General features: G+C 70.7%; 56 protein-coding genes. 25 read left to right on the forward strand and 31 right to left on the reverse strand.

Features of this window, described 5'->3' with window-relative positions; genetic code table 11:
* Window positions 1-175: 175 nt before the first annotated feature.
* A complete protein-coding gene (locus ACWDMM_RS30325) occupies window positions 176-835 on the reverse strand; it encodes a response regulator (protein ID WP_067807586.1) in 660 nt (219 codons plus the stop codon).
* Window positions 836-969: 134 nt separating this feature from the next.
* Window positions 970-2,142, reverse strand: coding sequence for a sensor histidine kinase (locus ACWDMM_RS30330; protein ID WP_195079987.1), 1,173 nt, complete (start codon window positions 2,140-2,142; stop codon window positions 970-972).
* A 90-nt stretch (window positions 2,143-2,232) separates the two neighbouring features.
* On the opposite strand from ACWDMM_RS30330, the gene ACWDMM_RS30335 reads away from it, so the two are divergent.
* Window positions 2,233-3,000, forward strand: coding sequence for a TSUP family transporter (locus ACWDMM_RS30335; protein ID WP_449940729.1), 768 nt, complete (start codon window positions 2,233-2,235; stop codon window positions 2,998-3,000).
* Here ACWDMM_RS30335 and ACWDMM_RS30340 read toward each other — a convergent pair whose 3' ends face one another.
* Window positions 3,001-3,648 carry a TetR/AcrR family transcriptional regulator gene (locus ACWDMM_RS30340; RefSeq protein WP_323124007.1) on the reverse strand — a complete coding sequence of 216 codons (648 nt, stop codon included), beginning with the start codon at window positions 3,646-3,648 and terminating at the stop codon, window positions 3,001-3,003.
* Between the two features lie 165 nt (window positions 3,649-3,813).
* Between ACWDMM_RS30340 and ACWDMM_RS30345 the strand changes: the two genes are divergently transcribed.
* Both ACWDMM_RS30345 and ACWDMM_RS30350 read left to right on the forward strand, forming a co-directional pair.
* Complete coding sequence (locus tag ACWDMM_RS30345; protein ID WP_397068524.1) at window positions 3,814-5,343, forward strand: metallopeptidase TldD-related protein; 1,530 nt, start codon at window positions 3,814-3,816, stop codon at window positions 5,341-5,343.
* Window positions 5,344-5,411: 68 nt separating this feature from the next.
* A complete protein-coding gene (locus ACWDMM_RS30350) occupies window positions 5,412-6,728 on the forward strand; it encodes a metallopeptidase TldD-related protein (protein ID WP_357208883.1) in 1,317 nt (438 codons plus the stop codon).
* A gap of 12 nt (window positions 6,729-6,740) precedes the next feature.
* Here the strand turns inward: ACWDMM_RS30350 and ACWDMM_RS30355 are convergent, their stop codons facing one another.
* Both ACWDMM_RS30355 and ACWDMM_RS30360 read right to left on the reverse strand, forming a co-directional pair.
* On the reverse strand, window positions 6,741-7,124 hold the full coding sequence (locus ACWDMM_RS30355) for a PPOX class F420-dependent oxidoreductase (RefSeq protein ID WP_195079990.1): 384 nt from the start codon (window positions 7,122-7,124) through the stop codon (window positions 6,741-6,743).
* Window positions 7,125-7,202: 78 nt separating this feature from the next.
* Window positions 7,203-7,751 carry a PadR family transcriptional regulator gene (locus ACWDMM_RS30360; RefSeq protein WP_195079991.1) on the reverse strand — a complete coding sequence of 183 codons (549 nt, stop codon included), beginning with the start codon at window positions 7,749-7,751 and terminating at the stop codon, window positions 7,203-7,205.
* Between the two features lie 114 nt (window positions 7,752-7,865).
* Between ACWDMM_RS30360 and ACWDMM_RS30365 the strand changes: the two genes are divergently transcribed.
* Window positions 7,866-8,582 carry a VOC family protein gene (locus ACWDMM_RS30365; protein WP_357105882.1) on the forward strand — a complete coding sequence of 239 codons (717 nt, stop codon included), beginning with the start codon at window positions 7,866-7,868 and terminating at the stop codon, window positions 8,580-8,582.
* 4 nt (window positions 8,583-8,586) lie between these two features.
* On the opposite strand, the gene map is transcribed toward ACWDMM_RS30365, so the two are convergent.
* Window positions 8,587-9,351 (reverse strand): type I methionyl aminopeptidase, encoded by a 765-nt coding sequence (map, locus tag ACWDMM_RS30370; protein ID WP_357105879.1) that lies wholly within the window; start codon window positions 9,349-9,351, stop codon window positions 8,587-8,589.
* Window positions 9,352-9,453: 102 nt separating this feature from the next.
* On the opposite strand from map, the gene ACWDMM_RS30375 reads away from it, so the two are divergent.
* Window positions 9,454-9,717 carry a helix-turn-helix transcriptional regulator gene (locus tag ACWDMM_RS30375; RefSeq protein ID WP_195079994.1) on the forward strand — a complete coding sequence of 88 codons (264 nt, stop codon included), beginning with the start codon at window positions 9,454-9,456 and terminating at the stop codon, window positions 9,715-9,717.
* Here ACWDMM_RS30375 and ACWDMM_RS30380 read toward each other — a convergent pair.
* Together ACWDMM_RS30380 and ACWDMM_RS30385 are read right to left on the reverse strand one after the other, a co-directional pair.
* Complete coding sequence (locus ACWDMM_RS30380) at window positions 9,714-10,109, reverse strand: PPOX class F420-dependent oxidoreductase (RefSeq protein ID WP_357105874.1); 396 nt, start codon at window positions 10,107-10,109, stop codon at window positions 9,714-9,716. The two genes, ACWDMM_RS30375 and ACWDMM_RS30380, sit on opposite strands and share 4 nt — an antisense overlap.
* A gap of 177 nt (window positions 10,110-10,286) precedes the next feature.
* A complete protein-coding gene (locus ACWDMM_RS30385) occupies window positions 10,287-11,273 on the reverse strand; it encodes a YeiH family protein (protein WP_449940735.1) in 987 nt (328 codons plus the stop codon).
* 117 nt (window positions 11,274-11,390) lie between these two features.
* Here ACWDMM_RS30385 and ACWDMM_RS30390 point away from each other — a divergent pair, with 117 nt between their 5' ends.
* Window positions 11,391-12,305 (forward strand): LysR substrate-binding domain-containing protein, encoded by a 915-nt coding sequence (locus ACWDMM_RS30390; RefSeq protein ID WP_357105868.1) that lies wholly within the window; start codon window positions 11,391-11,393, stop codon window positions 12,303-12,305.
* A 277-nt stretch (window positions 12,306-12,582) separates the two neighbouring features.
* Window positions 12,583-13,302: a histone deacetylase gene (locus ACWDMM_RS30395; protein WP_323124006.1), complete on the forward strand. Its 720-nt coding sequence runs from the start codon at window positions 12,583-12,585 to the stop codon at window positions 13,300-13,302.
* Here the strand turns inward: ACWDMM_RS30395 and ACWDMM_RS30400 are convergent.
* A complete protein-coding gene (locus tag ACWDMM_RS30400; protein WP_195079998.1) occupies window positions 13,297-14,568 on the reverse strand; it encodes a PucR family transcriptional regulator in 1,272 nt (423 codons plus the stop codon). The genes ACWDMM_RS30395 and ACWDMM_RS30400 overlap by 6 nt on opposite strands.
* Window positions 14,569-14,824: 256 nt before the next feature.
* Between ACWDMM_RS30400 and ACWDMM_RS30405 the strand changes: the two genes are divergently transcribed.
* Entirely contained in the window at window positions 14,825-15,154 is a 330-nt protein-coding gene (locus tag ACWDMM_RS30405) for a hypothetical protein (protein WP_195079999.1), read from the forward strand.
* A gap of 22 nt (window positions 15,155-15,176) precedes the next feature.
* Here ACWDMM_RS30405 and ACWDMM_RS30410 read toward each other — a convergent pair whose 3' ends face one another.
* Window positions 15,177-16,127, reverse strand: coding sequence for an FAD-dependent oxidoreductase (locus tag ACWDMM_RS30410; protein WP_195080000.1), 951 nt, complete (start codon window positions 16,125-16,127; stop codon window positions 15,177-15,179).
* Between the two features lie 66 nt (window positions 16,128-16,193).
* Complete coding sequence (locus tag ACWDMM_RS30415) at window positions 16,194-16,529, reverse strand: hypothetical protein (RefSeq protein WP_449940741.1); 336 nt, start codon at window positions 16,527-16,529, stop codon at window positions 16,194-16,196.
* Window positions 16,530-16,669: 140 nt separating this feature from the next.
* Between ACWDMM_RS30415 and ACWDMM_RS30420 the strand changes: the two genes are divergently transcribed.
* Window positions 16,670-17,821 (forward strand): carboxylate-amine ligase, encoded by a 1,152-nt coding sequence (locus ACWDMM_RS30420; protein ID WP_449940743.1) that lies wholly within the window; start codon window positions 16,670-16,672, stop codon window positions 17,819-17,821.
* A gap of 133 nt (window positions 17,822-17,954) precedes the next feature.
* Here ACWDMM_RS30420 and ACWDMM_RS30425 read toward each other — a convergent pair whose 3' ends face one another.
* A complete protein-coding gene (locus ACWDMM_RS30425; protein ID WP_357208832.1) occupies window positions 17,955-18,386 on the reverse strand; it encodes an RskA family anti-sigma factor in 432 nt (143 codons plus the stop codon).
* 284 nt (window positions 18,387-18,670) lie between these two features.
* Here ACWDMM_RS30425 and ACWDMM_RS30430 point away from each other — a divergent pair, with 284 nt between their 5' ends.
* The 6 genes from ACWDMM_RS30430 (at window position 18,671) to ACWDMM_RS30455 (ending at window position 22,686) form a co-directional block, all read left to right on the forward strand.
* Entirely contained in the window at window positions 18,671-19,219 is a 549-nt protein-coding gene (locus ACWDMM_RS30430; RefSeq protein WP_357208830.1) for a TerD family protein, read from the forward strand.
* 179 nt (window positions 19,220-19,398) lie between these two features.
* On the forward strand, window positions 19,399-19,815 hold the full coding sequence (locus ACWDMM_RS30435) for a phage holin family protein (RefSeq protein ID WP_195080005.1): 417 nt from the start codon (window positions 19,399-19,401) through the stop codon (window positions 19,813-19,815).
* Entirely contained in the window at window positions 19,812-20,207 is a 396-nt protein-coding gene (locus ACWDMM_RS30440; RefSeq protein ID WP_357208828.1) for a DUF3618 domain-containing protein, read from the forward strand. Before ACWDMM_RS30435 ends, ACWDMM_RS30440 begins: the two co-directional genes overlap by 4 nt.
* Window positions 20,204-20,461: a DUF4235 domain-containing protein gene (locus ACWDMM_RS30445; RefSeq protein ID WP_357105857.1), complete on the forward strand. Its 258-nt coding sequence runs from the start codon at window positions 20,204-20,206 to the stop codon at window positions 20,459-20,461. Before ACWDMM_RS30440 ends, ACWDMM_RS30445 begins: the two co-directional genes overlap by 4 nt.
* Before the next feature lie 385 nt (window positions 20,462-20,846).
* Window positions 20,847-21,215 (forward strand): STAS domain-containing protein, encoded by a 369-nt coding sequence (locus ACWDMM_RS30450; protein ID WP_323124005.1) that lies wholly within the window; start codon window positions 20,847-20,849, stop codon window positions 21,213-21,215.
* Between the two features lie 118 nt (window positions 21,216-21,333).
* On the forward strand, window positions 21,334-22,686 hold the full coding sequence (locus ACWDMM_RS30455; RefSeq protein WP_195080008.1) for a cytochrome P450: 1,353 nt from the start codon (window positions 21,334-21,336) through the stop codon (window positions 22,684-22,686).
* A 71-nt stretch (window positions 22,687-22,757) separates the two neighbouring features.
* On the opposite strand, the gene ACWDMM_RS30460 is transcribed toward ACWDMM_RS30455, so the two are convergent.
* The 3 genes from ACWDMM_RS30460 to ACWDMM_RS30470 form a co-directional block, all read right to left on the reverse strand.
* Window positions 22,758-23,282: a hypothetical protein gene (locus ACWDMM_RS30460; RefSeq protein ID WP_357105853.1), complete on the reverse strand. Its 525-nt coding sequence runs from the start codon at window positions 23,280-23,282 to the stop codon at window positions 22,758-22,760.
* 170 nt (window positions 23,283-23,452) lie between these two features.
* Entirely contained in the window at window positions 23,453-27,028 is a 3,576-nt protein-coding gene (gene cobN, locus ACWDMM_RS30465) for a cobaltochelatase subunit CobN (RefSeq protein ID WP_357105850.1), read from the reverse strand.
* 132 nt (window positions 27,029-27,160) lie between these two features.
* The gene (locus tag ACWDMM_RS30470) at window positions 27,161-27,841 is read right to left on the reverse strand and encodes a TetR/AcrR family transcriptional regulator (protein ID WP_195080011.1); all 681 of its coding nucleotides are present in this window, start codon (window positions 27,839-27,841) and stop codon (window positions 27,161-27,163) included.
* Window positions 27,842-27,988: 147 nt separating this feature from the next.
* On the opposite strand from ACWDMM_RS30470, the gene ACWDMM_RS30475 reads away from it, so the two are divergent.
* Window positions 27,989-29,503 (forward strand): MFS transporter, encoded by a 1,515-nt coding sequence (locus ACWDMM_RS30475; RefSeq protein ID WP_449940778.1) that lies wholly within the window; start codon window positions 27,989-27,991, stop codon window positions 29,501-29,503.
* 60 nt (window positions 29,504-29,563) lie between these two features.
* Here ACWDMM_RS30475 and ACWDMM_RS30480 read toward each other — a convergent pair whose 3' ends face one another.
* The 3 genes from ACWDMM_RS30480 to ACWDMM_RS30490 form a co-directional block, all read right to left on the reverse strand.
* Window positions 29,564-30,004 carry a nuclear transport factor 2 family protein gene (locus ACWDMM_RS30480; protein ID WP_195080012.1) on the reverse strand — a complete coding sequence of 147 codons (441 nt, stop codon included), beginning with the start codon at window positions 30,002-30,004 and terminating at the stop codon, window positions 29,564-29,566.
* A gap of 9 nt (window positions 30,005-30,013) precedes the next feature.
* A complete protein-coding gene (locus ACWDMM_RS30485) occupies window positions 30,014-30,814 on the reverse strand; it encodes an SAM-dependent methyltransferase (RefSeq protein WP_449940752.1) in 801 nt (266 codons plus the stop codon).
* Window positions 30,815-30,958: 144 nt separating this feature from the next.
* Window positions 30,959-32,005, reverse strand: a complete 1,047-nt coding sequence (locus ACWDMM_RS30490; RefSeq protein ID WP_449940755.1) for a hypothetical protein — start codon at window positions 32,003-32,005, stop codon at window positions 30,959-30,961.
* 356 nt (window positions 32,006-32,361) lie between these two features.
* Between ACWDMM_RS30490 and ACWDMM_RS30495 the strand changes: the two genes are divergently transcribed.
* The gene (locus ACWDMM_RS30495; protein WP_195080015.1) at window positions 32,362-33,381 is read left to right on the forward strand and encodes an alpha/beta fold hydrolase; all 1,020 of its coding nucleotides are present in this window, start codon (window positions 32,362-32,364) and stop codon (window positions 33,379-33,381) included.
* 44 nt (window positions 33,382-33,425) lie between these two features.
* Window positions 33,426-34,628 carry a precorrin-3B synthase gene (cobG, locus tag ACWDMM_RS30500; protein ID WP_195080016.1) on the forward strand — a complete coding sequence of 401 codons (1,203 nt, stop codon included), beginning with the start codon at window positions 33,426-33,428 and terminating at the stop codon, window positions 34,626-34,628.
* Window positions 34,629-34,641: 13 nt separating this feature from the next.
* On the opposite strand, the gene ddaH is transcribed toward cobG, so the two are convergent.
* Window positions 34,642-35,487, reverse strand: a complete 846-nt coding sequence (ddaH, locus tag ACWDMM_RS30505; protein ID WP_323124003.1) for a dimethylargininase — start codon at window positions 35,485-35,487, stop codon at window positions 34,642-34,644.
* Between the two features lie 137 nt (window positions 35,488-35,624).
* Here ddaH and ACWDMM_RS30510 point away from each other — a divergent pair, with 137 nt between their 5' ends.
* From ACWDMM_RS30510 to ACWDMM_RS30530, 5 genes are all read left to right on the forward strand, one after another.
* Entirely contained in the window at window positions 35,625-36,062 is a 438-nt protein-coding gene (locus ACWDMM_RS30510) for an Lrp/AsnC family transcriptional regulator (protein WP_357105839.1), read from the forward strand.
* A 101-nt stretch (window positions 36,063-36,163) separates the two neighbouring features.
* Window positions 36,164-36,799, forward strand: coding sequence for a precorrin-8X methylmutase (locus ACWDMM_RS30515; RefSeq protein WP_195080019.1), 636 nt, complete (start codon window positions 36,164-36,166; stop codon window positions 36,797-36,799).
* Entirely contained in the window at window positions 36,796-38,355 is a 1,560-nt protein-coding gene (cobJ, locus tag ACWDMM_RS30520; RefSeq protein WP_357105836.1) for a precorrin-3B C(17)-methyltransferase, read from the forward strand. The genes ACWDMM_RS30515 and cobJ overlap by 4 nt, the downstream gene beginning before the upstream one ends.
* A 32-nt stretch (window positions 38,356-38,387) precedes the next feature.
* Window positions 38,388-38,783: a hypothetical protein gene (locus ACWDMM_RS30525; protein WP_357105833.1), complete on the forward strand. Its 396-nt coding sequence runs from the start codon at window positions 38,388-38,390 to the stop codon at window positions 38,781-38,783.
* Between the two features lie 57 nt (window positions 38,784-38,840).
* Window positions 38,841-39,371, forward strand: coding sequence for a PadR family transcriptional regulator (locus ACWDMM_RS30530; RefSeq protein WP_195080022.1), 531 nt, complete (start codon window positions 38,841-38,843; stop codon window positions 39,369-39,371).
* Between the two features lie 28 nt (window positions 39,372-39,399).
* On the opposite strand, the gene ACWDMM_RS30535 is transcribed toward ACWDMM_RS30530, so the two are convergent.
* The 4 genes from ACWDMM_RS30535 to ACWDMM_RS30550 all read right to left on the reverse strand — a co-directional run bounded on the left by ACWDMM_RS30535 (window position 39,400) and on the right by ACWDMM_RS30550 (window position 42,851).
* Window positions 39,400-40,134: a cobalt-precorrin-6A reductase gene (locus tag ACWDMM_RS30535; RefSeq protein WP_357106002.1), complete on the reverse strand. Its 735-nt coding sequence runs from the start codon at window positions 40,132-40,134 to the stop codon at window positions 39,400-39,402.
* A 2-nt stretch (window positions 40,135-40,136) separates the two neighbouring features.
* Window positions 40,137-40,754, reverse strand: coding sequence for a hypothetical protein (locus tag ACWDMM_RS30540; protein WP_195080023.1), 618 nt, complete (start codon window positions 40,752-40,754; stop codon window positions 40,137-40,139).
* A 79-nt stretch (window positions 40,755-40,833) separates the two neighbouring features.
* The gene (gene cbiE / locus ACWDMM_RS30545; protein WP_357105827.1) at window positions 40,834-42,099 is read right to left on the reverse strand and encodes a precorrin-6y C5,15-methyltransferase (decarboxylating) subunit CbiE; all 1,266 of its coding nucleotides are present in this window, start codon (window positions 42,097-42,099) and stop codon (window positions 40,834-40,836) included.
* Window positions 42,096-42,851, reverse strand: coding sequence for an SDR family NAD(P)-dependent oxidoreductase (locus ACWDMM_RS30550; protein ID WP_357105824.1), 756 nt, complete (start codon window positions 42,849-42,851; stop codon window positions 42,096-42,098). The genes cbiE and ACWDMM_RS30550 overlap by 4 nt, the downstream gene beginning before the upstream one ends.
* Before the next feature lie 113 nt (window positions 42,852-42,964).
* On the opposite strand from ACWDMM_RS30550, the gene ACWDMM_RS30555 reads away from it, so the two are divergent.
* A complete protein-coding gene (locus tag ACWDMM_RS30555) occupies window positions 42,965-43,396 on the forward strand; it encodes a PPOX class F420-dependent oxidoreductase (RefSeq protein WP_195080026.1) in 432 nt (143 codons plus the stop codon).
* A 39-nt stretch (window positions 43,397-43,435) separates the two neighbouring features.
* Here ACWDMM_RS30555 and ACWDMM_RS30560 read toward each other — a convergent pair whose 3' ends face one another.
* A complete protein-coding gene (locus tag ACWDMM_RS30560) occupies window positions 43,436-44,566 on the reverse strand; it encodes a M24 family metallopeptidase (RefSeq protein WP_449940765.1) in 1,131 nt (376 codons plus the stop codon).
* An 83-nt stretch (window positions 44,567-44,649) separates the two neighbouring features.
* Between ACWDMM_RS30560 and ACWDMM_RS30565 the strand changes: the two genes are divergently transcribed.
* Window positions 44,650-45,615, forward strand: a complete 966-nt coding sequence (locus ACWDMM_RS30565) for a 5'-3' exonuclease (RefSeq protein ID WP_449940767.1) — start codon at window positions 44,650-44,652, stop codon at window positions 45,613-45,615.
* A 96-nt stretch (window positions 45,616-45,711) separates the two neighbouring features.
* On the opposite strand, the gene ACWDMM_RS30570 is transcribed toward ACWDMM_RS30565, so the two are convergent.
* From ACWDMM_RS30570 to ACWDMM_RS30600, 7 genes are all read right to left on the reverse strand, one after another.
* Window positions 45,712-46,401, reverse strand: a complete 690-nt coding sequence (locus tag ACWDMM_RS30570; RefSeq protein WP_195080029.1) for a DUF4333 domain-containing protein — start codon at window positions 46,399-46,401, stop codon at window positions 45,712-45,714.
* Between the two features lie 164 nt (window positions 46,402-46,565).
* The gene (locus ACWDMM_RS30575; protein WP_357105817.1) at window positions 46,566-49,268 is read right to left on the reverse strand and encodes a DEAD/DEAH box helicase; all 2,703 of its coding nucleotides are present in this window, start codon (window positions 49,266-49,268) and stop codon (window positions 46,566-46,568) included.
* Between the two features lie 3 nt (window positions 49,269-49,271).
* Window positions 49,272-50,225, reverse strand: coding sequence for a twin-arginine translocase subunit TatC (tatC, locus tag ACWDMM_RS30580; protein WP_195080031.1), 954 nt, complete (start codon window positions 50,223-50,225; stop codon window positions 49,272-49,274).
* Between the two features lie 98 nt (window positions 50,226-50,323).
* On the reverse strand, window positions 50,324-50,584 hold the full coding sequence (tatA, locus tag ACWDMM_RS30585; protein WP_195080032.1) for a Sec-independent protein translocase subunit TatA: 261 nt from the start codon (window positions 50,582-50,584) through the stop codon (window positions 50,324-50,326).
* Between the two features lie 64 nt (window positions 50,585-50,648).
* Window positions 50,649-51,698 carry a 2-dehydropantoate 2-reductase gene (locus ACWDMM_RS30590; protein ID WP_357105813.1) on the reverse strand — a complete coding sequence of 350 codons (1,050 nt, stop codon included), beginning with the start codon at window positions 51,696-51,698 and terminating at the stop codon, window positions 50,649-50,651.
* Window positions 51,699-51,720: 22 nt separating this feature from the next.
* On the reverse strand, window positions 51,721-52,698 hold the full coding sequence (locus ACWDMM_RS30595) for a helix-turn-helix transcriptional regulator (RefSeq protein WP_449940774.1): 978 nt from the start codon (window positions 52,696-52,698) through the stop codon (window positions 51,721-51,723).
* Window positions 52,695-53,690: a helix-turn-helix transcriptional regulator gene (locus ACWDMM_RS30600; protein ID WP_195080035.1), complete on the reverse strand. Its 996-nt coding sequence runs from the start codon at window positions 53,688-53,690 to the stop codon at window positions 52,695-52,697. Before ACWDMM_RS30600 ends, ACWDMM_RS30595 begins: the two co-directional genes overlap by 4 nt.
* Window positions 53,691-53,823: the final 133 nt, after the last annotated feature.

A 53,823-nucleotide genomic window follows, 5' to 3' on the forward strand; every position in this document is an offset into this window, starting at 1 on the left:
CTGTGGGCACTGCTGCGCGACGGCCGCGAATTCAGCTTCGACACGCCGATACCGGTGGCCTCCGCGACTTGACACGGTCATTGAGAGTCCTTTCGGACGATCTACCCGGTCAACGTCCCGCGCCCGGCTTTTTCTCCCCGCCGCACCTGATAGGTCGCTGTGAGCGTCGCCGCCTTCAGCCGCCCGGCCGCACGAGCCCGGTCTCGTACGCCAGCACCACCGCCTGAACGCGATCGCGCAGGCCGAGTTTGGTGAGCACGCGGCCCACGTGCGTCTTGACCGTGGCCTCCGAAAGGTACAACTGCTCGGCGATCTCCGCGTTGGACCGTCCGGCCGCGATCTGCTCGAGCACTTCACGCTCACGGGCGGTGAGCACGTCGAGCACGCCCGGATCGCGGGTGCGCGCCGGGTCCTCCGCGATGAGCCGGTCCAGCAGGCGTTTGGTGACCTTCGGCGACACCACGGCGTCACCGGCGGCGACGCTGCGGATGGCCGAGACGAGATCTTCCGGCGGGGTGTCCTTCAACAGGAATCCGCTCGCCCCCGCCCGCAGCGCGCCGAGCGCGTGCTCGTCGAGATCGAAGGTCGTCATGACGAGCACCCGGCTGCCGTGCCCGGCCTCCACGATGCGGGTGGTGGCGACGACCCCGTCCACCACCGGCATCCGAACGTCCATCAACACCACGTCGGGTCGCAGTTCCGCCGCCGTGGTGACCGCGGCGGCGCCGTTGGCCGCCTCGCCGATCACTTCGATGTCGGGGTGCGCGCCGAGCACCATCTTCAATCCCATCCGCATGAGTTCCTGGTCATCGACGACGAGCACGGTGATCGGCACGTTCCCCAATGTAACGTGGCCGCGCCGGCGCGCCGGGCGGGGCGTCTGCGCGGCGGTCTCGCGCATTCGGTCGATGTGATCCCGAAAAGGTTTTGCTACAACGAATTTCGTGTCACTCGCAGCTGACGACCGGCTCAGTCCGCCGGGTCGGACCGCAGCGGGATCCTGGCGTGCACCCGCCACGCTCCGTCGGCGTCACGGCCGGCGTCCAGGCTGCCGCCGAGCACCGCGACGCGTTCGCGCATCCCGACCAGACCGAGCCCGCTGCCCTGGATGCGCGCGCCCGGCTCGAGCGGCGGGACACCACCGGTGTCGGTGACGTCGATCAGCACGTCGGCATCGGTGCGGCGCACCCGCACCCACGCCTTCGGGTGCGGCCCGGCATGCCGCAGCGTGTTGGTCAGCGATTCCTGCACGATGCGGTGCACGCCGAGACTGACCTCCGGCGCGATGTCGTCGAGCTCGCCGGTCAATTCCAGCTCGACGGCCAGACCGGTGCCGCGCATCATCTCCACGACCTTGGCGATGCCCGCGGTGCCGTGCTGGGGCAACTGGTCGGGCGCGTGCTCGGTGCGCAGCAGGGCCACGGTCCGGCGCAGTTCGCGCAGCGCCTCCCGGCCGGTGCTCGCGATGGTGGTGAGCGCCTGCTCGGCCGCGTCCGGGTCGCGGCGCAGCGCGTACTTGGCCCCGTCGGCCTGCACGATGATCACGCTCACCGCGTGGGCCACCACATCGTGCAGTTCCCGCGCGATGCGGGTGCGTTCGGCCGCGACCGCGTCGTGCGCGCGACGCTCCTTGTCGTAATCGGCGACCGCGAGCCGGGCCGCCACCTCGGCGTCGTAGGCGTGCCGCGCGCCGATGAACTCCGCGAGCGTCCAGCACAAGGCGTAGAACATGGCGGTGAACACGCTGTCGGACCCGGCGGGCTTGCCGATCGCGACGATCGAGAGCACGAGATCCACCACCAGGCCGAGCGCGTACCACAGGCCGTCCCGCCTGCCGACGTAGGCGACCAGCGTGTACAGCATGATGCCGTGCGCCAGCTGCCCGATGTGGTCGGCGTCGTCCTGGAAGACGAAGCCCACCAGCGTCTGCGTCAGCGACAACGCCAAGGTGGCCGCAGCCATGGCCCGGGGGTACACCCGCCGCAGCGCCAGCGGTAGCGGCAGCAGCACACCGACGGCCAGATAGGCGAGCTTGTTGTGCGCGTTGCCCACACCGATGATCTCCAGCACCACGAAGATCGCCGCCAGCACCGAATCGGCCACGACGGGCTTGCCCCGGAGCCACAGACTGAAACGACGCACGGGGATCAGGGTAGGTGCGCCCGGTGGACGGGTGACTCTCCCCGTGGGCACCCGGCGCGGTCCGGACCCGGGATCTGGTTGTCTGGCCGGGTGCAGATCGGAGACTGGGCGGTTTTGTTGACGGCGGCGACGGCCGCGGGCTGGGTGGACGCGGTGGTGGGCGGCGGCGGGCTGATCGTGCTGCCGACCCTGTTCGTGGTCGCCCCCGGTATCGCGCCCCAGACCGCGCTGGGGACCAACAAGCTCGCCGCGGTCGCCGGGACGAGCGCCTCGGTGCTCACCTTCGCGCGCAAGGTGCCGATGCGCTGGCGGCTCCTGCTGCCCGCGGCGGTCATCGCGGCGGTGGCGGCGGCGCTCGGCGCGGCCGCGGTCTCGCTGATCGACCGGGAGCTGTTCATTCCGATCGTCATGGTGGTGCTGGTCGGCGTCGCGGTGTTCGTCACGCTGCGTCCCTCGATCGGAATCACCCTGGCCACGCAGCCACCGAGTAGACGGAAGGTCGTCCTCACGGTGGCGCTGGCGGCGGGGTTGATCGGCTGCTACGACGGCCTGCTCGGGCCCGGTACCGGAACGTTCCTGATCATCACCTTCGCGACCCTGCTCGGCACCGAGTTCGTGCGGGCAGCCGCCATGGCCAAGGTGATCAACTGCGGCTCCAACCTCGGCGCTCTGGTCTTCTTCGGCGCGACCGGGCACATCCTCTTCGCGCTCGGCGCCGCGATGGCCGTCGCGAACGTCTTGGGCGCCGTGGTCGGCGCGCGCATGGCGCTGCGCAAGGGCGCCGAATTCGTCCGCGTCGTGCTGCTGGTGGTGGTGATCGGGATGGTGCTGCGGCTGGGCTGGCAGCAGTTCGGCTGATCAGCCCACCGGTTGCGCGTGATGGGAGGCCAGCCACGGTTGCAGCACCCGCGAGGTGGTCTCGTGGATCTCGCGTTGCAGGCGCTCGCCGTCCTCCGCACCCGCCACCGGCCGCTGGAACAGGACCGTCAGCGCGCCGGACACGGCGCCGACGACCGCGCCGACCAGAGCGGCGGCCCCGACCTCGTCGAGCTCGGCGGGGAACGCCTTGTGCAACTGCCTGGCGATCTCACGCTGGGTGACCAGCTGGGCGTGCGCGGCGCGACCGCTCACCGCGGGCACGGTCCGCGAGACCTGGGCGCGCAGCGCGCCGATCCTGGCGTGGAGATCGTCGACGAGATGCTCGCCGGGATTGTCCCCGGCCGCGCGCAAGGCGCGCAGCATGACCTCCACCGGCCGTTCGCCAGGACGCCTGCTGGCGATCGCCGCCACCGCGGCGCGCACCCGCTCGTCGGATTCCGGGAAGAGCAGCTCTTCCTTGCTGGCGAAGTAGTTGAAGAACGTGCGCGTGCCGACGTCCGCCGCCGCGGCGATGTCGGCCACCGTGGTCTCCTCGTAGCCGTTCGTCTCGAACAGCTCGGCTGCGGCTTCCAGGATGGCTCGGCGGGTACGTTCGCGTTTACGGTCACGGAGGGCGGATGGCGGCACGCGGGCACAGTACGGCATCCGGCGAGCAACACGCGGTAAGGCCGAGTGTCGCGCGCGCCGTTCCCGAGGCGCGACTACGCATTCCGGGCAAATCTGCATGCGATGCGCTTTCGCACGGCGTGTACTCACCGCGCACACGCGGCGGGACCGACTAGGTTGGGGCCGGTGAGCATCGCGACTTCCAGAGACGTGGACGCCGAGTTCCTCGACCTGCCGCTGGCCGCGCTCGCCGACGCCGCATTGGCCTCGGCCACCGCGGCCGGCGCCGAGCACGCCGACCTGCGGGTGCACCGCCTGGTGACGCAATCGATCCGGTTGCGCGACGGGCGGGTCGAGGCCGTCACCGACAGCACCGAACTCGGTTTCGCCGTCCGGGTGATCGTGGACGGCACGTGGGGTTTCGCCTCGCACGCCGCGCTCACTCCCGATACCGCCGCCGAAGTGGCGCGCACCGCCGTCACCGTCGCGACCACGCTGCGGGCGCTCAACCGCGAACGCGTCGAACTGGCCGACGAGCCGCGTTACGCCGGCGCGCGCTGGGTGTCGGCCTACGACATCGACCCGTTCGCCGTGCCGACCGGCGAGAAAGTCGCGCTGCTGCAGGACTACTCGGAGCGCCTGTCGCACGCCGACGGGGTGGATCACGTCACCGCGAACATGTTGCAGGTCAAGGAGCAGACCTTCTACGCCGACACCGCGGGGTCGGCGATCACCCAGCAACGGGTGCGGCTGCACCCGAGCCTGGAGGCGATCACGGTGGACGCTTCCGCCGGGGTGTTCGAGTCCATGCGCACGCTGGCCGCACCGGTCGGCCGCGGCTGGGAGTACGTCACCGGAGCCGACGGGGTGTGGGACTGGGACGGCGAGCTCGCCCGGATTCCGGAGTGGCTGGCCGAGAAGGTGAAAGCGCCCAGCGTGCAGGCCGGGCCGACCGACCTCGTCATCGATCCGACGAACCTGTGGCTGACCATCCACGAATCGATCGGCCACGCCACCGAGTACGACCGGGCCATCGGCTACGAATCCGCCTACGCGGGCACCTCTTTCGCCACGCCGGATCAGCTCGGGTCGCTGCGCTACGGCACGCCGATCATGCACGTGACCGGCGACCGCACCCAGGAGCACGGGTTGGCCACGGTCGGCTACGACGACGAGGGCGTGGCCGGGCAGCGCTGGGATCTGGTCCGCGACGGCGTCCTGGTCGGCTATCAACTGGACCGGGTGTTCGCGCCGCGCCTGGGCCTGCAGCGGTCCAACGGCTGCTCCTACGCCGACTCGGCGCATCACGTGCCGATCCAGCGGATGGCCAACGTGTCGCTGCAACCGGACCCCGACCGCGACACCAGCACCGAGGAGCTCATCTCCCGCGTGGACGACGGTCTCTACATCGTCGGCGACCGGTCGTGGTCGATCGACATGCAGCGCTACAACTTCCAGTTCACCGGCCAGCGATTCTTCCGCATCCGCGGCGGCAAGCTCGACGGCCAGGTGCGCGACGTCGCCTACCAGGCCACCACCACCGATTTCTGGGGCGCGATGGAAGCGGTCGGCGGCCCGTCGACCTGGCAGCTCGGCGGCGCGTTCAACTGCGGGAAAGCGCAGCCGGGCCAGGTCGCCGCGGTCAGCCACGGCTGCCCGTCGATCCTGGTGCGCGGCGTCAACATTCTCAACACCCGGACGGAGGCAGGCCAGTGAGCGGCGATCTGTTCCCCGCCGGGGCCACCGTGGAGCGCGCGCTGGCGCTGTCCCGCGCCGACGAGGCGATGGTGATAGTCCGCGACGAGCACGAGGCCTCGCTGCGCTGGGCGGGCAATTCCATGACCACCAACGGGTCGTCGGTGTCCCGCAACTGGGCGGTGATCTCGGTGTTCCGCGACGGCCCCACCCTGGCCCGCGTCGGCACCATCGCCTCGACCAGCGTCGACCCCGACGACATCGAGGCCGTCGTGCGCGCCAGCGAGGAGGCCGCGCGCGGCGCCGAACCCGCGCGGGACGCGATGCCGCTGCTGGAGCCCGACGCCGTCGACGACGACTGGAGCGCCCCCGCGGATGGCACCGGCATCGAGGTGTTCACCGACCTGGCCGAAGGCTTGTCCGCCGGATTCGACAGCGCCGACCGCCTCTACGGCTTCGCCCACCATCAGATGCACACCACCTGGCTCGGCACGTCGACCGGCATCCGGCGCCGCTTCGTGCAACCCACCGGTTCGGTGGAGATCAACGGCAAACGCGGCGAGGGCGCGGATCTGGCCAGCGCGTGGGTCGGGGTGGGTACCGCGGACTTCACCGACGTCGACGTCTCCGGCCTGCTCGCGGACCTGTCGCGCCGCCTCGACTGGGCCGAACGGAAGATCGAGCTGCCCGCGGGCCGTTACGAGACGCTGCTGCCGCCCTCCGCCGTGGCCGATCTGATGATCTACCTGGCCTGGTCGATGGAGGGCAGGGGCGCGCACGAAGGTCATACCGCGTTCGCGCGTGGCGGCGGGACCCGGGTCGGCGAGCGACTGAGCGAAATCCCCCTCACGCTCTACTCGGATCCGCACGCGCCGGGGCTGGAATACCAGCCCTTCGTCGCGACGACCGCGTCGTCGGAATCGATGTCGGTGTTCGACAACGGCCTGACCGCCGAACGCGTCGACTGGCTGCGCGACGGCGTGATCTCCGCGCTGATCTACCCGCGGGCCACCGCCACCGAATTCGGCGCGCCCGCCACGGTTCCCGGCGACAACCTGCTGCTCACCGGCGGTTCGCAGGCCACCATCGACGACATGATCGCGCGTACCGAGCGCGGCTTGCTGTTGACCACCCTGTGGTACATCCGTGAGGTCGATCCGGCGACGCTGCTGCTCACCGGCCTCACCAGGGACGGGGTGTATCTCGTGGAGAACGGCGAGGTCACCGCCGCGGTGAACAACTTCCGGTTCAACGAGAGCCCGCTGGATCTGCTGCGGCGGGTGAGCGAGGCGGGCGCGACCGAGCTCACGCTGCCGCGGGAATGGAAGGACTGGTTCACCCGGACCGCGATGCCGCCCTTGCGGATTCCGGACTTCCACATGTCCTCGGTCAGCCAGGCGACCTGAGCGCGGCCGGGCTCAGGCGGCGGGGCTGATCTCGATGCCGATGGTCCCCGACTTGCCGCGCCGCAGATTGCTGCCGAGGATGACCAGGGGACCGGTGAGCCAGTATTTGCGCCGCAGCAGCTTGCGCACCCGCTCCGTGCCCTCGGCATCGAGGATCCGGCCGGTTCCCTCGATCACCGCACCGTGCGGCTTGCCGGTCGCGCTGCACGGTTGCACGGTGACCGCCGGATTGCGGCGCAGGCGCTTGACCTTCCAGCTGTCGGTCACGGTCCAGACATACAGTTTGCCGTTTTCGGACACCGCCCACACGGCGGTGCCGACGGGCGTCCCGTCCTTGCGGAAGGTGGTCAGCAGCACGTAGTCGGCCTCGGCGACGGCGTCCAGCGAATTCGTCATGCGGGCAGCGTATCCCGCATCCTCGCGCGGCGAGCGACCCGGGAAAGGCGGCCGATTCGCGCGCCGGGCGCCGGATATTCACTCCGGCATCCGGTACTCCCCCGCTTCCAGGCGCGCCAGCACTCCGTCGGTCCAGTTCGACAGATTCTCGAAGACGCCGCTCCACAGCTCCAGCAAGTCGGTCGCGTGCGGCGCTTCGTACCGCCCGGGGAAGTCCGGGATCATGGCCAGCAGGTCGGCCCGCACCTGCGCGCTGCGGCGGCGCTGCTCACGCAATTTCGCGATGACGTGCGCCCGCGGCAGCGCGTCCATGAAGGCGATGGCAGCGCCCAGCTCCTCCATGTCGACGCTGACCAGCGCCTCGTCCATGAGCAGGCGGAATTCGGCCTCCCCCGCCTCGGTCAGCTCGAACAGCGTACGCCCCGGGCCTCGGTCGCTGGCCTCGGTGGCGAACGCGCTCAATTTGCCTTCCCGCGTGAGCTGCTTGAGGGCGTGATAGATCGAGCCGGGCTTGACGTTCGTCCACGTTTCGGCCCGCCAGGACAGCAGTTCCTGGCGCACCGCGTAGCCGTGCACGGGCTGGCGCAGGCGCATCACCCCCAGCACGAGCAGGCGAACCACCGACACCGCGCACTCCTTTCACTCCGGGATCGCATAGTAGTCAAGTTTGACTTCCAGCGGTGACCGGCCCTACGTTGGTATCTAATCAAATTTGACTACCACGGCGATCGGGAGTTTTTCATGGCCGACACGGCGGTGCCGCAACTGTGGACCGGTGACCTGACCGGCACGCTGGACTTCTACCGGACACTGGGCTACACGGTCACCCACGAACAGACCCGCCCCTACGTCTACGGCGCGGTGGAAGACCACGGCTGCGCCCTGCACTTCGTGCCCGCGCCGAAGGACGCAGACATCCCGGCCGAACGTGCCGGTTGCATCGTGCTGGTCGACGACGTCGCGGGCAGGCATCAGGCCTTCACCGCGGCGCTGCGCAGCCGCTACGGAAAGGTGCCCGCGAAGGGACTGCCGCGCATCACCCGGTTCCGGCCGGGGCAGTCCCGCTTCACCGTCATCGATCCGGCGGGCAACCAGGTGATCTACATCCAGCGCGACGAGCCCCCCGAGGTGGAGTACGGCGGGTCGAAAGAGCTGGACGGACTGGCCAGAGTGCTGGACAACGCCCGCATCCTGCGCGATTTCAAGAACGACGACAAGGCCGCGTTCCGCGTGCTCGAGGTCGGCCTCGGCCGGTTCCGCGCCGAGGCGCCCCGGCTCGATGTGGCGCGCGCCCTGGCGGCACTCGCGGAGCTGGCCGTCGCGACCGGCGATCCGGACGGCCCCGGCCGATTCCGGACACGGTTGCGAGCGATGGGGCTGTCCGCCGACGAGCGCGCGTCCATCGCCGACGAGCTGCGCGCCTCCGACGACCTGTCCGCGTGGCTGTCGGAGGCATAGCGGGTCAGGCCGCGGTCAGCACCTGCGGCCCGTCCGGTGTGATCGCGACGGTGTGCTCGGAGTGCGCGGTGCGGGAGCCGTCGGCCGAACGGATGGTCCAGCCGTCGGGATCGGTGACGATGCGGTCGGTCGTGCGCGCGAACCACGGTTCGATCGCGATGGTGAGCCCGGGGCGCAACCGGTAGCCGCGCCCCGGGCGGCCGTCGTTGGGCACATGCGGGTCCTCGTGCATGGTGCGGCCCAGGCCGTGACCGCCGAATTCGGTGTTCACCGGATAGCCGTACGCGCGCGCCACCTCGGCGATGGCGGCGGAGATGTCGCCGATGCGGTTGCCCGGCAGCGCGACCGCGATCGCCGCCGCCAGCGCCTCCTCGGTCGCCCGCACCAGCCGCACGTCCTCCGCCGCGGCCGAGCCGACCACGACCGTGGTCGCCGCGTCCGCGACCCAGCCCTCGACGCCGACCGCGAGGTCCATGCTCAGCACGTCGCCGTCACGCAGCGCGTAGTCGAACGGAAGGCCGTGCAGCACAGCGTCGTTCACCGACAGGCAAACGGTGTTGCGAAACGGTCCGCGCCCGAACGATGGCGCGTAGTCCCAGTAGCAGGACTGGGCGCCGCGCTCGCGGACGCGTTCGCGGACATGGGCTTCCAGGTCGAGCAGGTTCACGCCCACCCGCGCCCGCTCGCGCAACTCGGCGAGCACGTCGGCGACGAAGCGCCCCGCCACTCGCATCCGCTCGATCTCGGCGGGGCTTTTCAACTCGACCATCATTCCTCCAGTGAGCCGGTATTTTAATACCACCCTACTGGCGACGGTATTTTTATACCAAGCCGTCTTGCGGCATCCGACCGCCGTCCGTAGCCTGGGCGCATGGTCCGCCTCCCGTTGACTCCCGCGCAGATCGAAGCGGGCCGCCGCCTCGGCTCCGCCCTGCGCGCGGCCCGGGCGGACCGCGAGCTCACCGACGTCGCCCGCGCCGCGGGCATCTCACCGGAGACGCTGCGCAAGATCGAGACCGGCCGGTTGCCCTCCCCCGCTTTCGGCACCGTGGTAGCACTGGCGCAGACGCTGTCGCTCCCGCTCGAGGTTCTGGCGGACATCTGGCGCTCGGCGGCACTGGCCGAGTCGGCTTAGGCCGGATCGCCCGCTGCCTTCGGAGCGATCGCGATCCCGACGGAAGCGTCCGCGCCGCGCAGCAGCTTGTGCCCGCGAATGGCGAGCTTGCCGATGATGCCGTACTTGTTCGCGACCACATCGCGCACGCGCTGCGTGCCCTCCGCGTCGAGAATGCGCGCGCTGCCCGCCAGCACCTCCTGCCCCGTCGGCCGTCCGCGCCCGTCGCAGATCTGCAGCGCGACGTCCGGATTGCGGCGAATCCGCTTGACCTTGCCTGCCCCCGCATTGGTCCACACGACGATCCGGTCACCATCGGGAGCCACCCAGACGGGCGTGCCGACCGGCGTCCCGTCCTTCCTGAAGGTCGTCAGCCGCACATACTTGCTCTGACTCATCTCGTTCCACGTCATAGGGAAACGGTAGGCCCGCGCAGCAGCGACGACATCCGATCGCGGAACGGTTCGTCATTACGCCTACGGACGTAGACACAAGAGGCAGTCCATCGGCCCGGACGAGCCGGTGCCACGCCGAGATCGATATCGGCAAGCCCACGATCCGATGAACGGCACCATCGGGATGATGAGCACTCACCGCCAGCCGGTGGCGAATTGCAGGGCCAGGCTGGAGGTCGCGAGAACGACGGAGAGGATGCCGCCGAACAACAGGGGGCGGTGGCCTGCGGCGCGGAGGCCCTGCGGCGTGAGGGTGGCGCCGACGGCGGCCAGGGCGGCGGCGATCAGCCAGGCGCTGAGGTGACCGAGGGCGGCCGTCCACGACGACGGGACCACGCCGGTGGCGGCGAGGACCGACGCGGCCAGGAACAACACCACGAACAGCGGGATGGTGCGCCACAGCGGCGTGCCGCCGGAGTCGTCCCCGGCTGCGAGCCGCAATCCGACGCACAGCGGGATGATCGCCAGGCTGCGGACCACCTTGACGACGACGGCGAACTGCGCGGCGGCGCAGCCGTAGGCCACTGCGGCGGCGAGCACCGAGGACGTGTCGTTGATGGCGGTGCCCGCCCACAGGCCGAATGCCTCATCGGACATGCCGAGCAGGTGGCCGAGCGGCGGATAAGCCAGCACCGCAAGCACATTGAAGACGAAGATGGTGCCCGTAGCGTAGGCAACGCGATCGCGATCGGGTTTGATGACCACGGTGGCGGCGGCGATCGCGGAGGCGCCGCAGATGGTGGTGCCCACGGCGACCAGGATGGCGGACTCCCGGTCCAGGGCCAGCAGTCTGCCGACGACCAGCGCGGCCAGCCCGCCGACGAGCAGGGTGCCGACCAGCACGACCATCGTGCCGCGGCCGACGCCGAGCACCGCGCCGACCGGCAAACCGAGACCGAGCAGGGCGATGGCGGCGCCGAGCAGTCGCTGCTGAGCCGAGGCCAGCCCCGGAGCGAAGCGCTCGGCGCCGGCGCGGCGCGCGACCAGGCCGAACGCCGCGCCACCGGCCAGTGCGAGCACGGGCACGCCGAGGACGGGCCACACCGTGCCCAGGAAAGTCGCGGCGGTGGCGAGCCCGGCCGCCGCCAGCAGGCCCGGACCGTGCGAGCGAAGATGCGTCATTTCGACAACGATCGCGGCAGACCGTCCATCGAGGTAGCCGTCGATCGGACAGCACCTCATAAGCCGCGCTGATGGGGTGCGGCATGCCGCGCCACCCCCACCGCCCATAATCTGCCCATGACGCTGCCGCCGGGAACACCCGATCTGGAGGTGCTCGACCTGCTCGTCTCCGTCGCGGAGCTGGGCAGTCTCGGCGCGGCCGCGCGCAGGCACGGCATCAGCCAGCCCGCCGCGAGCATGCGCATCAGCGCCCTGGAACGACGGCTCCGGCTGCGGCTGCTCGACCGCGGCCCGACCGGATCGGCGCTCACCGACGCGGGGCGCGCGGTCGTCGGGCACGCGCGACCGGTGCTCGAGGCAGCGCGGGCCTTCGGCGCGGGCGTGGCCGCCCTGCACGCCGCTGCGGTGCCGCGGCTGCGGATCGCCGCGTCGAAGACCATCGCCGACCATCGAATGCCTCGGTGGCTGAACGCTTTACGTGAGCAATACCCCGAGGTGGGGATCTCCCTCGAAGTCGACAACACCCGGCGAGTGGAGGAACTGGTCCGCGACGCCCGGGCGGACATCGGTTTCGTCGAGGGGCCGCACCCGCCGCCAGGCTTGGGCAGCCGGGTGCTCGGCACGGACGAACTCGTCGTCGTGGTGGCGCCGGGCCATCCGTGGGCCCGCCGCCGACGACCGGTCACGTTGCGCGAGCTCGCCACCACTCCCCTACTGTGGCGCGAGCCCGGGTCCGGCACCCGCGACACCGTCTGGGAAATACTGGGGGCGGAGTGTCAGCCCGCCCGCCCCGCGGCGGAACTGGGCTCGGCGGCGGCCATCGTCGCGTCGGCCCGGGCCGGGGCCGCACCCGCGGTGCTGAGCCGGTTGATCGCGGAAGCCGATCTGCACAGTGGCGCCCTGGTGGCGGTGAAGACCGCGGATTCCGTCGTCCTCACCCGCAAGTTCCGCGCCATCTGGCGTCGTCGATCGCCCCCGGGCGGACCGGCGGAACTGCTGGCGCGGTGTGCGGCGGACGGTGCGAGTGACTAGTGTCCCACCGTTCGTTCCTGCGGCGTCTCGGCGCCAGGGCCGGCGACCGCGACTCGTATTCGCGCGGCACCGGGCTCATGCCCGCCGGATGCGCATGTCGCGAGCGAGGACCGGTGCGGTCGCTCCGGCGACCGTCCGCCGGCCATGCCGCAGGTCCGTCCGAGGGGCGGACGATAAGCGGGTTGCACTCCTCGCGTGGTTCCGGCGCAGTGCGCAGGTGGGCGTCGGTTACCTGAGGCAGGTGGCGCGGCGTCGTGAACGGCCGAGAATGTATGCCATGAAGGTGCGGCAGACCGAAGGCACACGCGGCGCGGAGGCGCCCCGCATGCGACCGGACGGGCACCGGAACGCATCGCCCCCGCGCACGGATCTGGTCTGGTACGCGGCGTACGGCTCGAATATGAGCCTGGCCAGGCTGCGCACCTATCTTCGCGGTGGCAGGCCCGACGGCGGAACGCTCACCCTGCCCGGCTGCCGCGACCACGCCGATCCGATCCGCTCGACGCCCCTCCTGCTGCGGGGCGTGCTGTATTTCGCGACCGAATCGCTGACCTGGAGCGGCGGCCGCGCGTTCTACGACCCCGGCTGCCCCGGCGAGATCGCTGTGCACGCCCACCTGCTCACCGCCGCGCAGTTCTCCGACATCGTGGCGCAAGAGATGTACCGCGCGCCGGGAACGGAGGTTGACCTCGGCGCGGCGATCGCGCACGGGACGGCGACTCTCGGCCCCGGACGCTACGAAACAGTGGTGTGCGCCGGCGCGCACGCCGGGCACCCGGTGCTCACCTTCACCGCCCCCTGGCGGTATCGCGACGTCCGTGGCAATCCACCCGCCGCCGCGTACCTGCGGTATCTGGCGGCGGGTCTGCGCGCGGCTCACGGCTGGTCGGCCCGGACCACCGCGGAGTATCTCGCCACGCGCCCCGGCGCCGACCGGCACTGGACCCCGGAGACGGTCCACGCCCTGCTCGGCGAGGGCGAGTCGACGCGCCTATGACGAGACCGCGGCCGCCCCTGGCCACGCGCCGACCGGGGGTTCGCCCTCGGAATCCCGGTAGCTGCGCGCGACCAGCGCCGCGCGCAGGTACCACACCCCGGACGCCTGGGCGGGGTCGAAGCCGGTGAGCTGACCGATGCGCTTGAGCCGGTAGTCCACGGTGTTGGTGTGGATGTGCAGCGATCGGGCCGTGCGCTGCCGGTTCAGGTTCGTGCCGATATGGCGTTTGAGCGTCTCGAGCAGTTCGGGGTGCTCGTCGAGTGGATCCAGCAGTGTGCGCAGGGTTTCCAGTCCGGGGCCCGGCCGGGTGAGCTGATACTCCAGCGCGAGGTCGTCGAAGCGGAACAGCCCACGGGTCCAGCGCAGCCGCTGCACCATGTCCAGCAGCTCGTGCGCGCGGTCGGCGGCCGTCGGGACCTCCACCGGGGTCGCGGCGATCACCGTCGCGACGATCGGCACCTGCGCGGCGCGACCGAGGCTGTCCACCAGTTCGTCCAACGCCTTGTCCTCCGGCGACGCGGACGGCAGCAGGATGGTGCCGCCGTCGACGCTCAGCAGCGACAGCACCGTTTCGCCGCAGCGGGTGGCGAGTTCGGATTGCACCCGGCGCAGCTTCCGGCGCGCGACCACCGCACCGTCGAGATGCGGGTTGCGCTCCTCCGGGTGCGGCGGGATCGCAAGCGCGACAACGGCATAAGAGTCGGCGATCTGGATGCCGCATTCGCGGGCCATGGTGAAGGTCGGGTGCCCGCCGAGCAGGGCCGAGGCGAGGGTGTGCGCGGCCGTGTGGTGCTCGCCGACCACGGCGCGCAACTCGGTCACATAGGCCCGCGAGACGGTCGAGGTGATGGTGTCCAGGATCTCCAGCAGGCGGCGGCTGATCTCCTTGAGACTGTCGAAGTCCGCGGCGGTCGCGTTCGCGACGATGAGGTCGAAGCCGAGTTTGAATCCCTCGTGCACGGCGTGGTGGATGGTGTCGATCGGGATGCCTTCACGCGCCCAGCCCGCCGCCGCGTTGCGCAGCAGGAGGGTCTTCTCGGGAATGTCGGTGCCGTCGAGCATGCTGACGGCCAGTTCCAGACACAGGCGGGTGATGTTGGTGATGTCGCCGTTGAGCGCCTCACCGGGGAGCGTCCGGCAGTGCGCGACGGTCTCGATGAAATGGCCGACCATCTTGCGCGACAGATTCCGCACGTCCCGTAGTGAAGAACTGGCCGGGCGGCCCGACAGGGTCAGATCCGGGCCTGCCGAATCGGTGATGGACATGTGACTCCTTCCCTCCCCGATCGCGGAAAGTACTCCACGGTAACTTGACCGGGTCGGCCTGCCGAGGTTCGAGCCCCCGGTTGGGGACACCACCCGAACCACGCCGGGCGCGTCTGTGAAGCCTCACAAGTCGTAATCGCGCGGTCGAAATCTTTCGATCCCCGTCGTAACGTCGGTGGCGCCAGGGTCGCCGCGCGGAGGGAGGGCCATGAACATCGGCCCGCACGAAGAAGATCGGGACAGCACCGAAGTGTCCGTGAGATTCCATCGTGGCGCCCATCGCGGCGGTCCCGACGCGTTGCTCAGAATGGGTTTGGAACTGGCCCTCGTCTTGGTCGACGCGGCCGAGGCGGCGGGAAGTCTCGCCCTGGGCCGGTTCGAGCACGCGGCGACCCGATGCGCCGAGGCGGGCATCCCGATCGAAGCGGTGCACGCCGTCCTGCGCGACAGTGTCGACGCGGGCCTCGCCGTACCCGCGACGGATGCCCCCGGCCTGCGCACCGCGCGCGATCGGGTCGAGCCCGGCGTGCTCAGCGAATTCCTGGAGGCATTGAACTCGGTGGTCGCGCGCAGCTACGCCAGCTGATCCCGACCGGATCGATGGCGGCTCACAGGGCGGCGACCAGCGCGGCGCTGTCCACCGCGCATCCGTGCCCGATGGTGATGCCGGAGCCGCCGTGGCCGTAGTTGTGGACGACGGGTGTGCCGGGCAGCACCGCCGTGTCCAGTTCCACGCGCACTTCGCGGCGACCCGGGCGCAGGCCGACCACGGTGTCCAAGACCTCGCTGCCCGCGAGGCCGGGAACCAGATCGCGGCAGCGCCGCAGAATCGATCGGGTGAGCTCGGGGTCGGGCGTGGTGTCCCATGCGCCGCTGTCCAGCGAACCGCCCAGAACACAGTCGTTCGCGCGCGGATGGACGTAGGCGCGGCCGAGCGGATGCGCCTCGTCGCGAACCGACACCGACAGTCCGGGATTTCTCACCCGGACGATCTGGCCGCGGATCGGATACACCTGCGGATCGCCGACCAGTTCGGCGGCGCGCAGACCGGCGCAATTGACCACCACATCCGGCGACAGGTCCGCGAGATCGTCGAGCCGTCGCACCGTGCGCAGCACACGGCGCGCGCCCGCCGCGTCCACTCGCGCGCTCAGGTACGGCAGGTAGGCGGGCATCTCCACCAAGGGGACCTCGAAGCGGAAGCCGAATCCGTAACCGGGAGGCAGCTCCGCCGGGTCGGCCTGCCGGAACGCGCGCACCGACCGCGACCACGCCGGAATCGATGGCTGCTCGCGATACAACGCCATGGACGCGCACATCCGCACCCCGGGCGCACCGGCGGCAGCCAGCCCCGCCAAGTGCTCGAAGGTCGTCTCACTCCAGGCCAGGACACGATCGGCCGGGCCCGCGGCGGTCGGAAACCACACCGCGGCGGCGAGGAAGGACGTCGTCGCCGTGATCGGCTCGGCGCTGACCACGACGACCTCGTGCCGGGCCCGCAGCAGTTCGGCCGCGGTGGACAGACCGGAGATGCCCGAGCCGAGGACGACGATCCGCATGGGGCGACATTATCGAGCGGCGCCCGCCGCCGCCGTTCCCGCAGCACCGCCCCTGGGAGGCGCGGATCAGTCGGCATCCTCGAGCGACGTGACACCGGTGGTCACGGCCACCAGCGGCCACTGCGGCCCGGCGCAGGCCGCGGCCACGGTGCTGCCCTCCGCGAAGCCGCCGCGGGTCTCCCCGGTCCCGGCCACGTCCACCCGGGGACCGGCCTCCTCGGCCGAGCCGACCAGCACGCAGTTCCAGGTCTCCGCCGGCGGCCTGCTACCCACCGCGATAGCGCCGTCGTCCCTGGTGTCCGCCGTCAACGTCGGTTCCGCGGCGGCCACCCCCGCCCCGGCGGCGGCGATCAGCGCGGCGAAACCCCCGGTCACGGTGAAATGAGCGGCGATCCGAAACATGTGACAACTCCTTCTCGCGCAGCCCCCTTGTCGTTCGCGTTGCCGTCCTCCGGCCGCTCAAACCGAGCCGACCACGGCCGGCTACCGATGGGCGACCCCTGGCGGTGACTAGCCCGCCCGCCCCTGGGTATTGCGAGAGCATGGACGATGGGCGGCTGACCATCGGAGTGGAAGAGGAATTCCTGCTGGTCGATCCGCGTACCGGCGAACCGCTGGCACGCAATGTCGAGGTGGCCCGCACCGCCGGGGACCTCGGCATCGACCTGCAACTCGAGCTCACCCGCTGTCAGGTGGAGACGAGCACCGCGGTCCACACCGATATCGGCGCACTGCACCGGCAGCTGCGCGAACTGCGCCGCGGCATCGCCGCCTGCGCCGAGCGCAACGACGCCCGTCTGCTCGCGGTCGGCATCCCGCCCACCATCCCGCACGATTTCCCGGTCACCGAGACCCCGCGCTACCAGCGCATCGAGGAGAACTTCGGCATGCTCGCGCACGAGCAGGGGCTGTCCGGCTGTCACGTGCACATCGGCATCCCCGACGTCGAAACCGCGATCCAGGTCAGCAACCACCTGCGGCCGTGGCTGCCGCACCTGCTCGCGATGACCGCGAACTCGGCCATCTACCGTGGCACCGAGACCGGCTTCGCCAGCTGGCGCAGCATCCTGTGGCGCCGCTGGCCCAGCGCAGGGCCACCGCCCTACTTCGAGTCCGCGCGTCACTACGAGGCCATGGTCGCGATGATGCTCAACAGCGGCAGCATCCTCGACAAGCAGATGGTCTATTGGGACGTCCGTCCCTCCGTTACGTTCCCGACCGTCGAGATCCGGGTGAGCGATATTCCGGCCACCGTCGAGGAGACCGCGCTGTTGGCCGCGCTGGTGCGCGCCATCGTCGTGATGGCGGAGCGATCGCTCGCGGCGGGCCGGAGCGCGCCGCAGGTGTCCGCCGAGATGTTGCGGGCGGCGTACTGGAAGGCAGCGCGTTCGGGACTGGCCGGCGACGGCGTCGACGCCCGTGACGGCACGGTAGCGCCCGTGCGCGACCTGCTGGACCGGCTGATCGACCACGCCGCGCCCGCGCTGGACGAAGCGGGCGACCGCCGATTCGTCGATGAGGCGTTCGCCCGCCTGCTCGCGCGCGGCAACGGGGCGCACCGGCAGATCGCGGCGCTGCGGGCACGCGGGTCGATCGATGACGTCGTCGAGGAAGTGGCGCGCGCGACCCTCGAAGGCTGCGACCAGCCGGGGAACTCGCCCGCGACGCCGGCGACCGGAGCGCCGCTGAACTGAGCACGCCGGTGGCCGCGCGCCGCGGCGGACGCCATTCAGTCCGGGCGGGGGCGACCGCGCCGAAGGGGATCCCGACCGTGGCGAGCCGGTCCGGAACGCGCACGGTCATAGCTCCCCCGACACGGAAGGCCGGTCACCCGGGATCGCGCGTCCGGTCCGCCCACGATCCGGCCGACCGCATCCGGCGCGGGGCACCACGCCGCGATCCGCTCGGCCACCAGCGCGGCACGCGCACGGCCCTGATGGCCACCCGCGCGAGGCGGCGCATGCCGGACATCTCGCTCGGCGCACCGCGACCGCGCCACGGTTGCGGAGCCGAGTCGTCGATCGCCCGCAAGATCTTCGACTCGAGCGTAGGGGGTGGATTCACCGCGGCGGTGACGCTGAGCGCCGCCAGCGTCTCCCGGATCCGCCGCACGACGGCCGCGAAGGCCGCGGCGGTCCCGGAATCGGCCGCGTCGAGCCGGCTTTCGATGCGTCTGCGCTCGATCTCGGCCACCGCGTCCATCGCGTACGGGTACGCCAGATCGACCAGATCCGCACGACAGGACTTCGTGCCGGTCATCGCCGGTCGCCTCGTCCGACCGGCGGCGCCGGGTGCGGTCGCGCCGCGACCCGGATGCGCGCACGGACCGGGGCCTCCGCGGGCGTACGACCGTGCGTGGATCGACCCGCGTCGCGGTCTCGGCGCACCTGCTCTGTGCCAACCCGCATGCCATGACTTCGCGGCGCTCCACCTCGCGGATTGGATTCTCGCCATATTCGACGCGAAGACGGGTACGCTGCTCGTCCGCCGAAGTCGTTCCGATGGTCCCGGCCCGTCCACTTTCCGATGCGGAGGAGACACCGATGCGCACCGAACTCCGTGACGAGCGCGGCGTCCCGCTCGAGCACGTCACCGTGGCGCTCGGCTGGGATCCGGCCGAGCGTTCGCGCTTGTTCCGGCGGCGCGAGGAGATCGATCTCAACGTCGCGGCGTTGCTGTTCGCGGCGGACCGGCTCGTCGACGTCGTGTACCACGAGCAGCTCAGCTCGACGGACGGCGCCGTCCGCCTGCACGGCGACAGCATGACCGGCGAAGGCGCGGGTGACGACGAGATCATCGCCGTCGACCTGTCGCGCATCGCCGCGCAGGTGACGACCGTGCTGTTCCTCGTCACCTGCTACACCGGCCAGACATTCGACCGGATCGCCAACGCGTACTGCCGGGTGATCGACACTGTCGCCGGCACCGAGCTCGCCCGCCACGAGCTGAACGGCGGCGGCCCGCACACCGGCTTGGTGCTCGGCCGCGTGCGCCGCAGCGACGGCGCCTGGCAGTTCCAGGACCTCGGCGCGGGCTTGCGCGCCGAGCACCCGGTCGAGGCGATCCCGCAGATCGGCCCCTACCTCAACTGACCGCGTAACGAATCCGACTGCATCGCAACGGTTTCGGAGCCGTTGCGGGCTCCGATCCTGCGTCGGCCGTTTCACGCGTCGCACCCGACCCACCCCGCCAGACCAAGGCGGCGTCCGATTGGAATCCGGACGCGCGGGTAGTCGCGGGGCAGGAAGTGTGACATGCCGAAGGAGGTCTCATGACCGAGACGACACAGGTTCGCCCACCCGCGAACTCACGGTCGGTCTCCGAGCTGGTCGAGGACGCCACCACCCAGCTGTCCCGGCTCATCCGCGACGAACTGCAGCTCGCCCGCGTCGAGATGCGGGAGAAGGGCAAGCGATTCGGCCTCGGAGCCGGCTTGGCGGGTGTGGCGGCGCTACTGGCGTTCTACGGCGGCGCGGCGTTGGTCGCCGCGGCGGTGCTCGGGCTCACCGAGGTGCTGCCCGGCTGGGCGTCCGCGCTGATCGTCGCGGGCGCGCTGCTGGTGGTCGCTGCGGTGCTCGGACTGGCCGGGAAGAAGAGCGTGGCGGAGGCGAGTCCGCCGATCCCGCGCGAGGCGGTCGATGGCGTGCGCGAGGACATCGAGGTGATCAAGGACAGGAGGCGGGGATGAGTGACAGCCGACCCCGGGCCGGGCAACCCACCGACGACGTCGCGGCGCTGCGGCGCGACCGCGACCAGGCCAGGGCGGATCTCGGCCGGACGGTCGAAGAGCTCGGCCACAAGCTCGACGTGCCCGCGCGCGGCAAGGAGAAGGCACACGAGGCCGTCGAGGCGACGCAGCACGCGGCGTCCGATGCGGCGCTCGCCGTCGCGGACGAGGCCCAGCAGGCCAGGGCGGGCGCGGCGGACCTCGCCCACCGGGTGGCGGCGGCGACACCCGAGCCGGTGGCCGAACGCGGCAGGCAGGCCGGTGGCGCACTGCGCGCCCACCCGATCCCCGCGGCTGTCGGCGCGGCGGTGCTCGCGGCCGTGGTGTGGCAGATCGTACGGAGGCGGCGATGAAGACGCTCTACAAACCACTCGGCCTGCTGATCAGCGTGCTCGGCGGTCTCGCGGCGAATGCCGTGTTCACCAAGGTGTGGAAGCAGATCACCGGCGAGCGGCAAGCTCCGTCGTCGACCGCGCGGGATCATTCCTGGCGCGAGGTGCTGTTCGCCGCGGCATTGCAGGGCGCCGTCTTCGGTCTGGTGAAGGCCGCGATCGACCGCGCGGGCGCCACGGGCTACAAGTCGCTCACCGGGACCTGGCCGGAATAGCGCCACCGCGCGGAAGCGGCGCCTCGCCGCTGTGGGAGAACACTGCCGCCGTGACTCGACGTTGCTCGGGTCACGGCGGTTGCTCTGTGTGTCCGAGCACAGCCGGTTCGTGATGACGCACACCTCCCCCAGCGATCGTCCGGCTCCGAGAGACCGCCGCGATCGCTGTTCCCCGCCCAGCGCGCGGTTCTCGTCCGGCCACGCGATACCGCCTGGTCCGCGGCGGTGTCCGGCGCTCGGTGTGATTACCCGCGGCCGTGATGGGGTAAGTTGGCCGCGGAATGCTCGCTCTCTGCGCCACTACCAGTGCGCACGAGACGCGAACCGGAGCGGAGGTCGACGTGGCGTACTGCCGTGGACGCGTCGCCGGCACGGGAGGTGGATTGTGAGTTCCGAAAGCGCGCCCCGAGCGCTGGAGGTCGAGGTGCGGTCGGCGCAGGACGCGGTGGTCGTCAGCGTGCACGGCGAGATAGACATGGCGTCCGCGCCCCGGTTGCAATCGGCCCTCGACGAGGCGCTGCGCGACGCGCCCGGCGCGGTCGTGGTGGACATGACGAAGGTCGGTTTCCTCGGCTCCGCCGGGCTGAGCGTGCTGCTGGCGGCCTCGGAGGCCACCGGCTCCGGTGGCTTGCGGGTCGTCCCCAGCGACGCCGCGCGCAGGCCCATCGAGGTGACCGCGCTGGATCGGTTGCTCACGGTGTTCGACTCTGTCGAGGCCGCGCTCGCGGTGAACGAGACGCAGGCGCCGAACTGAGCTCTCCCGGCGCCGCATCGGCGCCGCTCGGCCCCCGCCGCGGTTTCGAGCCCGCGTCCCCGGGTATGTGACCGGTCGTCGGCACCGTGTCGACCTGTGCGCACCGGGAGGAGGCCGTATGGCAGAAAACCGCGAACACCGATTGGTGGGCGTGCCCGCGGTGGCGGCGCTGGCGGATCTCGGATTCGCCTCGGTCGCCTCGGGCGTCATCGCGCGTCGCAGGCCGGTGCTGGGCCTGCTGGAGCGCACCGGAGCCGATTCCAGAGCGATCGAGCGGGTGCGGCAACTGCGGCGGGAGTTCGGCGCGGGCCCGGTCGAGCTCGTCGTGCCGGGGCGCAGGATCGTGGTCGTTCTCGATCCGCAGGACGTAGGACGGGTGCTGGCCGACGCGCCGACGCCGTTCAGCCCGGCCAATCGGGAGAAGCGCGCCGCGCTGCGCCAGTTCCAGCCGCACGGCGTGCTGCTCTCGGAGGGACCGATCCGCGATCAGCGCCGCGCGGTGAACGAGGCGGCGCTGGATTCGGCCGAACCGCTGCATCGCCTGGCCGGGCCGTTCGCGGAGGCGATCGCGGAGGAGGCGCGCGAGATCATCCTGTCGGCCCTGCACCGCGGCCACCTGGACGCGCGGCAGTTCACCACGCGCTGGTGGCGGCTGGTGCGGCGGATCGTGCTCGGCGAGCGCGGTCGCGACGACACCGTGCTCACCGACGAACTGTCCCGGCTGCGCTCGGCGGGCAACTGGTCGTTCCTGGCCCCCGCGCACCGTAGGCAGCGCGACCAGTTCACCAATCGGCTGTATCGCCACGTGGAGTCCGCTCCGGCGGACAGTCTCGCCGGGGCGTTGGCCGCGGTGCCCGCGGGCGGGGCCATCGATCCGGTCGGGCAGATACCGCACTGGTTGTTCGCCTTCGACGCGGCGGGCATCGCGCTGAGCCGGGCGCTGGCCGTGCTGAGCACGCACCCCGAGCATCACGCCCGCGCGCTGGCCGACGCCGCCGATCCGGACCGGGTGGACCTGCGCGCTTATCTGCGCGCCTGCGTGCTCGAGTCGGTCCGCCTGTGGCCGACCACCCCCATGCTGCTGCGCGACATCACCGCCGACACCGAGTGGCGCGACGGCGAGGAGCGCTTCACCATCGCGGCGGGCGCCGCGCTGATGATCGCGGTCCCGGCGTTCCACCGGGACGCCGATCTGCTGCCGTTCGCCGACCAGTTCGTCCCGGAGATCTGGCTCGACGGCCGCGCGGAGCGATACCCCCAGCTCGTGCCGTTCAGCGCGGGCCCAGCCGACTGCCCCGGGCGCAACCTGGTGCTGTTCGTCACCAGCACCTTGCTCGCGCACCTGCTGACCTCGGCCGACTTCCGGCTGCGGTCGACGCCGCGCCCCAACCCGGACGCTCCCCTGCCGGTGACGTTGAACAATTTCGGGCTCGACTTCACCGTCGAGCCGTGCATGACGCAGGCGGGTTAGGCGTCGTCATCGAATCGGCCGCGCTCGTCGCCGAGCGCGGCCGATCCCCCGCGATCTGGGTCAGTCCCGCACTACCGGCTCGCGCCCGCGGCGGCGCCGATGAGACCGCCGACCACGCAGCCGGGGAAGACCCCCACGATGAAGAAGACCAGACCGACCAGCGCCCCGATCGCGCAGCCGATCGCCAGCCCGCCCAATGTGGTCGTCGCGTCACCGATGAACTGCGGCGCGCCGGGTTCCGGGATGGCGGCTCCGACCGGCGTCAAGGTCAGCGTCGTCCCGGTCGCATCGATGTCGGGAGCCACTTCGACCTGCTGGCCGAAGACGGACTGCACGGTCGTCGGCACGGACGTCACGAGCGACCCGTCCGGCCCGAGCACCGCGATGCTTCCGTCCGGCGTGACCGTGAACGAGCCGGCGGTGAGCGTGATCGCGGCGCTCGACCGGTCCGGCGCGACGGTCGCGGTGTAGCCGATCTCGTTCCCGCCGCTCGCCGCGGCGCCGTCGATGTCGGCTTGCCCGTACGCGGTCGCCGCGGTCACGCCGGTGGCGGCGATGGTCAGCAGCGTGGTCGCAACCAATTTCCTGAACGTCATGAGCCTTCCCATCCTCAGCAGAATCGATCTGTCGTTACCTGGGTACAGCCGTGAAACACTAGCGATTATAGACGTTGCGCATCACCGGTTCGGGCAGTTGATGATGCCCGAAATGTCCTGCGCGCCAGCGTTTTTGGTGACGAATCCGGAAAATGGGACGACCGCGGACGCTACTCCAGCTCCCCCTCGGTCTCCAGATAGACCTGCCGCAGCCGCTCGAGCGTGCCGGATTCGGGGTGTTCCCACAGCTTTCGCTCGGCCGCCTCCAGCAGCCGCTCGGCGATCCCGTGCAGCGCCCAAGGATTGGACTGCTCCATGAACTTTCGGTTCACCTCGTCGAAAACGTAGCTCTCCGTCAGCTTTTCGTACATCCAGTCGGCCACCACGTTGGTGGTGGCGTCGTAGCCGAACAGATAGTCCACGGTCGCGGCCATTTCGAACGCGCCCTTGTAGCCGTGCCTGCGCATCGCTTCGAGCCAGCGTGGGTTCACCACCCTGGCCCGGAACACCCGCGCCGTCTCCTCCGACAGCGTCCGGGTGCGCACCGCGTCCGGGCGCGTGCTGTCGCCGATGTAGGCCTCCGGATTCTTGCCCGTGAGCGCGCGCACCGTCGCCACCATGCCGCCGTGGAACTGGAAATAGTCGTCGGAGTCGGCGATGTCGTGCTCGCGGGTGTCGGTGTTCTTGGCCGCCACGGCGATCCGGCGATACGCGCCGCGCATGTCCTCCGCGGCGGGCGCGCCGTCCAGGTCGCGCCCGTAGGCGTAGCCGCCCCAGGTGGTGTAGACCTCGGCGAGATCGTCGTCGGTGCGCCAGCTCTTCGCATCGATCAGCTGCAACAGGCCCGCCCCGTAGGTGCCCGGCTTGGAGCCGAAGATACGGGTGGTGGCGCGCCGCTGGTCGCCGTGCTCGGCGAGGTCGGCCCGAGCGTGCGCGCGGATGTAGTTCGACTCGTCCGGCTCGTCCAAATCGGCGACCAGGCGCACCGCGTCGTCCAGCAGGGCCAGCACGTGCGGGAAGGCGTCGCGGAAGAAACCGCTGATGCGCACCGTCACGTCGATGCGGGGACGGCCGAGTTCGGCGAGCGAGATCACGTCCAGCGCGCGGACGCGGCGGCTGGCCTCGTCCCAGACCGGCCGGACGCCGAGCAGCGCGAGCACTTCGGCGATGTCGTCGCCGGAGGTGCGCATCGCGGAAGTGCCCCAGATCGACAGGCCCACCGACCGCGGGAATGCGCCGTGGTCGGCGCGGTAGCGCTCCAGCAGGGATTCCGCCATGGCCTGCCCGGTCTCCCAGGCCAGCCGGGACGGCACCGCCTTGGGATCGACCGAGTAGAAATTGCGTCCGGTCGGCAGGACGTTGATCAGACCGCGCAACGGCGACCCGCTCGGGCCTGCCGGGATGAACCCGCCGTTCAGCGCGTGCAGCACGCGGTCGATCTCCACGCCGGTCTGCCGCAGGCGCGGCACCACCTCCGTGGCCGCGAACCGCAGCACCAGCCGCACCTGCGGGTCGTCGGTGATGCCGTCGACCGCCTCCGGTGACCAGTCCGCCGCCTGCAAGGCCGCGACCAGGGCGCGGGCGCGAGCCTCGACGGCGTCCACACGCTCGCGCGCCTCGCCTCCCGACTCGTCGAGCCCGAGGGCTTCGCGCAGGCCGGGCACGGTGCGCTCGCCGCCCCACAACTGACGCGCGCGGAGCATGGCCAGCACCAGGTCGAGTTCGCTCTCCCCCGCCGGGGCCGTGCCGAGCACGTGCAGACCGTCGCGGATCTGCACGTCCTTGATCTCGCACAGCCAGCCGTCGACGTGCAGCAGCATGTCGTCGAAGGATTCCTCGTCCGGACGTTCGGTCAGGCCGAGGTCGTGGTCCATCTTGGCGGCGCGCATCAGCGTCCAGATCTGCTGGCGGACGGCGGGCAGCTTGGCCGGGTCCAGGGCCGAGATATTGGCGTGCTCGTCGAGCAACTGCTCCAGACGCGAGATGTCGCCGTAGGTCTCGGCGCGCGCCATCGGCGGGATCAGATGATCCACCAGGGTGGCGTGCGCGCGGCGCTTGGCCTGGGTGCCCTCACCGGGGTCGTTCACCAGGAACGGGTAGATCAGCGGCAGATCGCCGAGAGCGGCATCGGTGCCGCAGGAGGCCGACATGCCCAGCGTCTTGCCGGGCAACCACTCCAGGTTCCCGTGCTTGCCCAGGTGCACCATCGCGTCGGCGCCGAAACCCTCGGGCGCGCTGAGCCACCGGTAGGCGGCCAGATAGTGGTGGCTGGGCGGCAGATCCGGGTCGTGATAGATGGCGACGGGGTTCTCGCCGAAACCGCGCGGCGGCTGCACCATGAGCACGACGTTGCCGAAACGCAATGCGGCGATGACGATCTCACCGTCCGGGTCGGCGGAGCGGTCGACATACAGCTCGCCCGGTGGCGGCCCCCACGCTTCCACGACCGCGTCGCGCAGGTCGCCGGGCAGGGCGTCGAACCAAGCGGTGTAGGTCGCCGCGCCGATGCGGATCGGGTTGCCCTCCAGTTGCTCGGCGGTCAGCCAGTCGGGGTCTTGACCTCCGGCGGCGATGAGGGCGTGGATCAGTGCGTCCCCGTCCTGTTCGTCCAGGCCGGGGATCTCGCCGGGCGCGCCGAGATCGTAACCGGCGGCGCGCATTTCGGTGAGCAGGCGAATCGCGCTGGCCGGGGTGTCGAGGCCGACGGCGTTGCCGATACGGGCGTGCTTGGTCGGGTAGGCCGACAGCATGACGGCGACGCGCTTGCGTTCGGCCGGGATGTGACGCAGCCGCGCGTAGCGCGTCGCGATGCCCGCGACCCTGGCGGCGCGCTCGGCGTCGGGGACGTAGGTGGACAGGCCGTCGGCGTCGAACTCCTTGAACGAGAACGGCACCGTGATGATCCGACCGTCGAATTCCGGCACCGCGACCTGGGTGGCGACGTCCAGCGGTGAGAGGCCGTCGTCGTTGGCCTCCCACTGGGCGCGCCCGGTGGTCAGGCACAGCCCTTGCAGGATGGGCACATCCAAGTCGGCCAGCGCGCCGACATCCCATGCCTCGTCCTCGCCACCGGCGGACGCGGTGGCCGGTTTGGTGCCTCCCGCGGCCAGCACCGTCACCACCAGCGCGTCGGCACGGCGCAGGGTCTCCAGCAACTCGGGCTCGGCGGTGCGCAGCGACGCGCAGTACAGCGGCAGCGCCCGCGCGCCCGCCCGTTCGATCGCGGTGCACAGGGCGTCGACGTAAGCGGTGTTGCCCGCCAGATGCTGGGCGCGGTAGTAGATCACCGCGACGGTCGGCCCGTCGGCCGGCTCGGCGGCGACCCGGTCCAACTCGCCCCAGCTGGGCAGCTGAATCGGCGGCTCGAAACCGTGGCCGGTCAGCAGCACGGTGTCGGACAGGAAATTGTGCAGCTGACGCAGGTTCTCCGGGCCACCGGCGGCCAGGTAGTTGTGCGCGTCGGCCGCGACGCCGCCGGGGACGGTGGAGCATTCCATCAGTTCGGCGTCCGGGGCGATCTCGCCGCCGAGCGCGACGAGCGGAATCCCGCTGGCCCGCAGCGCCTCGAGCCCGTCCTCCCAGGCCCGCTTGCCGCCCAGGACGCGCACGATCACCAGGTCGGCGTCGTCGAGCAAGGCGGGCAGGTCGTCGACCAGGAGACGAGCCGGGTTTCCCCACCGGTAGTCGGCGCCGCTGGCGCGGGCACTGAGCAGATCGGTGTCGGACGTGGACAACAGCACAATCACGGGTGACAGCCTTCCTCGGGTGACGCGCCCATCGGGGGTTCGCTGCTCGCCGGGGAGGGTCTGGCTTTCGACAGTGGCGCGACCGCACCGGACTTTCACCGGTTTCCTCGTCGTCCGCCGAGCACGCCGATGCTACCTGCCGCCTGGATCGGCCTCCTGCGCGCGCCCCGCCCGTCCGCCCGCGGGGCGGTCGCTCGCGCGGGCCGCCAAGAAGTCGTCCACCAGCCGGGCGCAGTCGGCCGGAGTGATCGGTTCGAGCCCGACCAGCCTGGCGAAAACGATCGGACCGACGAGCTGGGTCAGCGCGAACGTCACGTCCGGGTCACCCAACTGGGCCCGCACCTCCGGATCGCCGAAGAGCTGGTCGAACGGCTTGCGGTACTGCTCGATGAGCCGACGGCGCAGCGACGTGAAATCCGGACCGGCCCCTGATTCCCCGCGCTCGCCGGTGGCCAGCCACGCCAGCGTGGAGATCTGCAAGGGCGCCTCGTTGACGACCGCGGCCTGCCTGCTGAGCAGTTCGATCAGTCGTCGCCGGAGCGGACCGGCGGGCGGAGCCTCGATCACCGGCGGCAGCAGCCGCTCGAGCGTGGCGGCGCGCAACTGCGTCGCGTTGTCGAAATGCCGGTACAGCGTGGTTCGCGCGACCTTGGACATGGTGGTGACCGCCTCGACGGTGACCGCTTCCAGCCCACCGGTTTTCAGCAGCGCGGTGGCGGCGTCGAGCAGTCTGGCGCGGGATCGCGCCTTGCGCGGGTCGACGTCGTCGTCGGCAGTGGACTCGCGCGGGGTCGGGTCGGCGGCACCGGTCATGGGTCGAACATTGCTCCTCCGTCGCGCCTATCGCCACCCCGCTCACTTATGCTACTGATAGTAGCGTAGCGATACTGACAGTTTTGTTTTAGCCCGGGAGGCGCCGTGGAGTCCACCACGACACGTTTGTCAGCCGCGCACCGCTGGATGCTGACGATCTCCTGCCTCACCGTGGCCCTGGTCATCGCATCGATGGCGGCGCTGTACACCGCGCTGCCGGAGATCGCCGCCGCGACGGGCGCGAGTCAGCAGCAGCTCACCTGGGTCGTCGATGGGTACACCCTGGCGCTGGCCTGCCTGGTTCTTCCCGCCGGCGCGCTCGGCGACCGCTTCGGCCGGCGTGCGGTGCTGGTCATCGGGCTGTTCGTGTTCGCCGCGGCCTCGGCGGCGCCTGCGCTGCTGCACGCGCCCGGGTGGTTGATCGCGGGCCGTACGGTCGCCGGGGTTGGCGCCGCTCTCGTCATGCCTTCGACGCTGTCGCTGATCACCGCCGGATTCCCGGAGTCACGCCGAGGCAATGCCGTCGGGCTGTGGGCGGGCGTCGCCGGCGCGGGCGCGGTGCTCGGCATCCTCGGCTCGGGGCTGCTGCTGGAGCGGTGGTCGTGGGTGTCGATCTTCCTCGCCATGGCCGCGGCGGGACTGGTTCTGCTGATCGCGGGATGCACACTGCCGGAGTCGGTGGACCGGGATCGTCCCAGGTTGGACGGGTGGGGGGCGATCACCTCGGCCACGGCTGTCGGAACGCTGGTACTGGCGGCGATCACGGCGCCCGAGCGCGGATGGCCGGACCCTCTGGTGCTCGGCGCCGCCGTCGTGGCGGTGCTGGCGGCCGCGGCGTTCGTGGTGCTGCAGAAGCGGGCGGCGCACCCCCTGCTGGATCTGCGCCTGTTCACCGATCGAGGCTTCGGCTCCGGCACCGCGGCGGTGACCCTGCAGTTCCTCGTCTGCTTCGGGACCTTCTTGCTGATGGTGCAGTTCCTGCAGCTGATCCTCGGATACCGGCCGATCGTGTCGGCCCTGGCGATGGCGCCGATGATGGTGCCGATGGTGGCGGTCTCGGCGGTGGCGCCCCGACTCGCCGAACGAGTCGGACTGCGTGTGCCGATCGCGGGCGGGCTGGTGATCATCGGCATCGCGCTCGTCGCGCTCTCCCGCGTCGAGGTCGACACCACCTATGCCGACCTGCTCTGGCCGTTCCTCGTCATGAGCGCGGGCACCGGGCTGTGCACCGCGCCCGCGACGGCCGCGATCATCGCGGGCACCCCGGTGGAGAAGCACAGTGTCGCCGCCGCGGTGAACGACGCGGCGCGCGAAGTGGGCGCGGCGATCGGCATCGCCATCGCGGGCAGCATCCTGGCCGCCGGGTACAGCCACCGCATCGCGCCCGCCCTGCCGCGGCTGCCGGAACAGGTGCGCGAACCGGTCGGCGACTCGCTGGCGGCGGCGCTGCAGGTCACCGAGCACATCGGCCCGCAAGCCGCACCCTTGGCCGAGCTCGCCGAATCGGCCTTCGTGCACGGTGCCCAGCAGGCCGCGCTCGCACTGGCCGTAGTCACCTTCGTCGCCGCGATCCTCATCAGCGTCTGGGCCCCGGGACGCGCCTCACGCAGGACGGCGAACCCGGCGTCCGGAGCGCGGACGCGATCGACGACGACACCATGACGATCGCTCGCCGGCACACCACGAACACTTCGCCACGGCCGCGTCGGCCGGCGCGCCGGATCAGACCAGGTCGGCGTTCCCGTCGATCACCTCGAGGTGGTAGTGGAACCGGTTGACCCGCCAGCCCTGCGCGGTGCGCTCGACACCGAGGGAGTAGCTGCCCACGAAGGTGCGCGTCTTGCCCTCGGTCGCGGCGTTCTTGACGTGCACCGCGATGGCGTCGGCGTGCACGCGCGCCGTGTCACCGTCCAGATCGATGAGATGGTTGCCCGACTGGTGGTGCACCCCGTCGAGGTCGGCGAGCCCGGTGCGCCAGTCCGCGATGATGTCGGCCGCGGCGCGCTCGCCGACCGGCCCGCCGAACCCGCCGTCGAAATCCACGGTCGCGGTGAACACCTCCGCCGACAAGTCCTCCCAGCGCTTCTGATCGGTGTACACGAACATCTTGGTGATCACATCGATGATGGCGAGCCGGTCGGCGAGAGTGGCGATTTCGGACATACGCCGACCCTAGTCGGCGCGCGCGTCCCGCGCCTTGCGGACCACACCGCCGAGCAGCACCAGCGCGGTTTCCGGCAGGTCGTCACCGAGCCACCGCTGCAGGGGAACCACACCGGGCTCGATCATCTCGAATCCTTCGAAGAACGACTCGACCACGGCCGCGGACCGATAGACCACCTGCGCCGAGGATTTCGCGGTATCCGACGACGACTGGTTGATGAAGTCCGGATCGCTGTCGTCTGAGCCGTGCGTGAACGCCAGATAGCTGCCCGGAGCCATGACTTCGCGCAGCCGAGCGACGATCTCGGCGGGACCTTCGTCGTCCATCACGAAATGCAGGACCCCGACGAGCGTGATCGCGACCGGCTCCGCGAAGTCGATCGCACCCCCGCTGATCAGCCGGTCGATGATGTCGTCCGGACGGCGCACGTCCCCCAGCATCGCCGTCACGCCGTCCGCGTGCGCGAGCAGGGCATTGCAGTGCGCGTGGACGACCGGGTCGAAATCGACGTACACCACTCGCGCCGACGCATCGACCTTGTGGGCGACCTCGTGCACACTCGGCGAAGTCGGGATACCCGCGCCCAGATCGATGAACTGCCGGATCCCAGCCTCGGCGGCCGACTGGACCGCCCGCACCAGGAATTGGCGGCTGAACCAGGCCAGGGTCTTGGTATCCGGGGCGATGGACAGCATGCGGTGCGCGACCGCCCGGTCCACCTCGTAGTTGTCTTTGCCACCGAGGAGATAGTCGTATACCCGGGCGGAGTTCGGCAGGTTCGGATCGACGCCCCGCGGTGCTCGCTCCATGCCGGACACCGTACCTCCCGATCGCCCCGATCAGGATCCTGACAAACAGTCGCGCACCATCGCTGCCAATCCCGACCGTGCGATAGCACCAGCGTAGCGAATCTCGTTGTGGGAAGCGCTCTTCGAATCGGCATACGCACCGGCTCACACGGCGGGCGTCCCACCCGCCGCGAGCAGGTGCGCTCGCGCCATGAGCTCGTCCGCCACCGGGCGCGGACGGCGGCCCAAACCGCATGCGCAGGCGACGCCGTCGACCGGGCGGCCCAGCGCCTTCTCGATCACCCGCAATGTCCGTGACTGCTGAGTCTCGGTGGGAACGTCGTGCACGAACCCCGCGTAGAAATTCGTGCCCGGATCGAGGGCCAGTGCCGCCAACGGCGCATAGAACTCGGCCTTCTCCGACGGCGGCACATCGCCCCCCGCGAGCGGACCGTGCACGTATTCCAGCACGCGCCCCCGCGGCCAGTGCCGGACGACCGAATTGGCCAGATCGACCAGCGGCCTGGCATCGCGCAAGCGGCCGCGCGCCTTGTTACGCAGACTGCCCAGGCACAGGTGCACCCCGAACCGGGTGCCCTCGGGAGCGGCCGCGGCCAGCGCGGCGATGCCCTTCCCCAGGCCCAGCGCCCGATCGGCCGGCCGGTGCGCCGGCTGCGCCTTCGCCATCAGCACCAGTTCCGCGGTGGCTTCCAGCTGCACGACGACGTCGTCGCCGGCCAGCTCGCGGATGGCCGTGATGTCACGCACGGTGGCGTCGAGGAAGGCGCGGCGATGCCGCCGCACGCCTGCGGCTCCCATGGCGATGAACGTGAGCGTGAAATCGGTCGGCATGCCGATCTGCAGTGCGAGACCGGGCATCTCGCGCTCGGCGCGCAACGCGCGGAAGATCGGCAGCGCCTCCTCGGCCTCCGCGAGATAGCCCAGACGCATGGTCTCGCCGGGCAATTCGGCGCCGCGCGCGACGCGATGGATCGTCCGCTGCCGGCTCGATCCCCAGGTCCCCTGCTTCTTCACCGCAAGAACCCCTTGGTCGACCAGGTCATCGATGATCGGCTGGATGTAGAACTCGTAGCGCCCGGTCTCCCCGGTGGGCAAGGTACGCAGTCGCGTTCCCGCGCTGTCCAGCATCGCCCGCATCGCGACGTCCGTGCTATCGGCCGGAAAACTTCCGACGAAGTGCACCGTTCGCATACCCGCCTCCTGTCCCGTCGCACCCACGTTCCCGCGCTCCTTGTCCATCGCGTCGTCCCGGACATCCGCCGTCCCGACGCGATATCGGGCGCGGCCGGGTACACGCATGCGGCATCGACTGCGTGATAGCCACGGATCATTGTGCGCGGTATGGCCGTTCGCCGGACAACATCAGTTCCGTCTTGTCCTTCGCGATCGATGACGCTCGCGAAGATCGGCACGTGCGACCGATCTCGACAGCTGCGCCTCGCGCGCCGAAATAGATTGGCGGAAACGGTGTTACGGAGCCCACACGCAGCTGCGGCCTGCGACGAGAGGTATTGCGTCCGGCGAAGTGGACGCATAGCCTGCGTCGCGTGCGAACCTCGCTACGGTCGATCGCCGCGTCCGCGGCCGCGATCCTTCTCTGTCTGGCACCGAGCACCGCCCACGCCGAGGACACCGCGCCAGGACGTTGCGTATCGGTCTCCATCCCCGTACCGCTCGGAGAGATGGCCGGCTCCTTGTGCACTCCCACGGCACACGCCACCGACACCGTCATGGTGCTGATCGCGGGTTCCAACTACAACGCGACCTATTGGGATTTCCCCTACGCTGCGGAGACCTACAGCTTCCGGCGCGCGATGAACGCCGCTGGCATCGCGACGCTGGTGGTCGACCGGCTCGGCAACGGGGCGAGCACCCGCCCGCCGAGCACGCAGGTGACGGCGACGGTCTCCGCCCGTGCCCTGCACGACATCGTCGGGTCCCTGCGCGCCGGGCTGGCGGGCGCGCCCCCGTTCGGCAAGGTCATCACCGGAGGGCATTCGCTCAGCTCGGGCATCGACGTCCTGGAGGCGACCACGTACCAGGACGTCGACGGCGTTCTGCTCACCGGTTTCTCCCATGCGCTCAACGTCTCCGAGGTGCTCGGCGTCATCTCCACCTACCACCAAGCCGCCGAGGATCCGGCATTCGCCGGGCGCGGTTACGACCCGGGTTATCTCGCGACGCGACCCGGTACCCGCGCCGCCAGTTTCTTCGCACCGGAGACGGCCGACCCCGACGTTCTCGCGGTGGACGAGGCGAACAAGGAAGTGTTCTCGCCGACCGAGTATCCCGACGGCCTGACCTCCACCATTCCGCCGATGACCAATTTCGTCGACGTCCCGGTCCTGGTCGTCAACGGCAGCCTGGACCGGCTGTCCTGCGGCCCCGCGTACGCCGTCTGCGCGGACGCCGAGACACTGCGCGCCACCGAAGCGCCGTTCTTCGGCCCGGCGGCGCGACTGCGCACCTTCGTGCTGCCCGGCAGCGGGCACTCGGTCAATCTGGCCCGCAACACCGCCGAATACCGGGCCGCCGTCGTCGACTGGGTGCGATCGATCGGGCAGTGACCGGCCGTTCCGCCCGGCGGCGGCGTCCGTAGGCTGGAGCCGCTATGACACGAGGTGCTCCTGATTCCTGTCCGGGCGTGCTGCGGCTGCATCAGGCGGCCGATGGGCCGCTGGCCCGCGTCCGCGTGCCCGGCGGCCGACTGGAACCCGCCCAGTTGCAGGCGCTGGCCGAGGCCGCGCGCGACCTGGCGGACGGCACCATCGAGCTCACCTCGCGCGGCAACGTGCAACTGCGCCGGGTGAGCGATGCGGCCGCCATCACCGACCGGCTCGCGGCGGCGGATCTGCTGCCGAGCACCACGCACGAACGGGTGCGCAACATCATCGCCTCACCACTGTCGGGCCGGATCGGCGGCTTGGCGGACGTGCGCCCGCTGGTTCCCCCGCTGGACACCGGCCTGCTCGCGGCGCCGCGGCTGGCCGGCCTGCCCGGCCGGGTGCTGTTCACCCTCGACGACGGACGCGGCGACGTCAGCGGCCTCGGCCCCGACATCGGCGTGCACGCGGTCGGGCAGGACGAGTTCGCGCTGCTGCTGGCAGGCGGCGACAGCGGCCTGCGGCTGTCCGCCGCCGATGCTGTGGACGTCATGCTGGCCGCCGCGCACGAATTCCTGGATCTGCGCGGCGACGACCCCGGCCGGTGGCGGCTGCACGAGATCGAACACGGGGCCGAACGCGTCGTCGATCGTCTGGGCCTGTCCCCTGGTGCGGAAAGACTCGCATTCACCGCCTCGCCGAGCGTTCCGATCGGCTGGCTACAGCAGGACGACGGATCGGTCTCGCTCGGCGTCGGCGTGCGCCTCGGCTCCCTGCCCGCCCGCACCGCCGAATTCATCGCCGCGGTCCAACGACCGGTCTTCGTCACGCCGTGGCGCAGTCTGGTGATCACCGATCTGGCGGAGTGGACCGCCGAACAGGTGGTGCGCGTGCTCGCGCCGATGGGCTCGATCTTCGACGCCGACTCCCCGTGGCTGCTGGTCAGCGCGTGCGCCGGGCAGCCGGGCTGCGCGAAATCGCACACCGACGTCCGAGCCGACGCGGCGGACGCCGTCGCCACGGGCCGAGTCCTGCCGGGACCGGCCGTTCCGCTCGATCCACCGCCGACGACAGCCGCCGCGGACGTCGCGGTGGCCGGGCGTCAGCACTGGTCCGGATGCGATCGCCGCTGCGGCCGTCCCCGTGGAGAGGTCACCGACATCGTCGCTACCGGCGACGGCTATATCGTCCGGCCGCGCCGCCTCCCGTGATGCCTGCGTCAGGTCATCTGCCGTGGATCTCGAGGGTGCAGCATTTGACGCAGCCACCGGCTTTGAGCAGTTCGGACATCTCGATACCCACCGGATGGTAACCACGGGCGCGCAGGGCCGCGCTCAGGTCGGCGGCCGCGCTGCTGAGGAAGACGTTGGCGCCGTCGCAGACCCCGTTCAGTCCGAGCACCGCCGCGTCCGCGTCGGTCGCCACGATCGCGTCGGGATAGAGGTCGGCCAGCACCGCGCGCGCCGCGGGGCTGAAGGCGGGCGGGTAGTAGGCGATGGTGTCGGCGTCCAGCGGAAGCAGCACCGTGTCCAAGTGGTAGAAGCGCGGATCGACCAGTTCCAGCGACACCACGGGTAATCCGAAGTGGCGCGCCACCTCCTCGTGCGCGGCGCGTGAGCTGCGGAATCCCGTTCCGGCCAGCAACCGGTCGCCGACCAGCAGGAAGTCGCCTTCGCCTTCGTTGCATTCCGCGGCGGCCACCAGGTTCGGCAAGCCGGCACGGGCGAACCAGGCGTGATAGGCCGGGCCTTCCGCGGCGCGCTCGGAATGGGTGAAACGAGCCGACATGGCGCGGTCACCGACGATCAGCCCGCCGTTGGCGGCGAACACCATGTCGGGCAGGCCCGCGACACCGGGCACCACCTCCACGGTGTGCCCGTATTCGGTGTACGTGGCGCGCAACTTCTCCCACTGCGCGATGGCCAGCGCGCGGTCGACGGGCTCGGCGGGATTCATCCAGGGATTGATGGAGTAGGTGACGTCGAAATGGTCGGGACGGCACATCAGGAACCGGCGCGGCGACCAGCGGCGGGCGGCGGATTCGAGGGGGAGGGTGGCTACAGACGTCAACGGAACTCCCGGCAGTGAATGGCAACTTGCGGCTGCCACGACGGTAAGTCGCATAGCATTGCGCCAGAAATGACGATTCGTTGCGCATCTCAGCGAAAATTGCGCGGATTATTGCGCGGACGGCGGGAAGGTGTGACGTGGACGACCTCGACCGGCGGATTCTCGAACAACTGCTGAAGAACGCGCGGGCCTCGTTCCAGGAGATCGGCGGCGTGGTCGGATTGTCCGCGCCCGCGGTGAAACGGCGAGTAGACCGGCTCGTCGCGGGCAAGCAGATCACCGGCTTCACCGCGCTGGTCAATCCCGCCGCGCTGGGCTGGAGGACGGAGGCGTACGTCGAGGTGTACTACCGCGACAACATCTCCCCGGCCGAACTCAAACGCAGTCTGGAACCGATCCCGCAGGTGGTCGGCGTGTGGACGATCGCGGGCGAAGCCGACGCGCTGGTGCACGTGATGGCCACCGACATGGCCGAGATCGAGGTGACCGTGGAACGGATCAGGGAGAACGCGCGAGTCGGGCGCACCCGCAGCGCCATCGTCATGTCCCGGATTCTCGAGCGTCCGCGGACCTGATCCGGCGGCGCCGTCGCCGCGCTGTGCTGCCGTCCGGCCCGTGACGCGCAGCGCCCGACCCGGACCGATCTGTCCGGACCCGCACCCATATGGTGGACCGCATGTCCGACGTACGTGCCAGCTACCTGACCGACGGGGCCGAGATCTACCGTCGCTCGTTCGCGACGATCCGCGCCGAGGCCGATCTGAGCGGGTTCCCGCCGGACGTGGCGCAGGTGGCGGTGCGGATGATCCACGGTTGCGGTCAGGTGGATCTCGCCGCGGACATCGCCTTCTCCCCCGGCGTCGTGGCCTCGGCACGGGCGGCGCTGCGCGCGGGCGCGCCGATTCTCTGCGACGCCACCATGGTCGCCTCCGGCGTGACCAGGAAGCGACTGCCCGCCGACAACGAGGTGCTGTGCACCCTCGCCGACCCGCGGGTGCCGGAGTTGGCCGCGGCCAGGGGCACCACCCGCTCCGCGGCCGCGCTCGAACTGTGGCAAGACCGTCTGGACGGCGCCGTCGTCGCGATCGGCAACGCGCCGACCGCGCTGTTCCATCTGCTCGACCTGCTCGACGCGGGTGCGCCACGGCCCGCCGCCGTGCTCGGCATCCCGGTCGGCTTCGTCGGCGCGGCCGAATCGAAGGACGCGCTGATCGAGTTCGGCGGCGTCGAATACCTCACCGTGCGCGGCAGGCGCGGCGGCAGCGCCATCACCGCGTCGGCGCTAAACGCGATTGCGAGCGAACAGGAATGAGCACTCCGGGCAAGCTCTGGGGCGTCGGACTCGGTCCCGGCGATCCCGAGTTGGTGACCGTCAAGGCGGCCAACGTGATCGGCGCCGCCGATGTGATCGCGTTCCACAGCGCGCGCCACGGCCGCAGCATCTCCCGCCGGATCGCGGCGCCGTACATGCGCCCCGGTCAGCTGGAGGAGCATCTGGTCTACCCGGTGACCACCGAGACCACCGACCATCCCGGCGGCTACCAGGGCGCGATCGACGAATTCTACGAACAGGCCGCCCAGCGGCTGGCCGAGCACCTCGCCGCGGGCCGCTCGGTGGCACTGCTCGCCGCGGGCGACCCGCTGTTCTACAGCTCCTACATGCACATGCACCGGCGGCTGGCCGACCGGTTCGAAGCCGAGATCATCCCGGGCATCACCTCGGTGAGCGCGGCGTCGGCGGCGCTGGGCACGCCGCTGGTCGAAGGCGAGCAGGTGCTCACCGTGCTGCCGGGCACCATGCCGGTCGACGAGCTCACCCGGCGGCTGCGCACCACCGACGCCGCCGCGATCATGAAGCTGGGACGCACCTATCCCGGTGTGCGCCAGGCACTCACCGACTCCGGCCGGCTCGCGGGCGCGTATTACGTCGAGCGCGCGAGCAGCACCGAACAGCGCGTGCTGCACGCGGGTGCGGTGGACGACGCGGAGGTGCCCTACTTCGCCATCACCCTCGTGCCGGGGCCCGAGCCGACCACGCCGCTGCCCCGCCTGGACGGAGACATCGTCGGCGATCGCGAGCAGGACACAACCGAGCGGGTCGGTGAGGTCGTGGTGGTGGGGCTGGGTCCCGGCGCGCCCGAGTGGACCACCGACGAAGTGCGCGCGGCGCTGGCCGAGGCCACCGATCTGGTCGGCTACACCACCTACCTGAACCGGGTGCCCGAACGCCCTGGCCAGCGTCGTCATGCCAGCGACAACCGGGTGGAGTCCGAACGCGCGGCCATGGCCTTGGATCTGGCCAAGCGAGGCGCGCGGGTCGCGGTCGTCTCCTCGGGCGATCCGGGGGTCTTCGCGATGGCGGCGGCGGTGCTGGAGGAATCCGCCGACCCGCAGTGGCGCGAGGTGCCGGTGCGGGTGCTGCCCGGTCTCACCGCGGCCAACGCGGTGGCCAGCCGCGCGGGCGCACCGCTCGGGCACGACTACGCGATGATCTCGCTCTCCGATCGGCTCAAGCCGTGGGAGGTTGTGGCGCAGCGTCTTTCCGCCGTCGCGGCGGCCGACATGGCGATCGCGATCTACAATCCGGCGTCCTCGCAACGCACCTGGCAGGTGAGCGCGATGCGGGATCTGCTGCTGGAACATCGCAAGCCGGACACCCCCGTCGTCATCGGCCGCGACGTCGGCGGACCCACCGAATCGGTCCGGGTGGTCGCGCTCGGTGACCTCGACCCCGCGGAGGTGGACATGCGGACACTGCTGATCATCGGCGCGTCCACCACCACGGCGCTGGAAACCCGCGCGGGCACCCGGGTCTACACCTCCCGACGGTACGGTCGCGCGCGCGACGCGGCCCTCGGCGGCGCGTAGGATCGCCTGACGCACCGAAGATCGGAGGGACCTTGGCCGCGACACTGTCGGAGCTGACGCTGCGCGCCCGAGCCTTGGAGGCCAGGGCCACCGCGAGCGAACAGGCACTCGACGAGCAGGGCGAGGTCCTCAACGAACTCGCGGCGCTGACCAGGAAGGCGCTCGACGGGATCGGCCGCATCGACCGGCGCGCGGAATCCATCGACCAAGCCGTCGGCGAGCTGCGCCGCGACGTCGGAGACCTGCGCGAGAATGTGGGCGAACTCACCCGCAGGGTCACCGTGCTCGAACAGGGGCAGGTCCGCCTGGAACAGGGGCAGGCCGCGCTCGCCCGCGGGCAGCAACAGCTCGAACAAGGACAGGAACGGCTGGAGCAGGGAATGGCGCAGGTGCTCGCCCGGCTCGACGAGTTGACCGGCCGCGCCTGACCCACCCCGTTCAGGTAACATTCCACTATGGAATGTTGAGAGCGAAGGGAGCAGTCGTTGACCGATACCGCGACCAAACGCAAGGCACTCAACTCGACGGCGGCGTCGTTGCTCGGATTTCTGCACGAAGGCGCCATGTCGGGATGGGATCTGGTGACCGAGGCGCAGGACCGCATCGGCGATTTCTGGACCATCACGCAGAGCCAGGTCTACCGGGAACTCGCCGCCATGGACGCGGCGGGACTCGTGGAGAAGGGCGAGACCGGAGCCAGGGAGCGCACCCCCTACCACATCACCGACGCGGGCCGGGAAGCGTTCCTGGAATGGATCGCCCGCGACCCCGGCGGGGAAACCATCCGGGTGCCGTTGCTGCTCACGCTCTCCTTCGGCGAGCATCTCGATCGCGATCGGCTCGACGGCATCATCGCCGCCAACCGGGAGATCCATCAGGCCCGGCTCACCAGATATCTCGCCGAGGACCCGGAGGGCAAGTCCGCATTCGCCCGCGCCACTTTGGATTTCGGGATTCGCTACGAACGAACGGTGCTGGACTGGTTCGATCACCTGCCGGAACTTCTCGGCAGCTGATCGCTCCGGCTGACGGCCAGGACCCGTGTCAGCCGCGCCGGTCGCGCAACCAATCCAGTGCCTGGGCAGCGGATTCCACGATCCGCGCGCCCTCCGGCAGCGGTGGGCGGTCGACCACGACGACCGGGATGCCCGCGGCGCGGGCGGCGGCGAGTTTGGCCTCGGTCTGCTCCCCGCCGCTGTCCTTGGTGACGAGCACGTCGATCCGGTGCCGCGCGAGCAGCCGCGCTTCGTCTTCCACCGCGAACGGCCCACGGGCGAGCAGCAGTTCCTGCCGCGGCGGCAGCGCGCCCTCCGGCGGGTCGATGGCACGGATCAGGAACCATTGCCGGGCGAGTCCGGCGAACGCGTCGACGCCTTGCCTGCCGATGGTCAGGAACACGCGCTCGCCGAGCGCGGCGACTTGCGTCGCGGCCGAGGGGAGATCGGGTACGCGCGTCCACCTGTCCCCCTTCTGCTCCACCCACCCGGGCCGGCGCAGGTGCACCAGCGGCACACCCGAAACTCGCGCGGCGTCCGCCGCGTTGGCGCTGATGGCCGCCGCGAACGGATGGGTGGCGTCGACCATCGCGGCCACGTCGTTGGCCGCGAGCCAGGCGCGCAGCCCCTCGGCGCCCCCGAAGCCGCCGATGCGGACCTTGCCCTCGGGCAGCAAGGGCGCGCGCACACGACCGGCGAGCGAGGACACGATCTCCCATCCTCGCTCGCCGGAAGCGATATGGGCCAGCTCCCGCGCTTCCCGGGTGCCGCCCAGAATCAGGATTCTCAGGGCTGGCCGCTGAAGTAGGCGATACCCGCGTTCAGCAGCGACGGCCCGCCCGCGACGGCCAGACCGATCAGCGCGCCGAGCACCGCGCCGGGCAGGATGCCGACGCCGAAGAACACGATGCCGATCGCGGCGCCGATCAGGCCACCGACCAGGGCGCCGAGCGAGGCGCGCTGCAACTCCGCGAAGAACCACTCCTGCGCGCCGATGAACTCGGCGGCGACCGGCGCGTTCGCGGTCGGCGCCACCTGCGGCGTCAGCGTCAGCTGCCTGCCCTCGTCGGCGACGGACGCGGCGATCCGGACCTGTTGGCCCTTGGCCGTGGCGGTGAGCGGAACGGTGGTGACGGTCTCACCCGCGGCGTTCTTCAGGGTGACCGACCGGTTGTCGGTATCGACGCTGAACGCGCCACCGGTAACGCTGGTGACCACCGACTTGCCCGCGTCGGCGAGCTGCAGCGCGTAGCCGACGCCCTGATCGGTGCCCGTCACGGTGGGCGATGCGGCGGCCTGGTCCTGCGCCGCGGGCGGCACCGGAGCGGCGTAGGAGGTGCCTGCGGTGACTCCGGTGGCGGCGACGGCCAGCAATGCGGTAGCGGCGAACTTCTTGTATCTCATCTATCTCCCCAACAGGATTCGGATTTCCGATCAATGATCGGAACTCGGCCCCGACCCTACCGCGTGACCGGTAACGTGTTCACCCCTGCGCGGGGAACGCCCGCGCGGTTTTCACCACCGACCACTGCGTGACCGGAAGCTGCGGACGCCAGGTGGTGAAGGATCCCAGCGGTTCCGCGCGGTAGATCTGGAACTTCCGCAATCCGCCACCCTCGGCGCCCGCCCAGCTGAGCAGCAGCGATTCCGATTCCGCCGTCACCGCGTTCGCGACGAGCCTGCCGCCTTGACGCAACTGCGCCCAGCATGTCTCGAGCACGCCATCCTGGGTCAGGCCACCACCGACGAAAATCGCGTCGGGCGAGGCGATTCCGGCGTCGGCGGCGACTTCGGCGCGCAGCTCGCCGCGAACCTGGATGTGCGGCACGCCCAGCGCCTCGGCATTGTCGGCGATCTGGCGCCGCCTGCGTTCGAGCCGCTCGAACGCGACGGCCCGGTTGCCGGGATGCGCCCGGCACCACTCGATGGCGATGCTGCCCGAACCGCCGCCGACATCCCACAGCAGTTCCCCGGGAGCGGGCGCCAGCGCCGCCAGCGTCAGCGCGCGGACCTCGTGCTTGGTGAGTTGGCCGTCTCCGCCGAACAATTCGTCCGGCAGTCCGGGTAAGCGGGTGGCACGCGGCTGGCCCCGGTCCGCCGAGCAGGTGATCGCCACGATGTTCAGCGGATCGCCCGGCGGCAGTTCCCACTGTTTCGCGATTCCGGCGCGGCGCCGTTCGGCGGGGCCGCCCAGTTGCTCGAGCACCGTCAGCTCCGAACCGCCGAAACCGTTGCGCCCCAGCAGTTGCGCCAGATCGCGCGGTGTGTGCTCGTCGGCGCTGAGCACCAGCAGCCGCCTTCCGTCGGCCAGCTCGGGTAGCACCGTCGCCAACGGACGCCCGACCACGCTGACCACCGGTGTCTGCGCCAGCGGCCAGCCCAGCCTGGCGCAGGCGAGAGAAGCCGAAGACGGCTGCGGCAGCACCCGCAGCGCCTGCGGGCCCAGCAACCGGGCCAAGGTGACGCCGATTCCGTAGAACATCGGATCACCGCTGGCCAAGACGCACAACCGTGCTCCGCTGTGCCGTTCCAGCAAATCCGGCAACGCGGGTAGCAAAGGCGAAGGCCACCTCACGCGGCGCGCCGCGACGGCCGGCGGCACGAGCGCCAGCTGACGGGCGGAACCGAACAGGACCTCGGCGCCGCCGACCGCCTCCCGCGCGGCGCGACCGAGGCCGTCCCAGCCATCGGCGCCGATCCCGATGACCGTGATCGGCGCGCCGGCCCACGAGACGGGCGTCGCGTTCATCGGGGCATCCGGCGCCAGATCGCTTGCGGCAGCAGGCGCATCGCGAAGAACACCGGTCGCAGGATGCCGGGCACCCACACCCGGCTCGCGCCACGGCGCAGGGCACGGACCACCGCGTCGGCGACCTCATCCGGCGTGCTGGAGAACGGCGCGGGAGACATCCCCTCGGTCATCCGCCCGATCACGAATCCGGGGCGGACCAGCAGCAACCCGACGCCGCTTCCGTGCAGGGCGTCCGCGAGACCGGAGGCGAAGCCGTCGAGTCCCGCTTTGGCCGAGCCGTAGACGTAGTTCGCGCGCCGGACCCGCACCCCGGCGACCGAGCTGAACACGACGATCCGTCCCGTGCCCTGCGCGCGCAGCAGATTCGCCAGCGTGGTGAGCACACCGGCCTGGGCGACGAAATCGGTGTGCAGGATCGCCGCCGCGTGGGCGGGATCCCGCTCGGCGCGCTGCTGATCACCGAGCACGCCGAAGGCGAGCACCGCGATCGCGATCGGCCCGTGCTCGGCGGCGATCTTCTCCAGCAACACCGGATGACTCGCCATGTCGTCGGCGTCGAATTCGGCGGTGTGCACCTCGTTCGCACCCGCCGCCGCGAGCTCCGCGCGCTGCGCGTCCAAGTCGCCGCTGCGCCTGGCCGCGAGCACGACCGCTCGTCCCGGTGCCAGCCGCCGCGCCACCTCGAGCCCGATCTCGCTCCGGCCGCCGAGCAGCAGCACGGTCCCATCGGGCAAACCACGCGTTCCCATGCGCCCAGTCTGTCATTCGCGCCGGCGGGGCTCGTCATCGCGCACCGGCGCGGCCGCATCCCCGGCTCCGGGCTGGTGCGGCGTCGTCGGGCGCCGAAGGCTACGGTCGAGGAATGCCGACGAGTACTGCTGAGCTGTCGCCCGCCGCCCTCGAGTTCGTCGCCGAACGGCACCTCGCCACGCTGACGACGTTGCGCGCGGACGGAACGCCCCATGTGGTGGCGGTGGGTTTCACCTGGGACCAGGAGGCCGGGATCGCGCGCGTCATCACCAACGACGGGTCGGTGAAAGTGCGCAACGTGCGCCGCTCCGGCTATGCGGCGGTCAGCCAGGTCGACGGGATCCGGTGGTTGACGCTGGAGGGCCCGGCCACGGTGCTCGACGCCCCCGACGACGTCGCCGAGGCGGTCGAGCGGTACGCGGGTCGTTATCGCGTGCCGCGGGAGAACCCGACACGCGTGGTGATCGCCATCCAGGTCCGGCGCGTCCTGTCCAGCAGCACGCTGGTCGCACCGGCCGCGGAAGGGAACGGCGCCGGCGCGTAGCGGCTCCCTGCGCCGTCATCGCCCGCCGTCAGCCGTCGATCACAGCACCATCAGGCCGTGCGGCCGCTGGTTCAGCGATTCACCGCCGTCGTCGGTGACGACCACGATGTCCTCGATGCGCGCACCCCACTCGCCGCGGAAGTAGATGCCCGGCTCCACGCTGAATGCCATGCCGGGCCGCAAGACCAGATCGTTCCCCGTGACGATGTAGGGCTCCTCGTGCACCGACAGGCCGATGCCGTGCCCGGTGCGATGCACGAAGGCGTGCCCGAGACCGGCTTCGGTCAACGGTTCGCGCGCCGCGGCGTCCACCGAGGCCGCGGTGACGCCGGGGCGGACCGCCGCGACCGCGGCGGCCTGCGCGCGTTCCAGTTCGGCGTATCGGGCGGCCACCTGCGGATCGGGCTCGCCGAGGACGTAGGTGCGAGTGGAGTCGGAGTAGTAGCCGGGCTCGACCGAGCCGCCGATGTCGATGACCACCACGTCGCCGGTCTCGATCCGGCGCTCGGACACGCGGTGATGCGGGTCTCCTCCGTGCGGGCCGCTGCCGACGATGACGAACGCCGCCTCGGTATGCCCCTCGGCCACGATCGCGTCCTCGATGTCGCGGCCGACCTCCGCCTCGGTGCGCCCGGCCCGCAAGAACTCGCCCATGCGCGCGTGCACCCGGTCGATCGCGGCGGCCGCCCGCCGCAGCGCGTCCACCTCGGCCGGATCCTTGATCATGCGCAGTTCGCGCAGGACGGGTGTGGCCGACACCGGAAGACCGGTGAACGACTCGGCCAGCGGCAGCAGATGCAGAGCCGGCATGACGTCGGCAACGGCCACCCGGGAACCGACGTGCAGCGCCGACTTCACCAGCGCGTACGGGTTGTCGGTGCCGTCGACCCACTCCAGCACTTGCAGCCCCAGTTCGCCCGCCGCCGAGGCCTCCAGCGACGCCAGCTCCAGTTTCGGGATCACGACCGACGGCGTCGCTCCGTCCGCCGGGATCACCAGACAGGTCAGCCGCTCGAACGACTCGGCCGCCGAGCCGATCAGGTAGCGCAGGTCCGGGCCGGGGGTGATCAGCATGGCATCCAGGTGGGCGGCCCGGATCAGCTCCACCGCCCGCTCCAGCCGTGCTCCGTAGACGTCCGCCGCGAACCTCGAATCCGTATGCGCGCTCATTCGTCCGACGTTACCCGCCGCGACCGCCCGGCGAACGCCCAACTTCGCCGGGCGGTGTCGGTGCGACCGAGTAGCCTCAGCCCGTGACCTCTGCTTCCGGTGGGCCCCTGCTGCTGTTGGACGGAGCCAGTCTATGGTTCCGCGCCTTCCACGCCATCCCCGACAAGATCACCGCGCCCGACGGCCGCTCGGTGAACGCGCTGCGTGGTTTCACCGACATGGTGGCGTCGCTGATCACCAGGTTCGCCCCCAGCCGGCTGGTCGTGTGCCTGGATCTGGACTGGCGGCCTGCGTATCGAGTCGAACTGGTCCCGTCCTACAAGGCACACCGGCTGGACACCTCGCCGGAGGCCGCGCCCGGCGCCGAGACCGTTCCCGACACGCTCACCCCGCAGGTCGAGATGATCCTGGAGGTGCTCGACGCCGCCGGGATCGCGACCGGCGGCGCCGAAGGCCTGGAAGCCGACGACGTGCTGGGCACCCTGGCGACCAGGGAGCGCGCCGACGAGGTGGTCGTGGTCAGCGGCGACCGCGACTTGCTGCAACTGGTCCGGGACGAACCCGCACCCCCCGTGCGGGTGTTCTACGCCGGGCGCGGGCTGGCAAAGGCGGAATTGTTCGGCCCGGCCGAGGTGTCGGCGAAGTACGGTGTGCCGCTGCGCAACGCGGGCCCGGCCTACGCCGACATGGCGACGCTGCGCGGCGACGCCTCCGACGGCCTGCCCGGCGTGGCAGGCATCGGCGAGAAGTCCGCCGCCACTCTCATCTCCCGCTTCGGTTCCCTGGACGCCTTGGTCGCCGCCCTCGACGATCCCGGCGCCGACCTGGCGCAAGGCGTGCGCGCCAAGCTGCGCGCCGCCGAGGACTACTTGAAGGCCGCCGCACCGGTCGTGCGGGTGGTCCGCGACGCCGAGGTCACCCTGTCCCGCGACGACGTCCTCCGCACCGAACCGGCCGACCCCGACCGCCTGCGCGCCCTCGCCACCGCCTACAACGCCGAAAGTCCGGTCACACGCCTGATCACGGCACTAGCGGCCCGCACCGCCTGACCCGCAAGCGCGTCGCACGAATCACGCGGGGCGTTGGAAGAGTGCGATACGGCCGGATCCCCAGCGCCGAAGGCGCTGGAAAACCGACCTCCCACCTCAGCTGGGGCGGCCGACCTCGTAGGTGCCGTCGTCCTTGGTGATCTTGATGGTCACCTTCTTGGCCTCGCCGCTGACCTTCACGCTGCACTCGAAGGTGGCGTCCACCTTGACTTCCTGGCCGGACGGGCAGGAGACGTCGCTGATGTCCTGGATGCCGTAGGAGTCCGACAGCACCTTCTTCACGCCGTCCTGCACGGCGGCCTGGTCCAGCTGGTCCTTGGCGGTCAACACGAGCACGAGGGCGACGATGGCGCCGACCACCGCGACACCGAGCACCGACAGCCCGATGATCAGGCCTTTGTTCTTGCCGCCCTGCTGCGGCGGCTGCTGACCGGGAGCACCCCACTGCGGCTGCTGCTGCGGCTGCCCCCACTGCGGCTGCTGACCCTGCTGGCCCCAGTCCTGCTGCTGCGGTTGGCCCCACTGCGGCTGCTGGCCTTGGGCAGGCTGCTGGCCCCACTGCGGTTGCTGGGGCTGCTGCGGCTGCTGACCCCACTGCTGCTGGGGCTGGCCCCACTGCTGCTGGTCACCCCAGTGCTGGGTCGGCTGAGCCGAGGCCGGGGTCTGCGGCTGACCGCCCCACTGCTGCGTGGGACCGGCCCCGCCCGGCGCCTGCTGTCCACCCCACTGCTGGGTGGGATCGTTGCGTCCCTCCCCGGGGTCGTTCGGTCCGTACGGGCCGCTCATCTGCTTGCCTCCACTCGCATCGTTGTACACACGGTAGCCCCCCGCGTGGGCCTCGTCGCATGACACGACTACTCCGCCACGGTCGGTACGCGAAAGAAATCAAATCACAATCGAATCCGCCGTGTTGCTATTGCCGCCCGCCGCGCGCCCGTAGCTCGCGCCGCTCAGGCGGCGTCCACCGCCACGACACCTCGCCGGATCGCCCGCACCGCCTTGGCGGCGGTCGCGGCGACCTCGGGATCGTCGGCGGTGCCGTGGATCTGATCGAGCAGATCGATCACCTGTCTGCACCAGCGCACGAAGTCACCGGCCGACAGCGGCGCGCCCTGATCGCCGCTGGCGAGCAACGACTCGGCCAATCCATCGCCGCGCGCCCATTTGTACACGCCGTCGACGAAGCCGAGATCGGGTTCCCTGGTCGGCGGCAGTTTGTGCCGCGCTTCGTCGGAGCGCAGCTCGGACCACACGCCGATGGTCGCGCCGACCGCGCGACGAATCGGGGCCGTCGGTCCGGACGCGCCGAGATAGCCGCCCTCCTGGCGGGATTCGTACACCAGGATCGAGACCACACCCGCCAGCTCCGCCGGGCCGAGGCCGCGCCACAGTCCCTTCCGGAGGCATTCGGCGACCAGCAGATCGCTTTCGGCGTAGATGCGCGCCAACCGGCGTCCGTCCGCGGTCACCTCGCTCTCGTGCACGAATCCGCGTTCCTCCAGCAGACCGAGAATCCGGTCGAACGTGCGCGCCAGCGAGTTGGTGGTCGCGGCAACCTTCTGGCGCATCGCCTCCGTCTCGCGCAGCAGCCGGTTGTAGCGCTCGCCGATCCGGGCCAGTTGCTCGCGATCGGGCCGGGAGTGCGCCGGATGCGCGCGCAGACTGCGGCGCAACGTGGCAAGTTCGCGGTCGTCGGCCGCGGCGGAGTGCCTGCCGCGGCGTGGCCTGCCCGGCACCGAGATGCCCGTGCTGCGCAGCGCCGAGGCCAGATCGCGGCGGGTGCGCGCGGTACGGTGATCCACCCGGCGCGGCAGCCGCATGTGCCCGAGCGCTTCGGCGGGCACCGGGAAATCGGCGACCGAAACCCTTCCGGCCCACTTGTCCTCGGTGAGCACCAGCGGACGCGGATCGCCCGGCGTCGCGTCCGGCTCCAGGATCACCGCCAGCCCGGCGCGGCGGCCGGACGGAATCGCCACCACGTCACCGCGCCGCAGTGCGCCCAGCGCGTCCACCGCCGCGCCACGCCGGTCGGCACGGCTCTGCTGGGCCAGCTGCCGCTCCCGCTGCTTGATCCGCTCACGCAGCGACAGGTACTCGAGAAATCCGCCTTCGGCGCCGCCGAGCTGGCCGCGCAGCTTGCGCAGGGCCCCCTCGTTGCGTTCGATGCCGCGCACCAGCCCGACCACCGAACGGTCCGCCTGGAACTGGGCGAACGATCGCTCCAGCAGGGCGCGCGACTCGTCGGCGCCCATCCGATCGATGAGGTTGATCGACATGTTGTAGCCCGGCCGGAACGAGCTGCGCAGCGGATAGGTGCGCGTCGAGGCCAGGCCCGCGACCGCGCTGGTGTCCACCTCGGGCTGCCACAGCACCACCGCGTGGCCTTCGACGTCGATGCCGCGCCGCCCCGCACGCCCGGTCAGCTGGGTGTACTCCCCCGGCGTGAGCTCCGCGTGTGACTCCCCGTTGAACTTGACCAGCCGTTCCAGCACCACGGTGCGGGCGGGCATGTTGATGCCGAGCGCCAGCGTCTCGGTGGCGAAGACCGCGCGCACCAGCCCGTTGACGAACAGTTCCTCGACGGTGTGCCGGAACGCGGGCAGCATCCCGGCGTGATGCGCCGCGAGACCGCGGTGCAGCGCCTCGCGCCACTCCCAATAGCCGAGCACCTCCAGATCGGTCTTGGGCAGATCGCCGGTGTGCTTGTCGATGATCGCGTCGACCTCGTCGCGCTCCTCCGGACGGCTCAGGTCCAGCCGCGAGCGCACGCACTGCGCGAGCGCGCCGTCGCAACCCGCCCGGCTGAAGATGAACGTGATCGCGGGCAGCAGGCCCTCTTCGTCCAGCTTGGCGAGCACCTCCGGCCGCGGCAACGGGCGGAAATCCCGGCGCGGGCCGCCGCGACCGTTGCGCGGGGAGCCCCAGCTGTTCATCCGGTCGGCCGCCTCGCGGTGGCGGATGAACCGCACCAGGTCTTCGTCGACGAGGACCTTCTGCTCGGTGGATTTGGTGTCGAACAGGTCGAACATCCGCCGTCCCACCATGACGTGCTGCCACAGCGGCACGGGCCTGGTCTCGTCGACCACAACGGCGGTGTCGCCGCGCACGGTCTCCATCCAGGCGCCGAACTCCTCGGCGTTGCTCACCGTGGCCGAGAGACTGACCAGCCGCACATCCGGGGACAGGTGCAGGATGACCTCTTCCCACACGGCGCCGCGGAACCGGTCGGCGAGGTAGTGCACCTCGTCCATCACGACGTAGGACAACCCGCGCAGCGCGTCGGAGGAGGCGTAGAGCATGTTGCGCAGCACCTCGGTGGTCATCACGACCACCGGCGCGTCCGGATTGATCGATTGGTCGCCGGTCAGCAGTCCGACCTTGTCGCGGCCGTGGCGCTCGGTGAGGTCGGCGAACTTCTGGTTCGACAGCGCCTTGATCGGCGTGGTGTAGAAGCACTTCCCGCCCGCCGCCAGCGCCAGGTGAACGGCGAACTCGCCGACCACCGTCTTACCCGCGCCCGTGGGAGCGCAGACCAGGACACTGTGGCCTTCTTCGAGCGCCGCACAGGCGTCGCGCTGAAACGGATCCAGCCGGAACTTCAGTTCGGCGGAGAATACGGCCAACTCGCCCGTCTGCGACCGGTCAACTGTCACTCGTCAGAGCGTATCGGAGTAGTCCGACACCGGTCGTGTGGATTTCTCCGCGGGCGTACCGATCGACCCGGCCGGATCGATCGGCTCCGGTGCGCCGAGTTCGGAGGCCTCCTCGTCCGACAGCGCGGCCAGATCCTCGCGCTCCTTGCGCGCCCTGCGCAGGTCGTTGACGCGGGAGAACTGGATCGCCACCTCGAACAACACCGTCAGCGCCAAGGCCAGCGCCAGCATCGAGAACGGATCCTGCGGCGTCACGATCGCCGCGAACACGAACAAGCCGAAGGTGATCCCCCGCCGCCACGCCTTGAGGCGCTCGTAGGTCAGGACGCCCACCAGGTTCAGCCCGACGATCAGCAACGGCGTCTCGAAGCTGACCCCGAAGATGATCAGCAACTGAATGATGAACGAGAAGTACTGCGACCCGCTCAGCGCCGTGATCTGCACGTTGTCGCCGATGGTGAGCAAGAAGCTCAACGCGTGCGCGATCACCACATAGGCCAGCACCGCTCCCGCGGCGAACAACACCGTGCCCGAGGACACGAACCCGATCGCGTACTTGCGTTCCTTCGCGTACAGCCCGGGGGTGATGAACGCCCACAATTGATACAGCCAGATCGGCGCCGCCAGCACCACGCCCGCGGTCAAGCCGACCTTCAATCGCAGCGTGAACTGCTCGAACGGCGCGGTCGCGAGCAGACGGCATTCGCCGTCCGGGGTCAGCGACGCACGGGCCGACGAGGGCAGCGAGCAATACGGCCCGCGCAGGATCTCACCGAGGCTCTCGATCCCCAGGAACCCGTGCGCGTACCACAGGAACCCCAGCACCGTCGTCGCGATCACCGCCGCGATCGACACCAGCAACCGGTACCGCAGCTCCTGCAGATGCTCGACCAACGACATGGTGCCGTCGGGATTGGTCCTGCGCTTACTGCGCCGCGGATCGAACGGGATTCGCATGGTTGGTGATCGCCCCTGGGGTCACGTGCCTCGCACGGCTCGGCAACAGCACTGAGTCCGGAGTGAGCTGTTCCTCACTCCGGCGCGAGCGGCTCCGCTCAGACCGACTTCTGCTCGGTGCGGGACTCGGTGGCCTGCGGCGTCGACTGCTGTGCGGCGGGCAACTGCGGCGCGGGCTGCTGAGCCTGCGCGCCGCCCGCGGGCGCGTTGCTCTCGTTCTGCATCTGACTGACTTCGCTCTTGAAGATGCGCAACGACCGGCCCAAGCTGCGGGCCGCGTCGGGCATCCGCTTCGCGCCGAAGAACATCACGAAGACCACCGCAATGATCAGCCAGTGCCAGATGCTCAGACTGCCCATGATCTACCTCCCAAGACTGTGATGTTTCGATGCTACCGGAGGGTGACGTGCGCGAACGCCGCCGTCACCGCTCGTTCGTCCCGCGTTCGGGCCCGCCGCCCGCCGTGGCGGTCCGCAACTGGCCGAGCAGCTCCCCTCCGCTCCACACGCGCCTGCCGCCAAGCTCGGCCGCGACGATCAATTCGGTCAGCCGCTGATTCACCGGCGTCGGCATCCCGACCATCGCGCCCAGTTCGACGATTTCCCCGCACAGCCAGGAGATTTCGGTCTTACGACCCAGTTCGAGGTCGTCGGCCATGGACGAACGCGCCACCGGATCGATCGCCAGCACCTGGCCGGCTACCCGCCGGAACAAGCCGTCGGGCACGGTCAGCAGCGCCGCCATCACCCGAGGCGGCAGCGGCGTCAGCCGGGCGGGGCGAATTCGCGCCTTGTTCATCACCGCGAGCGCTTCGCGCTGGGTCAGCGCGAGACAGCGGCGGTAGTCCCGGTCGGCGAGTTCCTCCCGCAGCGGGAGCCCCGACAGCGCGTTGATCGGGTTGTTGAGGTTCAGCAGCAGCTTCGCCCACTGCACCGGGCGCAGGTCGGGGTACCGGCGCAAGCCGAGCCGCGCTCGCTCGAACACGTCGAGGAACGGCGCCAGGGCCGGATCGTCCTGTACCGCGAGACCGCCTTCGGTGCCCCGATGGAAATGCCCGCCGGGGTGGTGCACGACGTTGAACATCACCATTCCGGCCAGCACCACGCAGTGCGGCAGGATCTCCCGGATCACCGAGTCGTTGCCGATGCCGTTCTGCAGGCTGAGCACCACGGTGCCGGGCCGGATCTTGCCCGCCAGCTCGCGCACCGCCTCCGCCGTCGCCGCCGATTTCACCGTGACCAGCACCAGGTCCGCCGAGCCGACGTCGTCGGGTTCGGTCGCGCGATGGAATCGGTCCGGCGGCAGCGCCTCGTCACCGCCGTCGAGGTCGGTGAGCCGGAGCCCGGACGCGCCGAGCTCGTCCAGCACCCGCTTGCGGCCGACCAGGGTGACCTCCGCGCCCGCCACGCCGAGCTTGCCGCCGACGAAATTGCCGATGCTGCCCGCGCCCACCACCAGCACACGACTGTTCATGCCGGGAGGGCCTGTGCCTTCCTCATCCGGCCTCCGGATATCCGGCTTCCTCGTAGGCGGCCAGCGCGGCGTTCGACCGCTCGCGCACCGCCGCCACCAGCTCCGGCGGGCCGAGGACGGTGACGCCTGCGCCGAAACCGAGCAGCAGGCGGGCCATCCAGTCCAGCGTGGCGAACCGCATGGTCGCCTCCAGGCTGCCGTCGGGATGCACCGCCAGCCGGTGCATCGGGTACTGATCCAGAACCCACGCGTAGTCGGCGTGAATCCGCAAACGCGCCAGAGGAACCGCCGGATCGTCCTGGAACAGGTCCAGGCCCGCCGTCGCGTCGGTGGCGTGCACGGGCGGCCGGGCCGGCTCCGCCAGTTCGGTCGCGGCCTCGATCCGGTCGAAGCGGAACAGCCGCACTCCCTCGGCCTGTCGGCACCAGGCCTGCAGATAGCTGTTGTCGTCCACGAGGACGATGCGGATCGGATCGACGATGCGTTCGGACACCACGTCACGACTGGCGGAGTAGTACACCAGCCGCAGCGCCCGGCCCAGCGCCAGCGCCGACCGCACGGCGGCCACCGCGGGCGCTTCCTGCGGCGGGGTGCGCGACCTCCCGTTCCCGGCGGATTCCGCGCCGCCCGCGATCGCCGCTTCGATCTTCGCGATGGCCGCGTGGGCCGCGGTCGGGTCGACCATGCCGGGCATGTCGACGATCGAGCGCAACGCCACCAGCAGGGCGGTCGCCTCGGTGGAGGTCAGTCGCAGCGGACGATCGATGCCCGCGGAGAAGGTGACCTCGATGCTCTCCTCGGAAAACGACAAGTCGATCAGGTCACCCGGGCCGTACCCGGGCAGTCCGCACATCCACAGCTGATTGAGATCGCTCATCAACTGCTTGGTGGTCACGCCCAGATCGGCGGCGGCCTCGGCGGCGCTGATGCCCGGGTGGGCGATGAAGTACGGGATCATGTTCAGCAACCGGGACAGCCGGACCGACAGCCGTGAACTCATGCCCGCACCTCCGTGCGGTCGAAGACCGAACGCAGCCGCGCGATGACATCGGCACGCAGCGACTCGGGGGCGAGCACCACGGCGTCCGGGCCCAGCCCGGTGATCAGCCGGGCCACCCAATCCCGGGATCGCACCGGAAGCTCGACCACGGTGCCCGCACGGCCGCCGACGACGCGCTCCCCGGTCACCTGGCCGAGCCTGCGGATCTCCCGTCCGCGCCCTTCGGCCACCCACACCGTGGCCGTGCCGCTGACCGGCGCGGTGCTGGTGACCTGGTCGACGATGGCGCGCAGATCGAGATCCTCCGGCTTGTGGACGGCGTTGCGCGGGCCGTACGGAGTGACATCGTCGCCGATGCGCGACAGCCGGAAGCTGCGCACCGCGTCCCGGTCCCGGTCGTGCCCGACGAGGTACCAGCGGCCGTGATGGGTGACGACGCCCCAGGGTTCGACGTCGCGCATCAGATAGGGGGCGTTGATCGCGCCGCGGTGCTCGAACCGCACCGCCTGGCCCGCGTCGATCGCGGCGAGGAGTTTGCCGAGCACGGGTTCCGAGCCGCGAGCGCGGGCCGGAACCGCGGGCACCGATGCCACGGCGGCGTCGGTTTCCACGTGCACGCCCGCCGCGCGCAGCTTGAGCAGCGCGCCTTCCGCGGCGGCGGCCAATTCCGGCGATTCCCACATCTGGACGGCCACCGCGACGGCGGCGGCCTCCTGGTCGGTCAGGTCGATGTCGGGTAGCTCGTAGGCGTCGCGGTTGATCCGGTAACCCTCCACCGTCGAGTACCGGCTCACCGGACCGACCTCCAGCGGGATGCCCAGATCACGCAGTTCGTTCTTGTCCCGCTCGAACATGCGGCTGAAGGCCTCGTCGCTGGCGGAGTCCTCGTAGCCGGCCACGCTCTCCCGGATCCGCTCGGCGGTCAGGAACTGCCGGGTCGACAGCAGCGCGATGACCAGATTCATCAGCCGCTCGACCTTGGATATCGCCACCCGATAGAGGGTAATCTGCGCGGCCAGGCTGTGTTGTTTTGGCCGCGACTTCGTCGCGGCGTGTTCGCGGCCCCTTTATGGCTCGCGTGTGCGCGACCGCCGCTTGCTCCTTCGTCGCGTACGCGGCGACCGC

The organism is Nocardia sp. NPDC003726, assembly GCF_053586955.1.

Bases quoted from the DNA above. Each gene is read 5' to 3' on its own strand.
- ACWDMM_RS30350 (WP_357208883.1), top strand. From the start codon at position 5,412: ATGGTGATAGTCCGCGACGAGCACGAGGCCTCGCTGCGCTGGGCGGGC.
- ACWDMM_RS30355 (WP_195079990.1), bottom strand. From the start codon at position 7,124: ATGACGAATTCGCTGGACGCCGTCGCCGAGGCCGACTACGTGCTGCTG.
- ACWDMM_RS30365 (WP_357105882.1), top strand. From the start codon at position 7,866: ATGGCCGACACGGCGGTGCCGCAACTGTGGACCGGTGACCTGACCGGC.
- map (WP_357105879.1), bottom strand. From the start codon at position 9,351: ATGGTCGAGTTGAAAAGCCCCGCCGAGATCGAGCGGATGCGAGTGGCG.
- ACWDMM_RS30375 (WP_195079994.1), top strand. From the start codon at position 9,454: ATGGTCCGCCTCCCGTTGACTCCCGCGCAGATCGAAGCGGGCCGCCGC.
- ACWDMM_RS30380 (WP_357105874.1), bottom strand. From the start codon at position 10,109: ATGACGTGGAACGAGATGAGTCAGAGCAAGTATGTGCGGCTGACGACC.
- ACWDMM_RS30385 (WP_449940735.1), bottom strand. From the start codon at position 11,273: ATGACGCATCTTCGCTCGCACGGTCCGGGCCTGCTGGCGGCGGCCGGG.
- ACWDMM_RS30390 (WP_357105868.1), top strand. From the start codon at position 11,391: ATGACGCTGCCGCCGGGAACACCCGATCTGGAGGTGCTCGACCTGCTC.
- ACWDMM_RS30395 (WP_323124006.1), top strand. From the start codon at position 12,583: ATGAAGGTGCGGCAGACCGAAGGCACACGCGGCGCGGAGGCGCCCCGC.
- ACWDMM_RS30400 (WP_195079998.1), bottom strand. From the start codon at position 14,568: ATGTCCATCACCGATTCGGCAGGCCCGGATCTGACCCTGTCGGGCCGC.
- ACWDMM_RS30410 (WP_195080000.1), bottom strand. From the start codon at position 16,127: ATGCGGATCGTCGTCCTCGGCTCGGGCATCTCCGGTCTGTCCACCGCG.
- ACWDMM_RS30415 (WP_449940741.1), bottom strand. From the start codon at position 16,529: ATGTTTCGGATCGCCGCTCATTTCACCGTGACCGGGGGTTTCGCCGCG.
- ACWDMM_RS30420 (WP_449940743.1), top strand. From the start codon at position 16,670: ATGGACGATGGGCGGCTGACCATCGGAGTGGAAGAGGAATTCCTGCTG.
- ACWDMM_RS30425 (WP_357208832.1), bottom strand. From the start codon at position 18,386: ATGACCGGCACGAAGTCCTGTCGTGCGGATCTGGTCGATCTGGCGTAC.
- ACWDMM_RS30430 (WP_357208830.1), top strand. From the start codon at position 18,671: ATGCGCACCGAACTCCGTGACGAGCGCGGCGTCCCGCTCGAGCACGTC.
- ACWDMM_RS30435 (WP_195080005.1), top strand. From the start codon at position 19,399: ATGACCGAGACGACACAGGTTCGCCCACCCGCGAACTCACGGTCGGTC.
- ACWDMM_RS30440 (WP_357208828.1), top strand. From the start codon at position 19,812: ATGAGTGACAGCCGACCCCGGGCCGGGCAACCCACCGACGACGTCGCG.
- ACWDMM_RS30445 (WP_357105857.1), top strand. From the start codon at position 20,204: ATGAAGACGCTCTACAAACCACTCGGCCTGCTGATCAGCGTGCTCGGC.
- ACWDMM_RS30455 (WP_195080008.1), top strand. From the start codon at position 21,334: ATGGCAGAAAACCGCGAACACCGATTGGTGGGCGTGCCCGCGGTGGCG.
- ACWDMM_RS30460 (WP_357105853.1), bottom strand. From the start codon at position 23,282: ATGACGTTCAGGAAATTGGTTGCGACCACGCTGCTGACCATCGCCGCC.
- ACWDMM_RS30470 (WP_195080011.1), bottom strand. From the start codon at position 27,841: ATGACCGGTGCCGCCGACCCGACCCCGCGCGAGTCCACTGCCGACGAC.
- ACWDMM_RS30475 (WP_449940778.1), top strand. From the start codon at position 27,989: ATGCTGACGATCTCCTGCCTCACCGTGGCCCTGGTCATCGCATCGATG.
- ACWDMM_RS30480 (WP_195080012.1), bottom strand. From the start codon at position 30,004: ATGTCCGAAATCGCCACTCTCGCCGACCGGCTCGCCATCATCGATGTG.
- ACWDMM_RS30485 (WP_449940752.1), bottom strand. From the start codon at position 30,814: ATGGAGCGAGCACCGCGGGGCGTCGATCCGAACCTGCCGAACTCCGCC.
- ACWDMM_RS30490 (WP_449940755.1), bottom strand. From the start codon at position 32,005: ATGCGAACGGTGCACTTCGTCGGAAGTTTTCCGGCCGATAGCACGGAC.
- cobG (WP_195080016.1), top strand. From the start codon at position 33,426: ATGACACGAGGTGCTCCTGATTCCTGTCCGGGCGTGCTGCGGCTGCAT.
- ACWDMM_RS30515 (WP_195080019.1), top strand. From the start codon at position 36,164: ATGTCCGACGTACGTGCCAGCTACCTGACCGACGGGGCCGAGATCTAC.
- cobJ (WP_357105836.1), top strand. From the start codon at position 36,796: ATGAGCACTCCGGGCAAGCTCTGGGGCGTCGGACTCGGTCCCGGCGAT.
- ACWDMM_RS30540 (WP_195080023.1), bottom strand. From the start codon at position 40,754: ATGAGATACAAGAAGTTCGCCGCTACCGCATTGCTGGCCGTCGCCGCC.
- cbiE (WP_357105827.1), bottom strand. From the start codon at position 42,099: ATGAACGCGACGCCCGTCTCGTGGGCCGGCGCGCCGATCACGGTCATC.
- ACWDMM_RS30550 (WP_357105824.1), bottom strand. From the start codon at position 42,851: ATGGGAACGCGTGGTTTGCCCGATGGGACCGTGCTGCTGCTCGGCGGC.
- ACWDMM_RS30555 (WP_195080026.1), top strand. From the start codon at position 42,965: ATGCCGACGAGTACTGCTGAGCTGTCGCCCGCCGCCCTCGAGTTCGTC.
- ACWDMM_RS30560 (WP_449940765.1), bottom strand. From the start codon at position 44,566: ATGAGCGCGCATACGGATTCGAGGTTCGCGGCGGACGTCTACGGAGCA.
- ACWDMM_RS30570 (WP_195080029.1), bottom strand. From the start codon at position 46,401: ATGAGCGGCCCGTACGGACCGAACGACCCCGGGGAGGGACGCAACGAT.
- tatC (WP_195080031.1), bottom strand. From the start codon at position 50,225: ATGCGAATCCCGTTCGATCCGCGGCGCAGTAAGCGCAGGACCAATCCC.
- tatA (WP_195080032.1), bottom strand. From the start codon at position 50,584: ATGGGCAGTCTGAGCATCTGGCACTGGCTGATCATTGCGGTGGTCTTC.
- ACWDMM_RS30590 (WP_357105813.1), bottom strand. From the start codon at position 51,698: ATGAACAGTCGTGTGCTGGTGGTGGGCGCGGGCAGCATCGGCAATTTC.
- ACWDMM_RS30595 (WP_449940774.1), bottom strand. From the start codon at position 52,698: ATGAGTTCACGGCTGTCGGTCCGGCTGTCCCGGTTGCTGAACATGATC.